The sequence below is a fragment of the Pseudobacteriovorax antillogorgiicola genome (assembly GCF_900177345.1).
Lineage (GTDB): Bacteria > Bdellovibrionota_B > Oligoflexia > Oligoflexales > Oligoflexaceae > Pseudobacteriovorax > Pseudobacteriovorax antillogorgiicola.
This window is the reverse complement of the sequence record NZ_FWZT01000025.1, coordinates 57,672-112,775: the sequence shown is the minus strand read 5'-3', so window position 1 is coordinate 112,775 and position 55,104 is coordinate 57,672. Positions and strand designations below refer to the sequence as shown.

The window sequence follows — 55,104 nt, the reverse complement described above, 5'->3', positions numbered from 1 at the left end:
CATTGGTTAGCTTCATTGATGCCTCCTAGTTCTCGAGAGGCCTAGCATACACTAATGTTTGCCATAGTTTTTAGCATTATTGAGATCGGCTCTAGCAATCGGTCTCATTTGAATTAGTGTCGACTTGATCTGACAAAGCCCACAATAAAAAGAGGTTACCCTGTTTTAGGATATACTTTTCATAAATCATATGCTTTCATTTCCAGCTTGTGAGATGTTTCTTTTTGATCTTTTTTTATTCGTCTAGGTGTTTGACTTTGTTGGAGTAACCTATGTCCCAAGATATTCCAGAAATTTACGCCAATTATAATAGCTTCCGACCTGAAGCTTCAGGTTCGAAAACATTATGCTATTTTACTCGTAATATGGGTGCTCTACTTGAAGAATCTAAACTTGGAAAAGATGCAAATATTCTCGAAATAGGGCCAGGCAAAGGGGAGTTGCTTAACAAACTCAGGGGACTAGGTTACTCAAACTTGGAAGCCTTTGATATTTGTGCCTCTTTTCGGGAGAATCTAAGAAGTCAGGGATTTAAGGTCTACGATGGGAATAATTTATTAGATCTCTTGGAGCAGTTGCCGGATAACTATTTTGACGCTCTGATTGCTGTGGATGTTTTGGAACACATTGACCGATTGGAACTACAGGAGTTTCTAAAGAGCTTTAGTTGTAAATTAAAGTCCGGGGGAGTCATTATGGGCCAGGTTCCTAATAGCTCTGGACTTTTTGGACACAATACTTTTATTGCCGACTATACCCATATTACGCCGTTCAATGAGATCAGGTTGACATCTTTATTTCATGGGTGTGGTTACAAAAACATTCTTGTCCGAGAGACTCGGTTACCGAAGTCAGTTGGAAATTTTTTCAGATCAATTGCAAGGAATTTTATTTTCAAGATCGCCTATTTTCTTAATCGATTAGTTGGAGCAACTCCGGTTAAAAATTTATCTCATCTCATTTTGTTTCACGCAGAAAAGTGATTGTCTGAGACTGAGGAGCACTGTCTCCTTGACATCTTTCGAAGCTCGACCTTGAAATCTATTTTTGGAGGAGTGTGTCGAAAGCAAATTAGTTGATTCATCCAATATCTCTGTCACCCGATTCAGCAGTTTATTACCAAACTCCCATAGAACCTCTTTTTGGTTAAATGTAGATTTGGATATCTTTCAAGCTTTCGCCCTTCTGATAACTCAATAAAATGTGCGAAACTTGTGGAGCCGAACCAAAAAATTCAATGAATACTATCGCTTTTGATTGATTATAGTTGGCTCACTCATTAGAGGTAAAAGGCAAGTTCAAAAAGTGAAATTGTTATTACATCCCAAAAAAAGCATCAACGACCACTTGTTCGGCAGTTGTCGGCTTCAACTCGAACTCGCTTACCAGTTAGATTTTGAGGCCCGCTCTTCTGGATAATATTACTGCTGAAGGTGAGCAGAAACTGTTCTCCTTTTTTAAAAGACAGAGTCTCATTCGACAAATGGCCTCGTTTGAGCCCTTGGATAGTTTGATCAAGTTTGAACTTGTCGCCAACTTTTCGATGAAGTTTGACTACAATAGAATTACTTGAACTTCTCTTACTTATTTTCGTATCGACTTTCTGATCGACCATTGAAGTGATGACGCCAGTCGTTCTATCTGCAGCAAATTTCCCTTCGAAACAAAAGGCCAGGTCGTTATGATCGTAATCAAACCAATCTTCATATCCTAAGCCGAGGTATACTTCGTTAAATAGGATGTCGTGGCTGGCAAGGATATCTTCAGGAATGACAGTGTCCGAAGGAGAACAGTCAATTCTTAGGTTTTGCTTGATAATGGAATCGTTTAGCTCTGTAACACTGGAAAAAATCATATGATTGCTATCTGACCCCAGATGAGCAAAACGTACCGTTCTTGTCTCTCGTGAACCTTCACGCCCTTCGAAGATACGATCAAAATCTTGACTTGACTTAGGTATTTCCAAAACAATTTCTAAATCATCATCAGAGAGCGGGTACTTTGGAGTACTCAAGCTACTTTCTCGACAAACAATCGATTTCAAGATTGCGCTAGCAGATATAATATCTTGTTTTCCGTCTATTCCGATTTGCTGTGATTCCGCCTGTCTCATGACTGATTGGGTAGTCACATCTAGGTCTACAGCATGGAATCCGCCCAGTAGAGCACCTGATAGTAATAGAGTCGAGGTTGTGGCGTTACCAGCTTCATTTGATAATATATTAAACATTGAGAAAACCTTCATCAGTTCCAGGTATGAGGGGCTGATCGGCTAGCTATTCCTATATTTAAACTAAGGTTTGCTAGGAAAAGAATGTATGGACCTTACTTCAGGTAAGGCTTTTAGTAAGGAGGAGGCATTCGAAGTCCCACTGGCATTAAATAGCCCTCATAGTTGTAATATATGGAATAAAATCTAGCGGTTTATGGAAACCTAAGACAAGTTCTTAGGTATACTTGGGCGCGGAGCCGATAGCAGAGCAATAGCCGATTAGATCAGCCCGGAGGACTCATGGCACAGGTAAGGCGTGAAAAGAGATTTTGTACAAAGAACACAAGTGCCAAGGGCGCATTGTTGGGGGAATTCAAAGGCTCAGCCACTCCTTTCCGCTTGGTAAATTTATCGAGCAGGGGAGTCTGCATCGAAGTTCCTAGGAATTTCCCTGTGTCAGACCGCCTTTACTTTACATGCGAGGCTGATGAAGCGCCAAGTTTGTTCTCGGGAATCGTTCAATGGTCGAAAGAAACTTCGGATGGAAATTTTCAGTTGGGCCTAAGTGTAGCGTCTACAGTTCTTTGGGATGAGTTGTTTCACTTCGTGCAAGACGAAAATGATCTCTATTTCTCATAGAAAGCCCCTTTATCAGTCATGGAAGGCGTTTTATCTGTCGAAGAAAAATTATTTTCTTTTTATAATTTGTGGAATCTTTATTATATCAAAACAGGGTACCCCCTCTTTTTTTATCGAGGCCTGTGTCAGACAAGTCGACACTAATTGAGATAAGATTTATTGCAGATGCCTAATTTTAGTTTGTTTTCAAACCAAGCCTGTGAATGCTGCCCCATACATTCCCTAAACAGTTGAGTTTAACAGTTTTGCAGTTAGTGTTACAGACTTCAATGCTTGTAAACATGAGTCTAAATGATGCTCGTAGTTCAGATAGGGGACAAGCTCTAATTGCCTCCTAATAGAAAATATTTTCCGGTTCAATTCAGTGTTAATATTATGCTAACCAGAACGACTTTCAAATATACTCTTGAAAATTAATATCCACTTAGTAGAACTCCGTCATCACTCGGCAGATCTTTAATCACGTTATAAGCTAGTTCTGATCGAAGAAACGTTTAGTTTATATTTCAGCTTGGCTAACAAAGGAGTTCCTACCATGAAAACCAAGCCTCATTATTTGAAAGGCTCTAGAAAACTTTATTTCCTAGCCATTATCCTAGCAGTATCGTTTACGAAAAAGTCCTCGGCTCAAAATCAAGTGTTTAGCGTCTATGGTGAAGATACATCTGCAGCAGATAGATTGATTGCTGGATATGATGCTGAAATTTATCCTTGGGAAGGAACCTTACGCTACAAGTCTGGGGTCCAGCCTTTCAAAGGGAGTCAGCATATTTCCTGGGCAGGGAGATCGGGGGTTTGGTTTGGTGGGGGAATTCAGTCTGATCAGCCATTAGACTTGAGTGACTACGGCGAGGGCTATATTCAATTTCATATTAAAACCACTCTTGATGTCGATTTTCGCGTTGGTGTAACGGATCGCTACGGCAATGCACATTATGTGGTCGTACCTTTGGGGGCCAGTAAATATGGAGATGTTCAGCGGGATAGATGGAGTCCCGTGCGAATACCAGTCAGAGATATCCGGGGTATCAAAATCGATTTGAGGACCATTCGCTATGCATTTGCCATCACGAGTATTACCAACACATACCCTAAAAAAAGCTTTAACCTAGCTGTAGACGAGATCGTATGGGTTGCAGATGGTGGTAAGGTGACTTTGCCCACCCCGCCAACGTCGGGAGGGGATACAACTGCAAAGGGAGGTGATTTGCGGGTGATGACATTCAATGTACGGACTGAGTTAGCAAACGACCCTGGAGAGAGAAGTTGGAATGCGCGCCGATATCGGGTTAGTCAGTACATTAAGGATTCTAGGCCAGATGTGCTGGGGATTCAGGAGGCTACGGGTGGTCAGCATGATTTTATCCGCAGTCAAATCGGATCACAATACGGCTCCTCTCCACGACGGCAGATCATATATCGTAGGGATCGTCTTCGTATCCGTGACTCAGGTCGAATATACTTAGTTGCAGACAAGTGGGGGAATCGTTCCGCAGAATGGCTGGAGTTTGAGGTAAAGCCTACCGGGCAGCGATTTGTCTTTGTTGCATCTCACTGGGGAGTTGACCGGAATTCCCAGCAGGGTTCTGCTAACATCATGAGAGACGCCCTTGGTGGCATCAATGGTAATTGGCGAGTGCCAACTATTTTTGTTGGAGATCTCAATGTTCAGCCAGGCAGTAGACCTTTGACCACTCTGTTGGATCAAACCCCACTCAAGAACTTTTTTTGGGGGTCCACATTTAATGCTTGGTATGGCGCAAATATTCAACTTGATTACGTCACCGGGCACAGGGTTAGTAAGAAGGACTGCTTTGTAGAAAGAAGTCATAACAGCTTCCAAGCGCCCTCCGATCATCGGGGCATCGTTTGTAATCTGCGCTTCTAGTTTACCTAAGATATATCGGGGGAGCGGCTTTGTGCCGCTCAAATATTTAGGATTCGAAGATGCCTTGGATTTCGTAAGTAACACCAGTGTTCTGAGCGAATTTGTTGTTTATTCCTCGTTGGGAGCTGAAGTAGAGGCGCTTGCCGTTTGGACTAATTGCAGGGCCGGTGATTTCAGAGTGGTCCTGATTTTCAACTTTTACCAAAGGATATACATCGCCCCAGGGACCGATGACGACAATTTGCATTTGCCCGCCATCCTCTGCGACAAGAACATGACCGTCCTTTGAAACGGTAACATTATCGACTCCACTCAGAATGGGAGTATCCGACGTTGCTTTGTCATAGAGAAGCCCCAGAGACTGATCATTGGTATCATAGAACCAAACTCGATTGTCGCCTTTCGTTGTAAAGTAGATCATGCCTTCATGAAAGCTAATACCTTCACCGCCATCGAACTTGGTCGCATTGCGAATTTGCTTGCGGGTAGGAGTTTGGAACAAACCAGGAGTACTATTCTCTAAAGGAACCCATGAAACAAAACCTCCATCTTCCACGGCTACTTCTAAGAGACCATTGTCTAAGTCCATGCGACCATTGAGATCTACAGAAGCGGGTGTATACCGGTAAAAGCAGCCATCACCTTCATCTTCTGTAAGATAGGCTTGCATGTTTACGGGGTCGATAGCAACAGCTTCATGCTTGAACTTGCCAAGCCCAGATCGCTTCTCACTGCAACCATCTCTTACAACATCACACTCAAAAACTGAACCGAAAGGGATCTCCTCGCATGATAGCCACGTTCCCCAAGGAGTAGCGCCGCCAGCACAATTCTGGCTGGTGCCTCCAAGTATTCCGTAGGCATCCTCAATCTGTCCGTCGGCATTGAACCTTATTGCGCCCGCGCCACCGGCGAGGAAAATCTCACTGTTCGACGTGTATACCCATCCACCATCGTTTTGAGGAAAGCAAGCCCCACCATCGGGATAAATGTGCCAGCGATAGTCCGTTTTTCTGCCATCGGTATCACGAACTACGCGATGTCCCGTACGAGCAATTTGTCGTGAAGAAAAACCCTGAGGTAAGCGGATTCCTTGGGAATCTGGAGATCCTAAGGGACCGAGTGACTTGAGCGACCGGAAGTCCAGCAGTTCTTGACCAGAAGCCATTGAAGTGAGTTGGGTTCCAAGGCTTAGAAAGCCAAAGCTCCCCATGGATGATTTCAAGAAGGAGCGACGATTGAAATCACTAGTCATAGGATTCTCCTGTGTGTTGAGTCGGGTTTGTGAGTCTCGAATTTTGCGGAATTCTAAAGATTTACTTTGTAGTTGAGATTAAGATAGCTAAAAAAATCAGCGAGATTCAGAGGTAAGCCCTTGATGCTTTTTTAACAGGAACTTGTTTCCCATAGGTAGGTGTTGAATGCCAAGGGCTTCATTTTTGTAAGAGGTGATCTTAAGCAATACTAACTTGCAGCATTGCGATTATAATGTTCCAGCTTACCTCGATAAAATACCCATGAGTTTGCAGGTTCCTGAATTTGCCATTTTCGGAAAAAGTCATAAAAAATAGATAATTGGCCAGTCAGTCGATAGAAAAATACCTGCATTCTTTAGCCCTTGGCGGTGGCTTACAAGAAAAATTTTACGGCCTCTAGAGTGAGCTGTCTTGGAACCGATGGGCTTGATGTTCAAGACATTGGGTCTTGATCATGAATGCAACAAAGGTGAGGTTCAACGTGAGAATATTTAAGTTCGCAATTATAGCGACACTTGCTCCCCAGCTGATGGGTTTTTCAATTTCTAGCCAGAAACGCCAGGCCATTGAAAAGTCCGAGGAAATTTACCTACAGCTCTTTCAAAATGATCAGATTATCGATCATGTGATCAGTAGTGAAGCCAACAAGAGCCGTATGTCTTTACAAGAGAGAACAAGAATTTGGGATACCTGGTCTAGTAAATCTGGTTTGAATTATGCCGAGCTTGGAGAAGAAGGTCAGGACATTCCAGAGTGGATTGTTGGCGTTGTAAAAAATCCATGTTCAGAGATTCTAGAAGACACAAAAGAGCAATATCGCGTTGCGGAACTTTTCGTTTTGGATCGTGAGGGTGTTCCGGTTTGTACAGCAAACCTGCTGACTCAGTACGACCAGCGGGATCAGAAAAGCTATCGAGAAATAGCAGTAGAACACAAAGAATACTATATTCAGCCTTTCACAAGAAGCCCTCACACTGGCAAAAGGCAGGTGGAAGTTTCTTATCCTCTTCATGATGATGATGGTTCGTTGATTGGTGTATTAGTTGTTGGTGTGAAGCCTTCGGTGAGATAATGGATCTTCGGTCGGTCATCACTCTTGTAAAAAAGAGTGATGACCATCCTCGTCTCTCTAAATCATTCTTCTAGCAAATTTTCCATGAGATCGACCAACTTCTGAGGATCTGGTGCACCTACGATCGTGTCTTTTAATTCGCCATTTTTAAAGGTGACGAGATATGGAATCGAGCGAACTCCCATTCCTTGAGGAACAGTCGAGTTGGCATCAACATTCATCTTAAATATATCAACATCACCCTCAAATTCTTGCGCTAGTTTATCAAGAACAGGGCCAATCATCTGACATGGGCCGCACCAAGGGGCCCAAAAATCTACCAAGCATGGCCTTTGGTTTTCAATCACTCTCGATTCGAAATCAGCATCACTGACTTCTTGAACATATCCTGCCATCATTTCTCCCTTAAGTATAAAAATCAATAAAAATAGATATTTGTATAGTTGCCCAAAAAAACAATCAAGCACCTGCAACATTTCGTCATGCTTTGCATCCTAAGGCTACTACAAAAAAGAAGTCAAAGACGGCTCGTAAGTGTAGCGTCGAGAAGAAAAAGCCCAACAAGCTGAATTTTTAACCTGAAGTTTCTCTCTCCGCAAGCGTTTACGAGCCGGTGACTTGCAATCACCTACCGCCTTATTGCTCAACCCTTACCATGATTTAAGAAGTAAATAGTTGGTCCCTTGAGCTCTATTTTGATAATTATATCAGGGCCTAAAAAAGATCAAAAACATGCTTTTAATGAATGAATTACGTGAACCGATGAGGAGATCACCTAAAATAGTCAGGGGACCTGCTGCTGGTTTAGCCTTCCGGTATTAGTGAAATACGGAGGTTACCCATGAAGTTTGACAAAAAATATCTTTCTACGTTCATCGCCTTAGGTCTGGTCGGGCAACTAGTTGCTTGTCAGAAAAAGGCTGGTGAAGAGGAAACAGATGAAGAGTCGCCGAAAACTGAGGAACAGCAGACCTCGTCCGAAATACAAACTCCTGAGCCTGATCAGGTTTCTGAGGAGCAACAAGCAGACTTTACGCCTGAAGCAGTAGAGCCTCCACCTCCAGTCGTCGAGCCACTACCACCTCCTCCACCAGTTGTAATTCCTGATGCTCCTATGTCGTTCGCCTTGCAAAGCCCGTCGTCTTCCATCAGTAATCAGGGGACAATCAAGCTTAGATTTAGCGACCTCACGGGAAGCGAAGAAATTTCTATTTATAGCGATGCAGCTTGCACCGAAAGCCTTGCTACAGCTGTTGCAAATTCAGATGTTTTTGATGTTGAGGTGGGTCTTTCAACTGAAAAAATCTATTCTCTGTATGCAACCTTTTCTATCGATGGAGTGCGGTCAGCATGTTCTGGTGTGTCAGTAGATTATACCTACGATGCAACGATCAGCGAGATATCCGGAATATCATTCGTTGGCTTGACAGGAAGCATTGGCAGCGATCGGACACCAACGCTCAGAGTTGATGGTGTTGGTGATGGAGATACAGTATTTCTATACAAGAATAGCAATTGTTTGGTGTCGGGGCAGGTAGGATTTGGAATTGCCTCGGGAAATTCAATTGACATTACCTTGTCTTCAGCCGCGCTGCCGAGTGATAGTGCCTATAATTTCCATGCTCGGTCAGAAGATAATGCCGGTAACGTATCAAGTTGCACAAGCTTTTCTTTAGGCTACCAGTTGGATACGTCTGCACCAGATGCACCTAGCTCAGTGACACTAACGGACCCTGGGACAAGTTTAGGTCTCGATACGACACCGACATTTAGCGTGGCTGGTGTTAATGTTGGTGACACTCTTCTTCTTTACAACGATGCAGCGTGCATGAATGAGTATGCTTCGACTACAGTAACCACAAACCCCATGAGCATCGATAGCTCGAATATCTCGTCGGATGGTACCTATCAGTTCTACTCCGCAGCAATTGACGCCGCTGGAAACAAGTCCGATTGCTCAACGTCATTTGCATCCTATACGCTTGATGTTTCTAAACCAAGCTTGAACACCGTGACTCTTACCTCGGGTGGTGGCAAGAATGTGGCAGGTATCGATGGTAAAGCGATTCTGACCTTTCAAGCCAGTGAGCAGCTTTCATCAACGACTGTAACGATTCATGGTCGCTCAGTAACAGCGAACAATATATCTGGTAACACCTGGCAAGCAGTTTATACCTTCTTGGGTTCCGATCCTTCCGGTTCGATTGGGTTCACCATTGATTACGAAGATCAGGCAGCTAATGCAGGGAATCAGGTGACAGCTACAACTGATGGTTCGATGCTAAACTACGATAGCACCAACTACTCACCCACTTTTTCAGTTAGTAGCCAAGTTGTTGCAGAAGGTGCCCCGATCAATCTCGATATCAACGACACCAACTCGGGGAACGATACAGATAATAATGGTACTGCCATAGCCTACACTTGCTACTATGATATGGTGGCAGATGGTGAAGTATCAAATACAAACCCATGTTCTGCCATCACAGGCATGAGCTTTGGTACCAGTGATGGTATTTTGCAGTGGGCGCCGGATTATGATGCTGCTGGCGTCTATGAGTTGAAAGTTGTGGGAACTGATTCGGTTCTCGATGGTGAGGCGATATTTACCCTGACAGTTAACAATACAAATCGCCCACCAAGCTTACCAAGTTACAGCCAGAGAAGTCTGTATGATAACGATAATTATAGTTTCGATGTGAGCGATGCAAGCACTGGCAACGATCTTGATGTGGATGGAGACACCATAGCCTATAGCTGCTATTATGATGAACTTTTAGATGGAGTAGTTGCTGATTCAAATTTGTGTTCAGAAATTGCTGGTCTAAATTTTAACGAAACTCAGGGTCTATTTAGTTGGGCTGTGAAAGCTAGCAACGCAGGAACCTACGAATTTCGAATTACTGGTTCTGATAGCGATCTCACAGGAGATAGTGTTTTTGAAATCAATGTAGTTATCGATATATCGAAGCAACCACAGCTTTCGGTGATCGGCAGTAACACGACGAGTTACTTTTCATCTCTAAGTGACAACAATCAAGTATCAATGAATGGCACATTGCTAGGAACCTATCAAGCTGGAGATACTTTTACACTAACGACATCAGCGGGAGATCTGATGGAGTGTACAGGGGGGTGTTTTGCTGTTACACCGGTTGAAGGTACTGCCGCTTGGACTACAAGAACCTATGCTTCCACCTTGCTTTCGACGTATATGGGGCGCTATGACACAGCGAAGATTGTAGTCGCTGCCTTTGACCAAGCTGCCTATGTAGAAATAAAACAGGATGGGGTAACTCACGCTACCGGCACGATCCCTGCGGGAACTATTCAAGAGTTCACAAACATTGTGCATAATGTGGGAGCCTTGTGGATCGAAAGTGATCAAGATATCGCAGCCTATGTTTCAACCAAGGCATCAGGGGATAGTGAGTACGATCGCGACGGGCGTGTTATCACCGCGGCAGCAAAAACGTCGTTGGCTTTCGTTTCAGGTGGTGGCGGCACTCCGGCAGCGGTAAGCACTACAGAAGATGATACTGTTGTTGCAGCATACCGAAACGATGGAACTAATTTCTCTGATACGATCGATATCAAGGATATCCTCACGGTAACCCATACCACGGCGAAGCAAAGCTCAGAAGCTTCAGCAATCGCCGTGTATTCATCAAAGCCAACTGTAACGACACAACATGCTGATGGTGATGGTACAAATGCTTCCCCTTCCTTGCCGAAGAGTATGCTTTCAACCCACTTTGTTGCACCTATCGAGGGCGACTATGCATCGTTCGCATCTTTCGAGCAGGGTGAAGTGTTTGTTGTGGACTCAACAAATACTGTGGTAACAAGGATTCAAATGACCCGCAGTGGTAGTGCTTCCGAACTTGCACCTTATGCCGCTACTTATAACATTTCATCGATTGCTGTAGGAACTCGGTTCATGTGTACCTCACCATGCCTTGGGATTTACGAGCCGCGTAGTAATGATGATGAAACTTTAATGACTGGTACTAACAATAGTTCATTTCTTCTCAGCTCAACGGATTTTGTTGCTGGTGGGTCGCTTCCAGCGGCAAGTATGGGGAACCAAGGCTCATGCTCCGGCACCAATAATTTTCCAAATCTCACCTGGGCCAATGCTTCTTGGGGGACAAAGTCCCTTGCGATCATTGTTGAAGACCAGGATAACAATAACGTCCATCTCAACCTTGTGGATGTCGATCCGAGCCTGGGTAGTTTAGGGACTTTGATAGCAGATGCAGGTTCTGTAACCTTTCCTTCAGGTTTGGCGGGTGAAAATAGCTTTAGCGTAGTCGGTTGGACAGGCTTCTGTGATAACCATACCTATAGCTTTAAAGTTTACGCCATGAGTATCAACATAGGAAGTGCAGTCAACGATATGACTAGGGCTGCTTTTGAAGCAAGCTATGGAAGTCAGATCATTGATTCCTACGAACTGCAAGGCACTCCTTAGTTAGAGGCTCGCATCGCGAGTTCTTTTCTTTTTTCTGCAATAATATCCCGAACAGGAGATGATAGAGAGAACAGGAAAGCTTCCAAATCTTCTATCTCTCCGACGGTTAGATATAAGTTAACCATCCGTTCGTCAGCATGTGTTTCTGGTTCAGGACGATTATAGAGATACAATATCTCGCGAATAGTTTTGGCACTCCCGTCGTGGAAGTATGGTGCAGTGCTTGTTAGGTTGCGTAGAGTTGGTGTTTTAACTCTAAATGGCCCGGCTTGCTCTTGGGTGAGCGGCTCATCGAGGCAGTTACTAGGCTTATCAAGACATTTAAAAGGGTTGTTTAGTAGCTGCTTAAGCCCTTCATCACGACCAGGTATTTTTGATAGGGCTAGGGATGTGAAGTGGAAATCTTGGTCGGTAAAAAGGGCCCCCGAGTGGCATTGATTGCACTTGGTTTTGCTAAGGAATAGCTGGAAGCCTCGCCATTCTTGTGGGCCAAAAGTCGCCGTAAACATGGGTTCTTGAGTCTGTTGGTAAGACCTCATGAACTTATCGAAGGGTGAATTCATGGCTACGATGCCGCGTTGATACTGCTCTAGTGCACGGCCGAAATTGCTAAAAACCTCGTCAACATCTTGCTTTTGAATATCACTCAGTTTGAAACTATCCAGTTTCTCAGCGTCGCCAGATAGCAACGGGATCAGACTTTGAGGAAAAGATGTTTGGAAAGCATGTTCATATGGCCTGCGATAGTATTGATAGAGCGTGTGAACGACCTGCCTTCGATCGATTCCATGTTCTTCAGGATGTTCAATCGGTTGCAGGGCTTGTGCTGCGAGGCTATCAGCGCGACCATCCCAGAAAAACCACCTTTGATTGTAGAGGTTGATGAGCGGCGGAGAATTGAGCGCTGTGCGTGCTAAACCCATTGATTGAGGCTGATTATCTCCGAAACTAAATTCCTCTTTATGGCAGGATATGCAGGCGACTTGACCATTTTTTGAGAGTCTTTGATCACGGAATAGTTCAAATCCCAGCAGGCCTTGTTGGAGCTGAAGTGGCTCGAACGTTGGCTCTTTAAGAATATAGTCCTTTGACTCAAATGGAAACTCGGCGTTTCGTTCCATCCACAGGTGGCGCCCTGTATAGATCAGAATAGCTGACAGAGCTATGCTAACAATGACTTTAACCAAGTAACTGCTCCTATCTTTTTATCTGCGCTTCTTTCAATCTATGGTTCTTTTTATACATTAAGGCTAAAGGGCTTGGCTTGTAAAGCTTTGAGGTGGCGCATGATTGATATTACTAGGGGTGAGGCTCCTAGCCTAAAGCACAGGTTTCTGGACTTAGACATTCGGGGGGCTGAGAATCAAGGAACAATGAGGAAGACAAGTTTTCTAAATTAGAGTGATCGAAGGCTTGAAATATTCATGGGCTAGGGTACAGAGTTGCGTAGAATATTGAAAATTTTTTAACGATAGTGGGGTTATCTATGAACTTGTCAAAGTGGAGTGCATTACTTCTATTATTACCTAGTACTATGGGCTGGAGCCTTTCAGTGTCCCTAAAGGACTCTGGAACCTGGCCTATAAGCCCTGGTCTCGAAGCTAGTCCCCCTGAGTCAGGTGTTTGGATTGACATTGAAACCTTTGGATTTATGACAGCGGTAGGCATTCGATACACAACAGATGGTTGGAATAGCTTCAAGGATGTGCAGGCGCGATATGAGGGAGGGCTCGACGGTGAGCGTAGCCAGTGGGGTGTAGACCTTGCCTTACAAGATGGTATTTCCTTAGTTGAGTTTGTTGTCTACGGCGATAGCAATAGCGGTCGGATCTGGGATCAAGGCGGTAATCATACAGTCGGGGCTCAGAGCTACTGGATTCAAGAAACAGAGCGTCGATTCCAGTCAGGGGAAGGTGATTATTCCGATTTGTCGAGCTACTCGGTGGCGATGTGGGGATCATCAGTCTGTAACGGCACTGGCGCGGAAGGTGGAAAGTCCTGGGTGGCCCTCCTTGAAGAGCAGTGGCAAAGGATGAACGGACCACAAATCATACAAGCCAGCTATCCTGGGCACAATACCAACGATAAGGAGCGTCAGCAAGAATTCGATAAGATTCAAGGCAGTGATTTCGTAGTGCTGTGCCTGTCGATGGGGAATCATGGCTTAGAGAGACAGAAGACTGAGGAAAGTGCTTTTCAGATCACTCAGTGGTATCTCAATGATATGTTTTATGATCAAGTTGCTGACTCAGATCCTGAGAGCTTGATTCATAGAATTCGGCAAATGGGTGCTGAACCCATAGTCGCTCTGGTATACCCTAAAGGCGATTATCAGAAAAGGCACTGTGAGCAAGTCGTCAAGGCCAATATCATTCAGCAATCTTGGCAGGTTCCGACCATTAACTACTTTGGTTCAGTCAACGGTGGCAATCGCTTTAATCCAGAAGACTGTCAGTGGACAGATGGTTCGCTGGGAACGCTCAACACTCAAAAAGACGCGTCTCATCCTAATAGCTTAGGTCATCGTGAGATGTACTACGCATTTCCCCCAGATTTACCCTTTGCCATCAAAGCAGGTAAAGAAACTCCTGCCAAACCAGAGCAAGATGGTGGTCTCAATATCGACACAGGATATCTGGGGATTGTCTATGAAGCTGAATTTCCGATGACCAGCTTTACCACTCAATTTGATATGAAGGGCGATGCTTTGGGAGTGATCGCTATGGTTCATCTCGCAGGCGGCAAAAGCCTTCAGCTCATCAATGGCAAAGAAGGAATCTTTCTACACTCTGATCTAGGTTGGTATCAGTGGCTTTCTTCGCACCGCATCAACTGGACAAACCTTGCGGTTTCCTACAGTCATGCCAGACAAGTTCTATCTGTATACCTAAACGGTGGATTGGTATATGAGCGAAGGCTGACCTATGATCATAGCCCTCTCTACTTCGCTTTGGGCAATCCCAATGGCAGTGAACCAGCCCGTGACACTATTAGCTTTCGCAACTGGTTTGTTAATCGCACGGCACTTCATAGTGAGGAAGTCGCTTTGAGGTCTCGTACAGATTGGCTAGGAGCGGGAAGCCTTGATATCTTTGCCCCTTTAGCGGGTGGTATTCAAAATCGGGCGCAAACTCTGCAAAGACTTGAGTATCGCACGGAGGGTCGACCTGTGCCCTCAAGCCGAGAGAATCATTATTATAAGTAAAAAATACTAAAGTATCATGGGGTTAAGCCGATGAAAAGCGCATCACCGAACCTTTCAGGAGCACAACCCCATGAGACAGTCTTGGGCTACATCACTGATATTGGTCTTAGCAATATTTGGTTGTAAGGATTCAAAAGAATCCCAGGAAGAAGCAGCCGCCCCTTCTCCAGATGAAGCCATTGAAATACCTCCCAGCTCGGAGAATGTTATTGTCTCTGACGACCCAGATAACATAGCTGCCGTAAAGGCTTGTGGATCATCAGCGGTCGCCAAAGGACATCAGGTGCCAGGCTTAGTAGCAAGTAATATTAATCTCCAGATCTATTCTTGGTCACAAACGGTAAATCAATATCGTTCTCTACGAATCGTCGGCAACTTAAAGGATAGCAGCTGGACTCGCTTCAATATCTTTAATCCGGTCAATGGGCTAATAGCTCTTTCTATTGATAGTGATGAATTGAGTGCTGATGAACAGGGGGACTTTGAGTTTTGGCTTGTGCCGTTTGGAGGAAAAACTGATGGTTTGGTAAAGCCTTTTAACCTTCCAGAGGGTGATAATTACACACTATTAATTCATGACACATCGATAGATGGAATTACATTTGATGTGACATCCTACGATATGGATGGCAAGCAGACCAGCTGCCCTCAAGGGGCTCGCGGCTACCCTGCGGTGATTTCGAACTTTATGTCTACGTTTCGTGAGTCCATCAACGCCCAGGGTGCAGTGCAGTTTGTTGGGGATGAGGATCAGGGGTATTTACAAGACCCAGGAGTGCATTCAATCCTTGGCGGGCTAAGTTTTGCAGAAGGTCGCGAAGTGTTTGTGATGACGGTTGCGATGCCGAGTGCTGCAGAGACAAAAGACTTCTTGGCTTGCTCTTTTGATCATCAGTCGACGCTAATTCAAGATTGTGTGAGTCGATCAGAAATGACTGCCAATGGAATGGGGCAAGTAAACTTTGTTGTCAGTTCGGCCAATCAATTAGCAGAAGCAACAGTGGTGGACGCAGGTGCCTTATACTTAGAGATGCCAGCAGCTAACCATGGTATCTTGTTGAGGCAATATGGACCCGCGACCGAGTTTGTGGGGCGTTTTTCGCTTGTTGCTGAGAATCAAAGTGCAGAACCAACAGTTGGAGCTTATTATCCAACCTATAAGTGGTGCGCTATTGGAGATTTCCAGGCGAATGGTTTGGCGTGCAGCGATGCATCGGTAGGGCTTTGATTTGCAAGAGCTAGAGAACAGAAGGGGTTTACTACTTCGACCCTTCTTCTTCCCGAATAAGGTTCTCTAGCTTCTCAGCATTGTTATCCCCAGGTTGGCTTTCCAGCTCGCTAAATTTCTGATTGATTTGTTCTTGAAGTGCGGGATCGGAAACTATGGTTCCGCCGTTTGCGAGCGTTTCTAGTACTGCATCAGCCTTTTCAATTAGTTCCTCTTCCGATAGCTCGGTGTCACTCAAACCTGCATTGAAATCAACTTTTTGGAGTTCGAAGAGGAATAATACATAGATACCGCCAATTGTTGTGAGGTCGCTGGCAAAGTATGCAGCTTCGCTGCTACTGGTGTCACGATATTTCTCGGGAATCGCCGTTAACAATTCAACAGCACGCTGCATTTCCAAAATAGCAGTACTGATCGTTCCAGCGGTAAGTAGTGTTGTGGCCTTGGTTTCAAAATCAATTCCGCCACTCGATTCATCTCCTTGGTCATCCCCTTCATCACCGCCACCAGTTTCTAGAAAGCTTTCAATGATCGAGATTCCCACTACCTCGTACTTCCCGCCGTAGGCTCCTGCCCATTGAGCGAGATACAAGTACTCTTCAGCTTCTTGGTCGGCCTCTGGAGCATCGCTAAAATCTCCATCCTCATAGCAGGTAATCGCTGAATCCCATTCCTGTTCATCGATGTATGACAAGCAACCGGAGCTGGACTCGTCTTCGGGAATCAATTGACCACACGCCCCTAGGCTTACTGAAAGGTATGCAATGTGAAAAAATTTAATCATCTAAATCCCCACAGAAAACGTAATGGTGTATTCTGGTCTCTCAAAGCTATTGGAGCCAAACCCCACCACCCGATAGTATGAGCTTAAGCCAATCTTAATAAGTAAAAGATCAAGCTTGAGCCCGTAGCTAGGCTTATTGTGGTATACACCCGCAGAGACCCCCAATGTTTGCCAAAGTAAAAATCGGACCCCAAGGTGAAGCCTTCTTGCAAGAGACTCCCCGCTATTGCCATCGACATCATGAAGCTCCCCACTGAAGTGAATGGCATTGCCTTCCGTGTGTAGGGTCACCCCCAAGCCGATGTTTTTTGTCTGGGGAAGCGTCGGATAACGATTATCGGTGAACTTTACGGGAGTTAAGTTCTTGACGGTGAGGCCTAAAGAGTAATCGACGGTGAAGTCTTTCAGATAGATAAGGGCCCCGACGTCGGTGCCGGTTCCTTGGCCGTAAGAGCTGACATCCTGAGCTTCGGCGATGGCATCTTCAGCATTGAAGGGAGTAATGAATAGATTTTTTTCGACACCATATAAGAATTTTTGAGTCGCTCCTAAGTGAAGCCAGCGAAGGGGAGAAAAGGCTCCACTTAGGGCTGCTCCACCAATTGCATCTACAGCAATTCGGGCGCCGGGGATACCGGTGTCGCCAAAAGAGTCGTAGCGAAGATATGCGCCGCCATCGACGAAAATTCCACCACCACCATTTTGATTGAGTATACTGATGGTAAGTTCGGTACCGATTCCCAGGTCCAAAGCCTCCAATTGGCTAATGTCCACCTGGGTTCCCCCTTCATCTTGGAGGTTGGTGGTGCCGGTTCCAGAGCTTGCGACATCGCTGTTAAGCGCAGATTGAATTTTATCAATGTCACCAGAAGGTTTGATCGTTGTTTGAAGACCGCCCCAACGGAGCCAGGACTTACCAAGCCCTAGGAGAGCGGGATTGCCAAAAAGAATGCCCTCGCGACTAGCTCTTGTAAGTACCGTTCCTCCGGCCCCGCGATCGAAGGGCTCAATATATACGGGATCGGCGAGATTACGACTCCATGCCTCAGTCGCTATAACAATCGAGAAAATCCAAAGGTATTTCGGCATGAATCAGAGCCCTTCCCAGTGATCCTGAATACTTGGATCGGTTGAATAAGAACGATAGTTAGAAAAATATTGTTCCTGTTCATGCCGCGGGGTAGGATTTTTAAGATTTTGAAATAATTGGATTTATACTGATTCTGCGGCCTGTAATCGGCGATGGAGGCTTGTATTACGCTTGTGATTAAACTTCTTTGAGTACGATATCGAGGGTTTTAGAGACACTTGTTCGCAGTAGCTCTTCTGTGAAAGGTTTGATGATCCAACCTGAAACACCAATGGCTTTAGCCTTGGCAATTCGGTCCTTGTTGCCGTTTTGTGTGATTACTATACTTGGACCCTTGTAGCCAAGCCGCTTGATTCGTTCGATCATCTCCAGGCCATCGACTACGGGCATGAAGACATCAGAGATTAGAAGATCGATGTCTTGATTTTTCCAATACATATCGATGCCATCTGCTCCAGTCCTGGCAGTAACGACCTTGATCTTGTGCCTGGAAAGGCAGAACGTGATCTGTTTGAGAATGGTCTCAGAGTCTTCGACTGCCAGTACTTTGATTGCCATGATCGCTCCTGGGTTCGCTAGCATCGACCTCTACCTTGCCGGCTAGCCGATAGGCAGTTTTGAGATCGACTCTTATATTATATCTAAAATTTCTAAGATCCTGAAATACATGAGTGTTTTTTCGGAGCTAATCATAGGAGAGAGTGCGTCAAAAATTCCTTGAAAAGCGGGCAATCCTAGTCTATAACCAGTGACTTATCGAGGAGTACAGAATGGCTAAGATTAAAACCCCATCGTCAGAAAAAGAACTTTTGCAAAAACTTAATAGAGTGAAGCTGCAATTGGAGCAGTTGCAAGAAGTTAAGAAAATCCTTCTTGCAGAAGGGATTAAGCCTGATGATGACGATAAACGAAAAGAGTCCAAATATATCCAGCAAGTTTTAGGCTTGGAGAAGGACTTGAAGCGCCTCAAGGGGCCTAAAAAGCCAGGTGATGGCCGATCTCCTGAGGTGCCTAAGGCTCGAAGCAGCTCTAGGGGAACGAAGCGCCCCGCGGGACGAGCGTAAGAACAAAAGCGCGCAGTAAAAAATGATAAAATGGGATGCACAGGAGGCATCCCATTATTTTTTGTCGATTCTTAATCCTACTTACCTTGTCTGAGCCAGCTCTATCGCAAATCAAGGGCTTGAAGCACTGTGGTATCAGCAAGAGCACCCGTGAGCTACGATGCTTCGAGTCGGTGAGTCACTGCCGAACCTTCAACCTAACTGGCACTTGTCGAAGTGAGAAACATCCTCATCCAAAGAAAGATGTATGGTGCCTGTACCAAAGGCAGTCGGTCCTATGGGGGTGCTATACCGATTCCAAAGTTTGTGAAAAGAGGGCCCAGTCCCGGACTGACTATCGATGTCAAAAGCTGCGCTAAACTTCCTTGATAAGGTCGCTATCCGCCAAACGAATCCGTGGACCGTAAAGACCCTCCGGCTTTCGTTTGCCTGCCGAGATCACCATGGTGACTTCAGCTCCCGTGGGGAGGTCTAGGGTGCTTTTGATCCGTTTTTCGTCGATACCGCCCATGGGGCAACTGTCATAGCCGTGTGCGGCGAATGACAACATCAGAGTTTGTGCGACTAGGGCACATTGAACGTGGGCCCAAACTCGGTGATCTCCCTTGCTTACGGGTGAGCGGATGATCGGCTCTTTCAATCCCTTGAACCAGAAGAGTCCCCGGCGAACCAAATTGTTGATTCCTAGCGGGTCAGTCTTCATCACCTGAGGCAAGAGCTTCCGATAGTAAGTATGAACCGGTTTGGGCAGTTCTTTTTTGCCGCCATCGGTCATGAGGCCAACGATCTTTTCCAGGTTTTCCTGCCACAGATCCCCTCGTGCAACGATCACTACCAGCTCACCGGCCGTTGTCGCTGCAGGTTGACCAAGACAAGCTTGCGCGATTGCTGCTTTCTTATCTGGATCTCTCACCCATTGCATCTGGTACGGTTGTAGGTTCGAAGAGCTGGGAGCTAGGGTAGCATCTTTGAGGCAGTCTCTCATAATGTCTTCGGGAATAGGTTGTTCATCGTAAACGCGAATGGACCGACGTGCCTCTAATACCTTTTTGAACTGGGGCAGCACTGATTTAAGGTAGGCATCGGTAGGCTTCTCTTCACCTGTACCGTCGTATTGCCTTGCACCTTGCATATCGTTTAGTGGATTTTCAGCCTTAGGCATGGAAGTCTCCTGATGGGAAGTCAATGATGATCTCACACTAAGGCGATCGTTTCCGGCTTGTCAATTGCTGTCCACTTACTGAGTATTGGTTTTTTAATCTATGTAAGAGACGTCTTGTTTGTCTTTTCTGCAAGAAGAGGTAGGGGTTATTCAAGTCAGAGGGGAAGCAAGACTTCCAAATTCTGACCACCGAGGCCAGATCATGACCAAACTCCACAAAACACATTCATTAAATTCAATGACCTACAGGTGGCATTGAAAGTGCTTAGTAGCTATCCTGTTCAACTTGGAGGTTGCTTGTGCCTATTTACAATAGATTAGAAAAAGGAAACGTACCGGTGCAGCTATGGGCTCCTATTCACGAAGTAGAGAGTCAGGCTCTGGATCAGCTTACCAATATTTCAAGACTACCATTTGTCTTCAAACATGTGGCGGCTATGCCGGATGTTCACATGGGAAAAGGGGCGACTGTAGGCTCTGTCATTGCCTCAAAAGAGATGGTCATTCCAGCAGCGGTTGGAGTTGATATTGGCTGCGGGATGGCTGCTCTGAAAACCAATATCAATAAGGATCAGCTGAGTGAAAAGCTCCCACTGCTTAGAAAAAGGATTGAGGATCGCATCCCCCTTGGTCCTGATTGCAACGAGACGATCACAGCTACTGCCGAGAATTGGAAGGGTTGGCGGAAATGGAAAAATCTACACCTCAACCGTGATGCTCGAGATGATACCAGACTCTGGAAAAAGGCCCAAAGCCAATTGGGAAGCTTGGGTGGCGGCAATCACTTCATTGAGATGTGTTTGGATGAGCACGACAATGTTTGGCTGATGCTCCATAGCGGCTCTCGCAATATTGGTAAGGTGATTGCTGAGTATCATATGAATAAGGCCAAAGACTTGTTGCGCTTATCGGAGACTAAGATCCCAGATCTTGATCTCGCCTACTTCCTAGATCATCAAGATGAATTTCATCAGTACTGGCATGACTTGAAGTGGGCGCAAGATTTCGCCTTGGAAAATCGCAAGGAGATGATTCGTAGCATTTTAGAAATTTTGAGAAAGCTCTTTGCAAAAAAGATTAAGCTGAAGGTTCTTGAAGAAGTCCACTGTCATCACAACTACGTTGCAGAAGAGGTTCATTTCGATCAGAAGCTGTATGTGACCCGAAAAGGAGCCGTCAATGCAGAAAAAGATCAATTAGGAATCATCCCAGGTAGTATGGGTGCCAAGTCTTATATCGTGCGCGGCAAGGGAAATGTCGAGAGTTTTTGTAGTTGCTCCCATGGAGCTGGGCGATTGATGTCTCGATCCAAAGCTAAGAAGATGTTCACGGTAGAAGATTTAAAAGCGCAAACCCAGGGTGTGGAGTGTCGCAAAGACAGTAGGGTGCTCGACGAGATCCCTGGCGCCTATAAGGACATTGATCAAGTGATGGAGAGACAGAAAGATCTTGTGGAGATTGTTGCAACCTTGAAGCAAGTTCTATGTGTTAAAGGTTAACTCTATGCAGTACTCAACTCTCGTGGTGCATGAATCGCCGACGCCCATGGCTATGGCCATGGGCAAAAACATCAAACTGAAGCCCGTGCCTTAAGGTTTGGGCTTGATCTCAAAGCTATGGATCCACAGTTCTTAGGATTTCGAGGTGTGATGCCCTGATAGAAGTCTTGGATGACTTTCATGTCAGCTTCGATGTCCCCTGTGGGATATAGGATGGGGCCACAACCTGCGACCTTGGTTTTAAAGTCAATGTAATAAAAAACAATGGGAACCTTGGCTCCGACAGCAATGTGATAAAAGCCAGAGCGCCAGCAGTCCGTATAGGCACGGGTGCCTTCAGGAGCAAGGCCATAGAGAAATTCATCACGGTTAGCAAACTCTTCAGTGACTGCCTCGACCAAATTACGAGTTTTTTCTCGGTCTAATGAGACCCCGCCCCAAGCTTTGAAGAACCTTCCCATGGGGCCTTCAAACAGCTCTTTTTTACCAACCCAATTAAGTTTTAGATCGGTAGCAAATAGAGTACCGAGACCAATGACGATATCCCAAGTGGATGAGTGAGGAGCCATCAAAACCACTGCTTTCTTGACGTTGTGCTGCATAGGAACGGCTTTCCAGCCAAGAAGTTTCAAGACGCTTCGGCCAATCATGCGTCTAATTGGATAGGTTTTGTTTGGCTTCATTTTGATTTAACCTGTAATTATCTCTTTGGTTTGTGGTCGGCAATGTAAGAATACCGTAAAACGCGAGGAATCGTATCTCCCCTAGGTAAAAGAAAGGTAAAACCAAAAGGTTTTACATAGAGCGTGTTGAAAATACTGGACTTTTTGAATATTTTGTCCGGTTTGCTCCGGTCATAGGGTGCGGAGCTTGGCAAGGGGCTCTGTGACCACACAGTCATCGATATCATGTAAGATCTTGTCGAATAACTTCTTGCGAAGCAAGCAAGCTTGAATCCCATATGAAAGAGCTTCCTGGTAGGCTTTCGGGCTATCGTTGCAGGTGATCCGTAGCATTCGTCGTGCTATGGGACCATGCTCTTGTTCATCGAGATCCACATGCCTTTTTAAGTAATGGACAAGTGCCGGTGCTTCGTAGATGGAGCTAGAGGTTTTCATTTCGTTGAGAATGGAACGAAAGATATCTGGGATGATTTTTTCACGACCAAAGAAAAAAACACCTGCTACGATGTGGATGGGGTAGTTGGACGCAATGTTGATATTAAACTGCACAAATTCTTTGAGGGGTGTTTTTAGAAGGTCATAGTCATAATTTTTGAGAAAACGCTTAATTGGTTTAGTGTCGGCATGAATCTCGTCCATGGCTCTGACATACATGCTGAAGTGATCGCATGGCTGATTGTTATGATCTAGATCAGATTCCTCATCAAGAACGATTTCGTTCACAAATCGCACGAGCTCTTTTGGGTACATGCTGGGTTTCCATGGAATGGTTGTGCAAGTGAGCTTGATCTGAAGGGCTTTGAGAATCGTCATAAAATCCCAAACGGCAAACACATGATATTCCATGAATGTTCGCAAGTTTTGTCGATTGAACAAGCGATGGTACACCGTATGGTCAGCCAATTCTTTCTGGATAGTTTCCAATTTGATCTCTAAGATATTCAATTTTTTTGTATGTTCTTTGGTTTCAAATGAAATCACCAAATGCTCCTGAAGTAAAAGGCCGTCTTTTAAGTCCGATTCTGAGTATGTTTCGAACCTATCAGGTAGACTCTAATAAATCTCAATTTACTTAATATTACGGTCTTGGACTGCATTTTTGTAGTTCACAAAGATGCTTTTGTCACAAGGCCTACTATTATTTCGGGTATTCATGATGGTACTTGAGTCCTTGTGGACATCTAGATTCGCCGCTGCATGGGATCGTAGCGGCTTAGGATAAAGCCTCGCTTTTTTAACAACTGCAAAAGACCTTGTTTTCCACTCAGGTGTCCTGCACCTACAGCGACGAAAGTTGAATCGCGCCGAAACAGAGGATCTAAGATAGCAGCCCAGGAACGATTGCGTTTATCGATGAGTAATTTGATTTTGTCGGGAGACATCTTCATATGTTTGGCTGGCGGATTGACAACTAACTGGTACAGTTTCTCTATATCTCCTTGCTTGTAAATATCACTAAATTCCTTAAGAGTGTCCTGATCCTGAATATCGTTCTCTAAGTATTCTTTCAGTACTTGAGGTGTGAAAAGTTTTTTGAGCAAATTGATTTGAAAATCGATGGTTTCTAAAAATACTAGATTTTTTTTGGACTCTGTAGCTAACTTGTGGATTTCGATATCCATGGAAACTTGGCCCTTAAAGGCCTTGGCCTGTAGGGTATTTATAATTCCGTAGGCGTTCATGCGATCGAGTGCTGATGGTGGGACGTGGGGGACTTTTTTAAGGAGTTTCTGCCAATCCTCATTGCCGATAAGTTTCCTCATGCTTTTACCGCGAGGCAGCATCACACTGTTTCGGATGGTACTAGGGTCAGCATTCAATACATCAGCTTCTAATACGACTTGTTTGGTGCGTTTTAGCCTTTGCCAAACGATTGGGTGAACTTCATCTGGGTGAACGCCTAGGTGGATCGTACCGAATAGGTAGCTCTTGGGGTAACTGGGCTTACGAACCTCCCAAAGTAGGGGAGTTCCCATAGGTGGTGAGGTTGGAGTAGCAACGTTTGGGGTGATTGTATCTGTGGCACAACTGCTGCTGAAAAGGCCGAGCCAGAATCCAAGGAGCAAGGTTATGGTGTTAATCATGGAGAGTCCTTCGTATGAGTTTGCTTGGGGCGACTGATAGAGCCATCCGGAGGATACGACAGGGTAGCTCGAAAATCATTGTATTGTTCAGGTGTGTAATCTGGAAATGGTAGGCCTCCATCCTGACGAAGTCGGGCGATCTCGTTTTGTGCATGAGCCACTTTTTCTTGTGGCAGAGACGATGATGAGTCTTGATAGACTGTGCGAGATGGGAATGCGAACCCTGTACCACAGGCTTCGACAATCTCCATGATCCGGAGCATTAAGTCTTCTTGTATAGCTAAAAAATCATACCACTTTCGGGTGTTGATATGGCAGAAAACATCGATATTTAGCGAGTACTCGCCAAATCCGATGAAGCGAACTCGAATTCTACGATCCTGAAGGACTTTAGGGTGAGATAGGAGCAGTTGCCGAAGTTGGGACAAAATGTAGCGCAATTGATCCGTGGTCGTTTCGTAGCGAACACCAATCATAGTTTGGAACTGAATCTTATCCCTTAAGGACAGATTTTCGAGTTTCATTTGAGAAAATTCTCGATTGGGGATGGTTATCACTGAACGCTCTAAAGTTCGGATTCTAGTCGATCGGATACCGATATCCTCAACCCGTCCGAGCTGTTGATCAAAGCGACAAAAATCACCGACGCGAACGGGTTGATCCGTGATCAACGCGACTCCCGAAAAAAGGTTTTCTAGTGATTTTTGAGCGGCGAGGGCAACTGCAATACCCCCAACTCCTAAACCTGCTAGGAGGGCGGTAATATCGATGTTATAGACCCTGAGCAGAGCAAGCGCGGTAATGACAAATAGAAATATTTTTGTGAAACGTCTCCCTAAGGGCACCATAGAACTAGCAGCAATCAGCTCGCGACGCTCCAGCTTGCCTTGGAATAGATCTGAAAAGAGATCTACCGAGCGCAGAAAGAACCAAGTGAGGCTTATAACGAGAAATGTTGCAAGGCCAGCTAAGATTGTTTTCTGCGCTGCAATCGTTAGGTTGAGGCTGAAGGTAAGCAATGTAAAAAGGATGACGCTTGTAAACATTAGAACGGGAGCTTCCAACTCTCTGAGCAACTGCTTTTCTTCAGGAAACTCGGCAATTCCCTTGCCGATATGCGGCATGATGCGAATCATGCGTCTACTTATAAAGCGGGAGAGGCCGACAATAAGGGGAAAGAAAGCCAAGATGACAATCAACTGCCAGAGCTGAAGGCTAAAGATTTCATACTCAATAAAGATAGGAGGTAGCCACTCCCCTATCTTGCCGTGGCCGAAGTGGGTATAGAGCGGATTAATGATTTTGACAGTGCTTTTTGAGAACTTCCATACGTTGGCTTTGGGGCCCCACATGCGATCCATGTAGATCCGATACTTCTTTTTTTCAAGCTCTAGCAGGGCAATGAAATCGCGACTCTTGGCTAGGCCATCTTTTGTGACACCTTCTGGTTCATCGGCGAGGTGCATTTCATCGAGATCGAGGGCTCGATCGAGGACGAACTTCAGTTTTTTAGCGAGAATTGGCCCCTTGGTTTTTTGCTCAGATTTCTTGATGGCTCTCAAATCTAAGTAAAGTGCAGCGGTTTCATAATCTCTTTCATCGCAGGCTTGAAAGAAGCCCGTTAGGCTTCCCCGTGGAGTATCGCGATTGTAATTGTCTTTGTAGCTATAAAAATCGTCGTCTTTGGGTTCAGTCAGCAAATGCTGTCCTGGGGCGCTAGCCCCCCAGCTGCTCAAAACGACAATGGCTAAGATTCGAAAAAGCATACCGACTGCTATGTCTATTGATAGAGTTCCCCACTAGTATGATATCGTTCCAGGGACGGCGTGGCAGCGGCAATAGTTTCCTAGCGAGTGCTTATCCTTGGGTGGCGCTAGAAAGCCTTGGCTTTTAAAACGATACGCCGCGCATTTTCAACATGATTTGGCAGGTAAGGCTCACTCACTGGCTCGATTTCCCCCATACCGATTGCAACCACCCGATCAGGGTCGAAGCCAAGCTCATTGATGAGAAATTGCCGAACTGTTAAAGCCCGTTGGTATGATTCCACCTGATTGACATCAGCAGCACCCTCGGCATTGGTGTGTCCCTCGACCAACAAGGTCGGTAGTTTCGAGGCTTGGAAGACGCGGGCTGCCGCAGTAAGAATCCGTTTTCCTTCTGCACTTAGCTCAAAAGTTTGAGGATAGGCCTGGGGGTCTTGAAATAAGCCAAAAAAGCTTAGGGTCTTATTGGGAGTGATCTGAATGACGCGAGCAATCTTGATATCTCGTAAAACGGCTCGGTCACCGATCATGATAAGTGGGTAGTCTTTTTCTAAGATGCGAGACTCCTGTGTTCCATTTTGAACGACGTGAGCTACAGTGTGATCACTGGTCGACTCTGAAACTTTAACTACGCCAACATGAATTATTTGTGTGCCTTTTCTGCGATAGATATCGAGAACAGCTCCTTTGGTAGGGGTTTCATGGCCATGGCTTGCCAATGACACGTATTGATCCTGGCCTTCGCCAATGATATCCAAGACGGTTATGATATGAGGCATCTTTCCGCGAGGTGCTAGGGGTGTTGCTTGATTTTCTTGTGCACTCGGTGCTGAGTTTGTCTGATTTTTATAGACAATCTCTCCCAGACTGTGGTTTGTAGAGACGGCAATAAGAATAGCTAAGATAGCGTTCCGTCGTACATTTAGTGGTTTGAGCAAATCTATCATCTTGTTGGTCCCTCTCACATATCCAAGATCCTTAAGGCCAGGATCGACAAATTTCGTGGAAGATTGAGGGTTGGGTAATTAAGTACCTGAGATGATTGATATAAAATTCTTACACTAGGGTCAGAATTGAAAAACAGGTGAGAACCAGTGACTGATTTTCGGGACCATCTTATCGGCAGCCTCAATCAAGATGAGGCGCAAAAACATGCAAGATTGAAGGTACTTCGATCATTACTGGAGCAGACTCCACTGCCTGCCCCGCAGGCTCTTGTTCCCCAAATCAAAGGTAGCTCCGAGATCTTCTTTGGTTATTTGGTAGAAGCTACCGCAAAGACATTCGAACCCCGCACGGCATTTCAAAATCAATCCATTCAATTTTTTCTTATCGATCAGACATACGATTTGAGCATTCAAACCATTATGGGTTTACAGCCAAGCCCTCATTTGGTGCGTCGCCTCCATCAGTGTGACGAAGAGAGTATTGTGGAATCGAGGTTGCGGGGTTTTGCCAGCTATACAGTACCACTTAATTCCCAGTCTGATCTGGCGAGGGTTCAGTATTTATTAGAATTCGGTCTCGACCACGGGCTTGAGTCTATTCTAGACCTCTGCGAACCAGGCTTGTGTGAGATCGCTCAGCGACTCGATGCACCTGGTATCATCATCTCGTCCCAAAATTTGCTACAAGAAGATTTGAACACTCTTGCCGATACCCGCGCTCTGATTTTGGACTTGCAAGAAAAAGAACACACTGAGCGCTTTGCTGCGCTTCGCCACAAGTATGGAGTCGTGCTGAGATCACATTACGCCACTATAGAAAACTAACCATACCCCTTTAGGAGAATCCCATGACAGAGAAAAAAGACCTTTATCAAGAAGCCGGAGTAGACGTCGCCAAGGGAGACTCCTTGGTTGGCTGGTTGCAGAAAGATTCTAGCCAAGATCAGCATCGCTTTGGTGAAATCGTATCGGGGATTGGTGGCTTTTCAGGCTTGTTCCGCCCCAATTTTGGCACCATGAAAGATCCCTTGCTGGTGACAGGAACAGATGGAGTTGGCACTAAAGTTTTGCTTGGTCTTGAGTCAGATCAGCTCGAAGGTTTGGGGCAAGACCTGGTGGGGATGTGTGTCAACGATCTTTATACCATTGGTGGCTACCCTCTCTTCTTTCTCGATTACTATGCGACTGGAGTGCTAGATGAGTCACAATTCAAGAGAATCCTAAGTGGTATCCGCAAGGGTTTGAAGCTTTCTGACTGCTTGCTTCTTGGTGGTGAAACAGCTGAGCTGCCAGGTCTCTACGAGAAAGGTCACTTTGATTTAGCAGGTTTTGTTGTTGGAGTTGTGGATGGAGAGACAAGGCTTAGACCTGAATGGGTAAAGCCTGGTGATGCCCTGGTTTCGTTTGCTAGTAGCGGCTTTCATAGCAACGGTTACTCCCTGGTTCGCAAATGGTTGAAGGAAAATCCGGTAGACGATAAGCTTCTAGAAAAGATTATGGAACCCACGAAAATTTACGGTGAAATCCCTAAAATTATCGAAGGCCTTCCTAGGCAAAGCTTTCATGCGCTGGCGAATATCACCGGGGGGGGGATTTCGGGTAATCTACCACGAGTTCTGCCAGATAACGTCGTGGCTGTTATAGAGCGAAAGAAAGTTCCTGTTCCAGATTGGATGATGGGATTTTGTGAGCAGAACGGAGCTAGTTTCGATGAGGTTGAAGGGGTATTCAACATGGGAGCTGGTATGATCGCAGCCGTCGATGCAGGACAGGTAGATAAGCTTCTTGAGTTGGCGCAATCCATGGGGCTGCCAGCTTGTGAAATTGGAACAATCAAGTCGGCAACGGGCAAGGCGTCCGTGCAGTATACATAAGGGAGCTGATTTTTATGGGAAGCCACGCAAAGCCGCTACATATCCTTAGTTCAAGCCAGTTTGATCGCGACTTTCTCGATTACATGTGCTTGTTGACCGACACGATTCGCAGGTTCGATAAGTCCAAGGAAGGCCTGATGTATTTGAAAGGTCTCCTGGCCCATAAGCGAGCGATGCTCTACTTCACCCAACCTTCAACCCGGACTTTCCTGTCGTTTCAATCTGCATGCAACATTATTGGTATGCCGACCAGTGAAATCCGCGACTCCTCCACCAGCTCGGAACGGAAAGGAGAGAGTATCGAGGACTCGCTACGAACTTTTTCATCCTATGTTGATCTCATTATTATGAGAACCGCCACCCCAGGGCTTTGCGATCGTATTGCGGCCTATCTTGATGAAACGGAGCGGCCGGTGCCGATTATCAATGCTGGTAGTGGCCCCGATGAACACCCTACCCAAGCTTTGCTGGATATCTATACTCTCAATCGAAGCTTCATTCGCCAGGATGGGATTGACGGCAAGACGATCACATTGGTAGGTGATTTAAAACGAGGCCGCACCGTGCGATCGTTGAGCAGCCTTTTGACAAATTATCAAGATGTAAGCTTGCGATTTGTATCACCTCCAGAATTCAGAATTGAAGATGATTTACGGACTTTGCTCACTGAAAAAGGGGTTAAGTTTGAAGAAACAGATCACTTGGTTGATGCTCTAGCCTATAGTGATGCGATCTATATGACCCGGGTCCAGGACGAGTATGATAGCGACAACGAGTCAGCGAGTGTGGATACGACCCGGTTTCATCTCAAGGCACAGCACCTGAAGCACATGAAGGACTCCGCCGTCATCATGCACCCATTACCGCGACGGAACGAACTTGATGTTGAAATTGATAAAGACCCTAGAGCTAAGTACTGGCGACAAGAGCGCAATGGCATGTGGACAAGGGTAGCTCTTTTGACCAAAATACTAGGGGTTGACCGCAAAATTGTCCTTCCTGAACTTTAGGAGTTACCCATGAAAGAGCTACTAGTCGCCACCATCAGTATGTGTAGTGGGGATGATAAGTCCAAAAACGTGGATGTAGCTCTTTCTAAGGTGAGAGAGGCTGCCAAACTTGGAGCCAAATGGGTCCTGCTACCAGAAATCTTTTCCTATCATGGTCCCTATCATAGCTTGCATGATGCTGCCGAGTATCCTGATAGTCCTCTGCTACAATCTCTTTCTGGGGTAGCTCGGGAGACAAAGATCACCCTATTCGCTGGCTCAGTAGGGGAGCGACCCCGGGAATCGACAGGCTATGAAGCTTTGAATGCTAAAGGAGATAAGAAGGTTCATAATACGATGTTTGTATTTGGTCCGGATGGTTCTCTCCTTGAGCGCTACCGAAAGACTCACCTTTTTAATCTCTTGGATGGTGAGGGCAAGGCCCTATACTGCGAATCAGAAGGATTTATTCCGGGGCATCGAGCCGTCGCTTTTGAACACGATGGTTGGCGCGTGGGATTGGCAATATGCTATGATTTGCGTTTCCCTGAATTCTTTGGTTTATTGGCAAAAAGTCAAGCTCTCGACATCATCGTAATACCCTCGGCTTTTACAGAAGGAACTGGAAAAGATCATTGGGAAGTCCTATTGCGAGCTAGGGCCATCGAGCATCAGTGCTATGTACTTGCATCTAATCAATGCGGAGAGCACCGACCTGGAAAGCGATCCTATGGCCACTCCATGATTATCGATCCATGGGGATGTAAGATTGCTGATACCGGTGATGACGCAGGTATTGCATTAGCAGTGATAGGTCAAGATAGTTTGCAGAAAGTGCGTGCTCGCCTGCCAGCTTTAGCGAACAAACGAAGGGATCTTTACTAGTGTCAGAGCGTATCAAGCTTAAGTCCTTTGATATTGAGTTTCTCAACGGCTACATGGGGGATCCAGCAACTTTAGTTAGTATCAAACGAAGTGGAATTCATATTCTCTTCGATTTGGGATCTTTGGAAAATGCTAGTCATAAAGATCTTCTGAAGGTGCGGCAAGTTTTTGTCAGTCATACCCACGTGGATCACTTCATTGGTTTTGACCGTCTTCTTCGTATTAATATTCCTCATCGTAAGCCTTTGCATCTTTGGGGGCCTCAAGGATTTGCTAGCAATGTTCAAGGGAAAATCCTTGGCTATACCTGGAATCTTATCGACTCAGATCAATTGCCCTTTTGGGTATCTGAAATTCAAGAAACCAAGATTAATAAAGCCTTCTTTTTAGGTAAGGTAAACGACTTCCGATTGAAGCCGGAAGATCTGGATCAAATGTCTGATAGTGTTGCTCTCTTATCTGATGGCTCATCCGTCAAAGCAGTTGCGCTCGATCACAAGGGAACTGATTCCATTGCCTATCGGCTTGAAACACCCTTGTTTAACAAAATCAATGGTGAGGCATTAAAAGATTTGAACTTGGACCCTGGGCCTTGGATTCAGAAGTTCCTCGATCGCCTAGCTATTCAAGACTTGGAAGGAGCTATGGAAGTTGGTGGTAAGCAGTGGGCCATGGAAACTCTAGCACAGCGTATTGTGTTGGGAAGTGATCAATGTTCACTAGCCTATCTTACTGACTTTTCGTTTGATCAACCAAACCTAGATCGCCTTCTCAAATGTTTTGGTGATGCTAGGGCAGTTATATGCGAAGCGAGCTTTTTAGATGAGGATCGGGGTCGGAGTGTAGCTAAGGCTCATCTCACAACGCGTCAGGCAGCTTTGGTCGCAAGCCTTCTAGGCTGCGAAGAATTTCTGGCATTTCATGTGTCGAATATCTATGCCGGTCGTGGTGCGGAGGCTCTTGAAGAAGCATCCGCTTTCTTTGAGGCTTTTAAAAGGATGACTCGCCAGGAACTCGACAACGAATTACTGGCGGAACATAAACGAGTGGCTCAGTGTAAATCAGATTTAGGTATGGTCTGAGGCTCTTCTTCAGCTTCCATGGGATCTTCGAAGTGATCGATGAGCTGATAAAAGTCTGTAATGAGATCGAAGTCTTCCACTTCGAGTACGCCCTTTTCATCTAGAATAGAACGCAGCTTCTTAAAGATCGTAACAAACGTTTCCTGGGACTGATTAAGATTGGTAACTTCTTGCTTGAGGCGAAACACCTGGGAACCCAGCTCCATAACCGTATACTCAAGTTGATCGATTCGATTGGACATTGAACTTCCTCCATAGTACAGCAATACATATCTGGTCGGCCTTCCGGATTAAACCTTTAAGGTAAAAATTACCCAAGAAAAAAGGGAACTCAGTTGAGTTCCCCCCGATCGTTAAATCCATTTCACTGTGGTCTTAGCCACCTCGTTTTTCCAGGCCGTACTTATTCACTTTAGTGATCAAACCAGCACGGCTTATGCCTAGTTCTTTTGCTAAGCGCGATTTGTTCCAACCTGTTCGTTCCAAACCGTCAAGAATCATCTGTTTTTCCAATGATTCTAAAGAGTCTTTGAGATTGCCGTTCACCCGCAGTCCCGGATACTTCTTGTTAGCATTTTCTTTGATTCTTGGTGATAGAAAGTCATCGTTCAAATCAAGGCTGTCTCCAGCGAGAACACAAAGGCGCTCGACCTCATTTTCAAGCTCTCGAACGTTACCTGGCCAATCATGGTCCATGAGTTTTTCTAAACAGCTTTTGCTGATCTTCTTCTTTGGTGTACCACTATTTTTGGCAAATTTTTCCAAGAAGTGATCTGCAAGAAGCACGATGTCTTCTTTACGGTCTTTCAGCATGGGGACAGTAACGTTGATAACATTTAATCGATAGTAGAGATCTTCCCGGAACTCGCCCGACTTCACCATTTCGACTAGTGGCTTGTTGGTAGCGGCCAAGACTCGAACGCTACTCTTTTTAACTTCGGTACTACCCACTGGCGTGAACGTGCCTTCTTGAAGCACTCGTAGCAGCTTCACCTGCATCTGCATTGATGTGTCACCAATCTCATCGAGGAATAGTGTGCCGCCGTCAGCAGCCTCAAAAAGACCTTTCTTATCCTTGACAGCACCTGTAAATGAGCCTTTGATATGACCAAAAAGCTCGGATTCGAGCAAGTTTTCGTTAAAGGCACCGCAGTTGACAACCAAGAACTTTTTGGACTTTCGTTTTGAGTTATAGTGCAGTGCTTTCGCAATAAGTTCTTTACCAGTACCATTGGAACCTTGGATCAAAACAGTTGCATCAGAGTCGCAGATTCTTTCCAAAAGTCGGTAAAGTTCCTGCATAGGAAGCGACTTACCGATCATTCGATCGAAGCCATATCGAACACCAAGTTCTTTCGAAAGCTCGCTTACTCTAGACTTTTCGTCGTCTAAAAACTTGTGCATAACAAGGATTTCATCGACAACGAGAGTGATTAATTCAGTAAGATAGCGGAGTTCCTTTTCGGATAGAACAGGAAGGTTTTCAACCTCTGCAAGAAGGTCTGATCTCTGTGGGAAATCTCTTTCGAGATAAGATCGAATCAGGGCTTTTTGCTCAGCAGCGGAATCTGCGACCACAAAGCCATCGCCAAAAACTGTCCCTAAGAATTCGTTATTGACGTGGATGGGAACTGAAATAACTGAAAAGCCGGAAGGATCGCGAGTCACTCGGGTGGTCTTCGAACTCATTGAGTCGACCGTCGTTTGTCTCGCTGTCGCTAACCGCTTTGAGAAACCCTTGTCATCAGCGACGATTGCCTGGCAGATGGGATTGAGTGGATTAAAGAATCGTCCATCGGGTACGTTACGAAGAAACCCCTTGCGGTCGGTGAAGTTGATTTGCACTTGCCACCATTTGCCAATGATTTCTTTTAATTTGCGGATGACGTGGATTTTTTCAAAATCTTCCCATCGAACAGCTTCCTGATTCATAGTCCTCCCTTTCAGAAACTCAGTTTGGGTGCGGTACGCATGTTTCTGACTACTTCAAATTGACTGTTTGTTAGTCGGTCTAGCAAACTTATCGGCTGGAACGGCCAAAAACTTTACACTTTTTTGTCTTGTAATAACAGTAAGGTAGGGGAAAAGAGGAAAAAAGTAGACAGGGGCTGTAACTCCCCTGATCAGCCATGATTACGAATGGTAAAAGAGCCTTTCTTCGAAAAGGTAAATATCTTTAGATCATTAGCTGAGAACCTGGGGTTCTTAAACTGAAATTGTGTGTAGTTTCCATCCATATAGAGGATTTTGATATCCTTAACGTATTTTCTTTGGTCAGATACCTTCACCTCAATGGAGGCGATCTCGGTTGCGACACCTGCTCTGGGAGATAGGGTGAGCTTGGTTTGATTCTTTTCTTTTTCGACTTTGCTTGTGTCGTAACGATTGTGAAGGGTGCTCGGGTCTAGCACGAGGTTTACGACTTCGTTGAGTTCTTTAGCTAGCCCCACATTTGCATTATAGTGGGTGACCACCTTTTCTTTCTCGCGAAAGTGGGTTAGTTTTTTGCCATTGTAGTAAAACTCCTCGTTACCAAAGTCTTTGTTCACAAAGTTCCAACGGAAATAGTTGGGCTTCGAGAAGTGAGCTTCACCCTGCCTGTTAATGGTGCGGTTACGAAGTTTTTTGTAAATAGTTTGCTTAAATTGCACCGAAATGTGGTCAATTTTTGAAAACAGATCTTGATGTTCCTTTTTGATGTCTTTCTCAGCAAAGAGTAGGGAGGGGATCAAAAGAATATAAGCTATGAAGAACTTCAATGGCGACTCCTTATGAGTTTTCTGTGTCAATAAAGTCTAGCAACTCCTTGAGTGCCACGAAACTGATTTCAGATCGGTTTTGTAAGCGGTCCTCTCCGAGTTGAAATGTCTTGGCTATAGTAGCGCCCTGCCGAGAGGCAAGCCCGACCACAATAGTTCCCACTGGCTTGTCCGGGCTTCCCCCATCGGGTCCAGCGATTCCCGTTATAGCTATCCCATAATTACCATGAAAAGCCTCTAAGACACCCTGAGCCATCTCACAGGCCGCTTCAGGTGACACAGCACCATGTTGCTTGAGTGTCTTTTCTTTGACCCCTAGAATATCTTTTTTGGCGCTATTGCTGTAGGCGCTGACACCACCTAAGTAAAATCGGGATGATCCGGGGTGATGAGTTAGGAGGCTGGCTAGCAGACCTCCAGTGCAGCTTTCCGCCGTTGCCAAAGTCTGGTGACGATCGAGTAGGCTCTTTTGAAGTTTTTGTGCCAGAATTAGGCAACGCTCACTAGCTTGTAGGATCAATGGTCTACTCCTCTTGTGCGGTCGTTTTTATTCGCTATTTCCATAAATCTCATTTATTGTCTTACCAATAAAATTAGGTCCGTTGACATGTAGTACTATATTTTCCGAGGAGCGTCGGCATGAGTCATTCTTGGCTGCAACACTATCCTGCGAATATAAAGACTGAAATTGAAATACCAGACGGCGTCCATATTGCAAACCTGATTGAGACAACCTGTCGACAATACGCAAACAAAGTTGCCCTTACTTGTATGGGAACTGATGTGAGTTTTAGGCAATATGACAGGCTTTCCAGTGATCTAGCTTCATACCTGCAAAATGATCTGAAAATGAAGAAGGGCGATCGAGTCGCAATTATGCTTCCTAATGTGATTCAATTTCCTGTTGCTTTGCAAGCGGCTATGAAAATCGGGGTAATTTGTGTCAATACGAATCCCCTCTACACAGCTCGGGAAATGCGTCATCAATTCGTTGATAGTGGCGCTAAGGCATTGGTCATCATGGATCTGTTCCTGGATAAGTTGGAAGAGATTATTGAAGATACAGAAATTGAGCATGTGATTGTCACAAGCATTGGTGATCAACTTCCTTTGTGGAAAAGTTTGCTGATTAAAACCGTTTTGAAAGTTAAGGGTATGGTGCCCTCTCATAACCTGACTGTGATTCCCTTTAAAGAAGCCCTTTCGAAAGGTAGCCAGAGCAAGAAATATCAGACCCCAGAAATTAGTCTCGATGATATCGCAGTTTTGCAATATACAGGGGGAACCACTGGTGTTTCTAAAGGTGCCATGCTAACGCAAAGGAACATCTTAGCAAATATCTATCAGATTCAAGAATGGGCAAAACCCTATATCCTAAAAGGCGATGAGGTTATCCTAACGGCACTGCCTCTTTATCATATCTTCGCTTTGAGTGTGAATTTTCTGGCTTTTCTGACAACAGGTGGGCGGATGATTCTTTTGCCGAAGCCAGTTCCGATCGAAAATACGGTTAAGGCCTTTAAAAAGTATAAAATTACAGTCATGACCGGAGTGAACACTCTGTTTAATGCTCTCAATAATAGTAAAGCTTTCCAGGCAGTGGCCCCACGTGACTTAAAGGTGGCGTTAGCTGGTGGAATGGCGTTACAGCAATCGGTAGCAAAAGAGTTCCAAAGCATCACGGGAACTCAGGTGATCGAGGGCTTCGGTTTGACCGAAGCATCTCCTGTGACTCATTGCAATCCTATGCACACCGTGCCTCCCAAAGGCTCCATTGGCCTCCCTTTACCTTCGACAAACTCCAAGGTCCTCGATGAGGCCGGCAACGAAGTACCTATCGGTGAAGTGGGTGAGCTGTGTATTCAAGGGCCTCAGGTCATGAAAGGTTATTGGCAAAGGTCAGACGAAACCGATAAAACTATCAAGGATGGTTGGCTATGGACCGGTGATATGGCGAAGCAAGACGAGGATGGATATTTTTTCATTGTTGATCGCAAAAAGGATATGATCCTGGTTTCCGGTTTCAACGTTTATCCTAACGAAGTCGAAGATGTCCTGGCATCCCACCCAAAAGTTCTGGAAGCTGCTGTCATTGGGATTCCCAGTGATTCTAGCGGCGAAAAAGTGAAGGCTTTTGTGGTGAAAAAGGATGATTCCCTAACGGAGAGTGAGCTTAAGGCATATTGTGAGAAGAATCTCACTGGCTACAAACGGCCCCGTGCCTATGAGTTCAAAGATGAGCTGCCGAAGTCCAATGTTGGGAAGATTCTAAGACGGGAACTTCGTGATCAAGAGCCAGCTTCGGCATAACCTCTTGACAAGGATGCTTTGTCCCTATGACAAGCATCAGTTAATTCTGATGATTAGCTCATGCTCCTGATTCTGTCGCAGATAGCTAAAGTTTGCAGTAGAAGCTTGGCGCAATGAGCTTAGAGCTTTGATGGCTCGGCCAGCATCATTGATGGGAAGTTCGTTGATATGAGTGATGATATCACCATCTTTGAAGCCAGCTACATCGTAGATACTACCAGCATCAATTTCCAAAAGCTTAAACCCGATGAGGCGACCGTTGCGAGTATGAGGGACGGCAGCGGCTTGCATTAGGACCTTATTAAGATTTTCGCCTACTAGCGATTCTTTTAAGCTTCGATTCACTGTCAGGGTATTGCCATTCTTTTCGACGCCTTCAATATGGGTGAGGTTGGCAGCTACCGATGTGACTGGGGACGATACGTCCGGAGTTCGTCGAGGAGAGTCGTCTCCGACGCTCATAGAGTATATTTGCTGATTCCAAACAAATTCTACAGTTTTTCGGTAGACTCTTGAGATACTTAACTTTTCGCGAATCGGATCACCTTCACGGAAGGCGCTAACCTTACCGGAACTCTTATGCTTGAGGAGGGCGACACCCTTTTGATTTTCGCTGCTGGCGATGACCCCAAGAACAATGTAGCCCAAATCTGAAGCTTGAGCTAAGGGGGTAAACGAAAAGAGGAGAGTTACCAAGATCGTCTTACAAAGTCGCTTCAACATTGCTTCACTCCACAGAACAGGTCTCATCTTCAACGGGTCGCTGTCTGTTTCAAAGCAATGCTTATGCCACCGTCGTGAGAGCGCAAAACCCTCAATTTCTTTAGTCCAAAGACCGCAACGTACGAGCCGTAGTGTTAGAATCCTGCGCAGCCGTTGCAAACCCCTACACCAAACGTTTACGTTTTTTGTAAGTATCGAAGATAAAATCTTATTTTAGGTATGGATGGGGGCTTGTAGCCCCCATTTTTTCAGCGAAGCATCTGGAGTACAAGTTCCGGTTGAGCATTCGCGTGAGCCAGCACAGAAGCACCAGCTGCAGTTAGAATCTTCGATTGTGTGAATTTTGCTGTTTCTGCCGCAAAGTCGACATCTCGAATCCGGCTATTGGCAGCACTCAGATTCTCTGTTGAGACTTCAATGTTTTGAATTGCACTGTTTAATCGCGATTGGACCGAACCTAGGGTAGCACGATAGGAGGCGACATCATTCAGCGCAGTGTCTAGTGTTTCAAACAAAGCACTGGTGCCGTCGGGTCCAAGATCAGCTGCACCGCCATCCTCGTCATCGGGAACAATCGCGAGACCACCATCAGTCACCTCGATCAGCGAGTCATTGAGAGTTTCTAGCTCTTCGAGGTTGATGGTGATCACATCAGGATCTTCGTCAGGATCGATATCGCTGGAACTGCCATCGACGGATGCCCGATTCGAGGCGCCAACGAAAATTCGCATAGCTTCCGAGTTGCCCTCAGCATCGAGTACCTTGCGACCGTTGAACTCAGTGGAGGCCGAGATCCGCGCGACTTCTTGAGTGAGCTGCTGAAACTCTCGATCAAGGAATTGCCTCTCTCGATTCCCAAGGGTATCCGAGGCGGCTTGCGATCCAAGCTCGCGCATACGGACCAAGATATTGGTGATCTCGTTCAAGCTACCTTCTGCAACTTGAATGTAGCTCACCCCATCATTGGCGTTTCTCTTGGCTACGTCCAAACTAGCAATTCGTGCTCTGATTCGCTCTGAAACAGCGAGGCCAGCAGCATCGTCAGCAGATTTGTTGATACGTTGACCCGAAGCGAGTTTTTCTAGTGAACTATTTAAGTCTCTCCGATTCTCAGAAAGTTTATTCTGGGCAATAAGAGACTCCACATTGGTTTTGATGCGAACACCCATAACCAATCCTCCCTGTCTCTGTTAGCGAAGCAACTGCAAAGCCACCTCTGGAGTTTGGTTCGCTTGGGTTAATACGGCAAGAGACGATGCTTGGAGAACTCTTGATTGTGTGAGTTTTGAAGATTCTTCAGCAAAGTCGACATCTCGAATGCGGCTGTTTGCAGTACGGAGATTCTCGTTTTGAACGGATAGGTTATTCACCGCTGAATTCAAACGACTCTGTACAGCACCAAGAGTTGCACGTTCGCTAGAGACTTTGTTGATCGCATCATCGATATCGTTGAGTTTAGTGACAATCGTGTCCCTATCGATTTCCCCATCGACAGTGGTTGGCCCGATCTCTTCGTCACGGCCGAGGTTTAGCCCTTCGACATTAATTTCTTTGAGCCCTTCAAGGTTGAGTGTGATGGTGTCTTGGTTGTCTTCTACCTCACTGCCATTGACACCAACCTGAATGACGAGCTGATCTTTTTGATCCTCATCAAAAAGTTTCAATGAGTTAAATTCGGTGGTGGCTGATATACGATCGATTTCGTCTACTAGCTGGGTGTACTCTCGGTTGAGGTAGCTTCGTTCAGAGTCGCCGATGGTGTCTGATGCCGACTGGATCGTTAACTCTCGCATCCGAACGAGAATGTTACCGATCTCGTTCATCGAACCCTCAGCAACTTGAATCATGGATACTGCATCATTAGCATTCCGCTTAGCCTGATTTAAGCCCCTAACCTTGGCTCTGATACTTTCAGAGATTGCCAAGCCAGCGGCATCATCTGCTGATTTGTTGACGCGGTAGCCGGATGATAAGCGCTCTAAACTTTGCTGCATTTCATTTGAGTTGTTCTCTGCGAAGCGTTGTGCGGTTAATGAAGACACATTGGTACGGATACGTAGGCCCATTGGGGAATCCTCCTTGAATGTAAATCCTGCCATGGATCGCAGGGGCAACCGTGCCACCTGCAGGGCCTTAATCGATTTTTTTGTCAAAGTTTTAAGAATTAATTTAGTTTTCCAAAAAAAAGTATAGTTTGTGGCTTGGATCAGGTAGTTTAGAATATTCGTAGTAATCGTGGTGGTTTATGGCTTGATAATCAGCTAAAATGATGACTAAGTCGCTTTAATATCAGTGTCTTATAGGGTTTTTGGGGTTCTGTTATTTCAGGTGGTTACAAGAAGGTTTTCTTGAATCTTTACCCACCTATGATATGCCTGACAGCGGGAGGGAGCCCATGTCTTTAAAAACTTCAATCGAAAGCCAGATGCGAGAGATTCAGCAGCGCGGGGGGCGCATTATTGTAGCCTGTTCCGGAGGGCGGGATTCAATGGTCTTGCTTTGGACTTTATTGGAGACCCAGGAGCAGCTGGGCTTCGATCTCGTTGAAGTGGCCCACGTGAATTATGGGTTAAGGGGTGAAGAATCCGATGGCGATCAAGAAATGGTGGCGCAATTCTGTGTTAAGAGTCAGGTTCGATTCCACCTCTTAGATCTTCGGTCGGAAACCCCTCCAAATGCAGGAATTCAAAATTGGGCGCGGCAGGCTCGATACCAATGGTTCGAGACCCTAGTTCGTGACGGGGTCGATGTGATTGCAACAGCCCATCACCAATCAGATTTGGCTGAGACTGTGGTGTTCCGCTTGAGCCGCGGGGTAGGTCGCTATGTCTCAGGAATGCGAGTGAGCTCTGGTTTCCTATGGAGGCCCTTTCTTCAGGTGTCAAAAGGCTGGATCGATGCCACACAGGCCGGGCAAAAAGTACCTTATCGAGAGGATTCCTCCAATGCTAAACTGGTCTATAGCCGAAACAGGATTCGTCACGAACTCATGCCTCGTCTCAATCAGCTTTTTCCAGGGGCTGAGCGACGAGTGGCTGAGGCAGCCAGTGACATGGATGAGATCCTTCGATTTATAGATGACTGTTATCCTGTGAAAGGACTGACTTCTCTACCTTGGTCGAAGATTGAAAGCTTGCCGGAGGCGGTCGGGAGGCGGGTCATTGCCAACTTTTTGAGGCAGTATGTCCCGGAAGAAGGAATCCGTCGCGGCCTTCTGCTAAGATTGTGGCGGAAGTTGAAGACCTCCTCTAATTATTCCGAAGAGATTTTGGGCACGGAGGTGGTCAAGGTTCAATCGGGACAGGTTTTAGTGCAACGGAAAGTGGCCTCTCCTTCCCGGCAAGCTCAGTATCAATCTCTGCTGTGCTTGGGCAGGAAGGTGCTGATTCCACCCCAGGGAAAGGCTTTTCTGGTTCAGGATGGCACCTGGGTGGCGAAAGACAACGAGTCCAGAGCTCCTAAGACGTGGGTCATCGGGACCACTTAAGGAGTTCTCATGGATAGTTACTGATAAATGAGGGGTTACATTAAATCTTGGTACTTTTAAAAAGGGTCTAACAGATATATTCTAGTTTGATTGTCTATTCTCAGTGGGAGAAAGGGGTTTATGTCAAAGTCCAAAAAATCAAATCAGCAGTTGAAAGTGTCGTTGATGCTTGCTGGTTTATTCATGCTGTTTCTCATGTTCAACATGATGTCTGCCCAAAGAGATGAGGCGCAGGAAGTACAGTATTCCGAATTCAAGGCTCTTGTTGAGCAGGATAAAATAGAAAAAGTCGAAATCGGTGAGCGAGAAACGATCGTTACCAAAAAACTCGGCGATACCTTCAGCGTCACCGTTCCTCAGGAAACGATCAAACCTGAAGAGCTAGTCGCAAAAGGAATTTCTGTAAGTTACAAAAAGGCTGAAGAGGAAAGCGTTTGGAAGGCGCTTCTTCTGAACTCTTTGCCTTTATTGCTGCTTCTTTTCCTATTTTTCTTTTTCATGCGTCAATTACAGATCGGTGGTGGCAAGGCCATGTCCTTCGGCAAAAGCCGAGCAAAGATGCTAAACGAAAATCAGTCTAAGCTCACATTTGAAGATGTCGCAGGGATTGAGGAAGCGAAGAACGAGCTGGAAGAAATTGTCGACTTCCTCAAAGACCCTAAAAAGTTCACTCGCTTGGGTGGCCGTATCCCTAAGGGTGTTCTTTTGGTGGGCCCTCCGGGAACCGGTAAAACAATCCTTGCAAAGGCTATCGCAGGAGAAGCTGGAGTACCGTTCTTTAGTATTTCGGGCTCTGACTTTGTGGAAATGTTTGTGGGTGTTGGTGCAAGCCGGGTTCGTGACTTGTTCGAACAAGCGAAGAAGCAAGCCCCTTGTATTATCTTTATCGATGAGATCGATGCTGTCGGTCGTCAACGTGGCGCTGGTCTTGGTGGCGGTCACGATGAACGTGAACAGACCTTGAACCAACTTCTGGTTGAGATGGATGGTTTCGAGACGAATGAAGGCGTGATTCTGATTGCTGCGACCAACCGTGCCGATGTCCTTGATCCCGCACTTCTGAGGCCAGGTCGATTCGATCGCCGGGTCTATGTACCTAAGCCCGATGTTCGTGGTCGTCGAGGAATTCTTGCGGTTCACACGAGAAAAACACCACTCAAAAAGGATGTCGACCTAGACATCATAGCGCAGGGAACTTCAGGATTCTCCGGTGCAGACTTAGAGAACCTCGTTAACGAGGCAGCTCTGATTGCTGCGAGACGAGATCTAAAGGAAGTCTCAATGACTCACTTTGAGAGCGCGAAAGATAAGGTTCTTATGGGTCCAGAGCGCAAAAGTATGATCATTAGCGAAAGTGAAAAGCGCAACACAGCTTATCACGAAGCGGGGCACTGCATCGTTGCCAAAATGGTTCCAGGCGCAGACCCAGTTCATAAGATCACGATTATCCCGCGTGGCCAAGCTCTAGGTGTGACCGTCCTTCTGCCAACGGAAGATCGATTGTCCATGTCGAAAGAGTATGCTCAGGGGATGATTGCCTATGCTATGGGCGGACGTGCTGCAGAAGAAATCGTCTTTGGTCACACGACGACTGGTGCCGGAAACGACATTCAGAAGGCTACAGATATCGCGCGAAAGATGGTTTGTAGCTGGGGAATGAGTGACAAACTTGGTCCAATTGCCCTTTCTGGAGGCGATCAGGAGGTCTTCTTGGGCCGTGAGTGGGGTCATCAAGAGACCTATTCTCAGCAAGTTCTTAACGATATCGATTCTGAAGTCAAACGCATTATCACTGAGGGGTATGATACCGCAGTGCGGATTCTCAAAGAAAAGCGTGATGTTCTAACTGAGATGTCTGAGTCACTTCTCATTCGTGAAACTCTCGACTCCAAGGCTATCAACGCCGTTATGGAAGGCGAGAAGATTATTACCGAAGAAGAGAAGCAAGCGTATCAAGAGCGTATTGCTAAAGAGAAGGAAGCCGCGCTTGCGGGGGTGAAGTCCGAAGACGTTGCGACAACCCCTGCCGACGAAGGGCAAGGGAAACCAAGTGGAGTGGAGCCATTACCGCAGGGAACCTAAACCGCAGTGGATTGATTATGGGGGTCCTTAACTTGACCCCAGACTCTTTCTCCGACGGGGGACAGTTCTTGGACCCCGACTTAGCCCTCGATCGCGCTTGGCAGATGGTGGAGCAAGGTGCTGACATCATCGATCTAGGCGCTGAATCTTCCCGACCTGGGGCTGAATACGTCTCAGAAGAGGAAGAATGGACCCGGCTTGAGCCTGTGCTAAACCGTCTCAAGAAGGGGGGATTCGACTGCCCCATAAGCGTCGATACCAACAAACCGAATATCATGACTCGGCTTCACGACTATGGAGTCGAACTGGTAAACGATATCAAAGGTGGTGCTGATGATGAGACCTTGGCAGTGCTTGCCAAGCAGTCCATGATCTACATCGCGATGCATATGCACAAGGACCCAAAGCAGATGCAAACTGCTCCTCTCAAAGGCGACGAAGCCATTGGCGAGATCGATAGCTTTTATGATTCGGTTTCTGGTCGCCTGAGGCGGGCAGGTTTCGCGGATGATAGTATCTGGTTTGATCCTGGAATTGGCTTCGGTAAAGATGATGCAGCCAATCTCAAGCTTATAAAGCATTCTTTGCAGCATGGGAGTCAGCATCACCTATTGTTGGGCATCTCTCGAAAGTCTTTTATGGGGAGGCTTTTGGGTTTAGACGATCCGATCGATCGCGATCCGCCATCGAAAATGCTAGAAACCTGCTTTCTCATGATGGGTATCAAGTGTATCCGGACGCATGATGTCGAAAAACTTTCCCATATTAAACGATTATTGTCATAACAGGTATGCAACGCCAGTCTTGGATTGGTGGGTGGCCGTGAATAGTGTCGACTCAAGGATAGAGTGTAAATGGCGGAGCTTTTTCAAAAGCTAGGTCCGTGGGCGATCGTAGATATATTGATTATCGCAGCGATCATCTATCGGCTATTGCTTTTGATTCGGGGTACTCGTGCCATGCAAATGGTACTCGGGATTCTGGTTCTTGCTGGGCTAACGTTTCTAGTCTCTCAGATATATCCATTGACCACTCTCAAGTGGGTGATGGATAAGTTTTATTCGTCCATCATCATTATCATCGTCATTTTATTCCAGGAAGATATTCGTCGTGTGCTGAGTCGCATGGGCAAAAAGACAGTTTTCCAATCTGGAGAAGCGGTTTCTTCAAGGCAGATTCTTGATGAAATCACCCGAGCAGCCTCATCCCTGACATCCAAGAAGATCGGGGCTTTGATTGTGATTGAGCGCAATATCATCTTGAGTCGTTATGTCGATGTCGGAATATTGGTAGACTCTCGGATATCAAAAGAGTTGCTGGTAGCTATTTTTCATCCCACTTCTCCTGTACACGATGGAGCTGTGATTATCCAGCAAGGCCGGATCGCAGCGGCCGGATGTTTCCTGCCATTAACCCGAGATGAGCGGGTCGACCCGGACTTAGGGACAAGGCACCGCGCGGCGATTGGAATGAGTCAAGAAACAGATGCCTTAGTGGTTGTTGTTTCTGAAGAGACGCAGGCGATCTCATTGGTTGTGGATGGCAATGTGTCCCGCAATCTAGGTCCTAAAGAGCTGCGAAAAGTGCTGCGAAATCTACTGAGCCCTGACCGTGATGTTTCAGAAAAAAAGAAGAGTTCTGGCAAAAACTGGAACCAGGTGATCGAGAGAATGAAGATTTTCCGCTCCGGTGGAGGAGGGGAGCATGAGTAAGCTGTTACAACTGCTAGTCCGAAATTTTTGGTTCAAACTATTATCCCTGTTTTTGGCTCTATTGGTTTGGGGAATCATCCAAGGTGAGTTGGTCCACGAAGAGAGTAAGGAGATTCGAGTGAATCTTCAGCTGCCTCCTGGCTATACGATTCGTGGAGATGTCACCCGAACAAAGGCAGCTATGGTTCGAGGGCCAAAAGTTTGGATGATCGATGTGCCCAAAATTCTTGTGGCCGACGTTGCGGTTCCATCTGGCAAGCAGGGACGGATTCGCCTTCGCCTCGATAAAGGCAAGGTTAAGGGCTGGAACGAACGCTTGAGCCTTGTGATTCATGACCCTTACATCGAGATTTTCGTTGATCGGCAAATTGAGCGAACTGTGCGTATTAAAGAGATTCTCCAAGGGACACCTGCTGAGGGCTATATCATCGAAAAGATTACTCTAGACCCGCAGATTGTATCGTTGAAAGGGGTTCGAGAGGATCTACTGAAGGTGAGGCAGGTCGTTACCGAGCCCATCGATATTAGCGAAATCAAAGAGAATCGAACGATCGAAGCAAAGCTGATTTCTCCTGGTAGAGGGATCAATGCTTTATCCGCGGAAAAAGTAAAAGTCTTCCTTCAGGTCGGAGATAGTAAGATCAACAAGCGCTTTGGAAATATACCAGTGGAAATCGTTGGAAGCGAGTTCTTGACGAAAGTAAAACCTTCTTTTGTTTCCATTATGGTCCAGGGGACGCCAGACATATTGAATTTTATCAAGCGGTCGGACTTCAAAGCCTTTATTGAAGCCCAAGGTCTGCGTCCAGGTCGCTATGAACAGGATATCAAGGTTCAAATCCCATCTGATACCGTGCTAATCGAAGCTTTTCCTGAGAAGGGGATTGTTTCGATACTTAAGAAGAAGAAGTCAGATTAGGGTCTTTGGCCTTTAAGAGGCGATTGATAGATGTCGTCAGAATGGCAGTGAGAGGCGTATTTTTCAAGTGCCAATTCTAGACAGGGTCTATTCTAACGTATATGTTTCCAGAGTAAGGTAAATTGATGTAGAGAGGCACAAGTTGTGGGTAAGTACTTTGGCACGGATGGCATACGAGGAAAAGCAAACGTTCATCCTATGTCTCCTGATTTTGTATTGAGGCTCGGTCAAGCCATTGGAATTCACTTTCGCAAGGCTTACCCCAAACCAAAGATCCTTATTGGCAAGGACACCCGACGTAGTGGATACATGCTGGAGCAAGCTCTAAGTTCTGGTATTTGCAGCGTTGGAGTTGATGTCGGCTTCTTAGGCCCATTGCCAACCCCAGGGATTGCCTATTTGACGCGAGGAATGAGGGCATGTGCCGGCATTGTGATCTCTGCGTCCCACAATCCCTTTCATGATAATGGGATTAAGATTTTCAGTGACAATGGCTTTAAGTTGCCGGATGAAATTGAGGACAAGCTGGAGTCGTTGCTGGAGCTTGATCCGATATTGGATAGCTTCCCAGTTGATATGCAGATTGGCAATGCCAAGCGTATTGACGATGCGGTAGGCCAGTACGCGGTTTTCCTAAAGGAGCAGTTTCCAAAACACCTAACCCTCGAAGGGATGAGGATTGTCTTAGATTGTGCCAATGGTGCCGCATACAAGGTGGCACCGAAGGTTTTCGAAGAATTAGGGGCGGAACTATTCGTTGTGGGCGACAAGCCTGATGGTCGCAATATCAATGATCAGTGTGGGGCATTACACCCTCAAAAGGTGAAGGACTTAGTTAAACTGTACAAGGCAGATATTGGCCTCGCTTTTGATGGTGATGCCGATCGCTTGATTGTCGTTGATGATACAGCGGAAATCATTGATGGCGACCAGATCATGGCGATCTGTGCCAGCTACATGAAGAAAGCTGGACGGCTTAGAAAGTCGACAGTGGTTGCTACGGTTATGAGTAACATGGGCCTTGATATCGCAATGAAAAGTATTGGGGTGAAATTGCTCCGTACCAAAGTAGGCGATCGCTACGTTGTCGACGAAATGCGTCGCGGTGGATACAACCTCGGCGGCGAGCAATCGGGGCATATGGTTTTTTCAGATAGCAGCACCACCGGAGATGGAATCTTGGCAGCTCTTCATTTGCTAGAGATTGTGCAGGAGACTAAATCGCCTTTATCAGAGCACAAAAAGTGCATGGAAGTTTTACCGCAGGTTCTAAAGAACGTGAAGGTTAGCAAGAAGGTGCCTTTGGAAGAATTGCCGAAGGTAAAGGAATCAATTGCAGTGTGTGAGACAAAACTTGGAACGAAGGGGCGGGTCCTGTTTCGATATTCAGGAACTGAAAATCTAGCTCGTATCATGCTAGAAGGCGAAGATAGCCACGAGTTGGAACTGATGGCCCGCGAAATTGCAGATAGTTTACAGAATAGTACGAATTAGGAGTTTATCTTGATTAGATTGGGAGTGAATCTTGATCATGTGGCAACCGTTCGGAACGCCCGTGGTGAAGCCTATCCAAACCCTGTTCAGGCCGCACTTCTCGCGGAGCTCGGGGGAGCTGATAATATAACCTGTCATCTACGTGAAGACCGGCGTCACATCAAGGATCGAGATGTCGAGTTGCTGAAGGAGCAGATTAACGTTCCACTCAACTTTGAGATGGCCATTACAGATGAGATGGTCGCGATCGCAAAAAGAGTAAAACCCCATGCCGTAACTTTAGTCCCTGAAAAACGCCAGGAACTAACCACTGAGGGTGGGCTTGATCCGAATCACTACCAGAACTTGCAGAAGGTCATCTCTGATCTCAAAGAGCATGATATGCTTGTCTCTTTATTTGTTGAGGCGGATGAGCGGGTCATCGAGCAAACAAAGCAACTTGGTGCCGACGCAATCGAAATCCATACTGGTAACTTCTGTCATGAGATGGATGCAGCCCGTTCTAGCCAGCGACAATGGGAATTGGTAAAGCCGCTGATGGAATCTGCAAAACAAGCTCATGAGATGGGCTTGCAAGTTCATTTTGGGCATGGATTGCATTACAGTAATGCCCACTGGATGCAGGCGATTCCCTTTTGCGAGGAAGCCAACATTGGCCACGCGATTATCTCCCGTGCGATCTATGTGGGCTTGGAATCAGCAGTTCGCGAGATGAAGTCACTGTTAAACGACAGCCGTTTTGCGCCTAGACTTAAGGGGCTGGACTGATGGGCTTCGAAAAGCTGGTTGTCGGGGAGAACTCTCTTTATGAGCTTCTCCTGAAGCTGGATGAGGCTTTGCCTGAAAACTTTGTGCTTTGGTTAAAAGGGGAAATGGGGGCTGGAAAGACCACTCTCGTTCGCCACTACCTGCGCGGCAAGGGCCTTTCCGATGAAACTCCAGTAGTATCACCGACGTATACGATTATGAATGAGTATCAAATTGGCGATCGATGGTACGCGCACCTCGATTTATATCGGGCAGAAGATAGCTTCAGTCTCGATGAAATTGGAGTTAAAGATAGGGACTATCGGGGAATATTTCTTGAGTGGCCTGATACGCCAGGCGATGATGAAACCATTGCTCCAAGCCACATACTGCACATTAGCTACGAAGAGGATGGGCAGTCGCGAGGCTATCGCTTAGAAACAGTATAGCCCTACTATGCTATTCCCTAGCCAGCCAGTGGAATCATTTCTGATGCATCTTTCTCTGTCATCGATATGGTGAAGGTGGTAACTTCTTTGTCACGGTTGGCTTCGATACTCCAGCCATAAAGAGCGATAATCGAATGAACTAGGGTGAGATTCAAGCCCATCCCCTTGCCGATGTCTTTGGTGGTATAGAAGGGGTCAAACACATGATCTAGGGTGGTGTCAGGTGGTAGGCTCGCATTGTCAACTATATGCAGTTGTCTGCTATCCATCCCTTCGTACTGAATCACTTTAACCTTGCCATTGCGAGATGGTCCATGCTTTTCGATCGCATCAAGGGAATTCTCGATACATGTCTTGAGGATTGCTGACAGGTGGAAATGGTTGCAAACTATGGGTCGCGAGCTGGGATGGGCTTCGATTTGAATCTCAAGGCGACAGGCTCGATCTTGAACCTCAGAAAACACCTCACTGAATACATGGTGCAGATCAATAGGAAGAATTTTTTGATCGTTGTGGTTGTTGGAAAACATGCGAATCGATGCGACAATCTCCTCAATTCTTTGTAATGCGTGATCCATTTTTTCAAGCCAGTGGGCTTTTTTCTGGGGAGTAAGCTTTTCTTGCTGGATGATAGCAAGACTGCCTTTGGAAATCGCGAGCGGGTTACTAATTTCATGGGCTATACCGCCGGCCATCATTCCAAGTGAAGACAAGCGTTCATTCTGCTCCATGATCTTTCGTGATTTTGAGATTTCATTCAGACAGCGAGTGGACAATGCATCAAAATAGTAGCTGGCCACAAGGGTTAGTGTGAGGGCAACGATTCGGGTGAGGAATAGGTTGTGATGATGAGGGGAAAACATCTCGCTATCGTAAGCATAGAACCAGATACTGCCTGTGAAAAGCACGGATATAAAGTAAATAATTAGCCCTGGCCTAATCCCTAAGATAAAAACTGAGGCCAATATCAATACGGGAAGGACGATAAAGCCCTCATGATTTATATCTGGTCCTGATTTTAAAATAGTAAGCGAAAGATTGAGGAAGCCGAGAACGATCAGTAGCCAAGCTATGAGCATCGGCAGCCGGTGAAAACTCAAACGCAAACCTAGGAATACAAGGATGCTGAAGGTATGAAATATCAACTGATTGTGCTGATAGGATTCGACAAAGATGTTAAGGAGATAGATAATAAGGTAGCTCAGAATTGCTAAATCAAGACTCAACTTCAAGTATTGAAAGCGATATTTCTGAATAACTTTGTTTTCGAGCATGTTCCTATGATCTCTTTAGTTCTACCATGCTCTGGTATCGGCTAGTATTTTCTGACATAAATAAAATAAGAGGTGTCGATGCTAATTCATACCGAAGAAAAAATATCTAGGTGACAAAAAGCAGATAGCCGCTCCCTTGAAGGTTTTGGGATCCTTAAATATCATCATTTTTTCTATCTAAAATGGTAGCTTGAACCACCGAGGTCTAGGCCTCGTGGTTCTGGCTAAGCTACTGTATCCTTGTGTCAGCTAGCGGTCTATTTAAGGGCAGGCGATGGGCTCGTCTTCAAAACTACGACAAGTACATGTCTCTTTGTTGGGATCTTCACTTTTTAAGATTGCCGAAACGATTTCGGGATCATCAGTCAGATTCAATGAACCATGTAAGCGAACGGTTTTGCCAAGTGCGATCTTATCTGGGGCGTCACCACAGGTGTAGAGGCGCGAGGTCTGGTACGGATCGCTTATCGCTTCAACACAAGATCTTATATAGCCATTGGGTTTGTCATCATCGCCTTCCGCAACAATCCATGACTCCCTTAAAACTATTGCAGCAGCCTTGGATATATCGTTGATTTCGATGATCCCTCGACTGTTGCTTGCAGCTTCTTCGAGCCACTTCTCGTCGATATTGATAATTAAGCCACTTGCTCCAGGCTCACTATCATTACAACCTGGTAGGCTTCTTAATCCTGATTGCAGACATGGTTTAAAGGGCGGAAGTAGGCTTGATGAGTTTGAGTCGGGCCCATCTTTATCCTCAAAAGCTGAAGCAACGACTTGTATCTTAGAGGGAGCATTATCATCTGAGAGTGTTAAGCTAATGGTATTATAAAATGTCTCACGCTTTTGACCGTGAAACGGCTTGAATCGAAAGCTTTCTATGTTGCTAAGGTAGTCTTCACCCCAAAAATTACCGTTATTCGGAGCGTCGTTGAGAGTACCTTTGATACTAAATCGAATCGAATAGGGACTTGAGGCGCTATGAAGCTGGTCAGGAATGGGGCAGGCTTTCTGCACTTGAGGTTTCTTGTCGGACTTAACTAGTTTAAGGTGTTGATTAAGTAGATTATAAATCTGCCCCTGATCGTAGTTCCCTTCATAGGTAACAGCCAGTTTGGTCTCTGCCTCGAATAGCATCGTCGATCGAAAGCCCAGTGGTGTGGCGCCACCGTGACCAATAGCGGTTCCCTGGCTAGTTTGCCAGCGCATGAGGCCAAGGCCGTAGTCTAGGGGTAGATATCCGAGTTTGCATTCCTGAAAGGCCATCATTTCAGCCTTTGAGTTATCGGAAAGAAGGCGATTGCCTATGAACAATGCTTCTGTGAAGGTGCGAAGATCACCAGCACTACTAGAAATTGCTCCGCTAGCGCCAGCGATACTTGAGTCTAACACTTGCGTCATAGCTACCAGTTGATCAGAAATCACAGCTTTAGGCTTTAGCAGTCGGACGAGGGTATTTTGAATCCCACTTAGAGTAGAATAGCCAACGGTTTGGGGAACAGAGATCTCTTCTTGGACACCATAGAAAGTTTCTTGTAGTTCTAGCGGATCAAAAATTCTAGTTCTAAACTCCTGAGCAAGGGGCTGCCCTGTCACGGTCTCAATAAGTAATCCCAAAACTATATAGTTCGTTTGAGAGTAGCTACAGTCTTCGCCTGGAGAGTAATCCAAGGGGCTTTCATAGATGAGATTAATGATCTCCTCTGGCGACCAGCTACGGCTAATGTTGGGGAAAAGCTGAGCAACCAAATCTTCGGCTTGAGAGTAATCAGGAATACCTGCAGACATCTGTAGCAACTGCCTGATGGTGATATCACTCCACTTGGAGTATTGCGGTAGGTGCTTGGCGAGGGGATCTTCTAGATTGATCAGTCCCTCTTCAGCAAGTTGAAGAGTCACTACTGATACAAAGGTTTTAGTATTGCTGCCAATCTCCATCAGGTCGTTAGGTGATAAGGGAGCCTGAGTTTTTATGTTGGAGACACCGCTTGCCCCTTGCCAACTGATGCCTTGAGGCAGGTTGATGCTCATAGCGATACCTGGCTCACCTGTGAAGTGGATATAGTCATCCAAGGAATTTTGCATAATCTCAGCGAAGTCAGGTGAGTTGCTTGCGTGGAGGTTTGAGTGTGATGATTCTTGGCAGGCTGCACTAAAAAGAAGGCAACCCATCGAGAAGAACTTGAGGTGATAACGAAGTCCCATGTAAGCTCCTAAGCGTTGTTTTGAGCACCCCTTGCTACTGAATACAAGAGATTACTCCGATTCATATCGATGTCCAAATAATTCAATATGACGATTGAACTGCAAAATGGAGTCCTTGCGAAAGCATACATCTCTTGCTTGCAGTCTAAATGTAGTGTTTAGGAGACTTGTGTGGGATAGGATACAGGTGTGTGGGGAAAGGTAGTGGTGTGCGGGGAAAGTTCACTATCTGCAAAACAGGCTAGAGAATTTTGCTATGTAAAAGGAGGATAATCCTCCTGTTTCTAGGGAACCATAAAAAGTGATTCACTTGGTGCTACACTACGTACCCAGATTGGTTTTCGTTTTTCAAAAAACGAGCCTAAACCTTCTTGGCCCATGGGAGTTGCGCGGATCTTAGCGATGCTTTGCGCTGTCTCGTCGATTTGAGCATTGCTGTGAGAGTTTACAGTATCCTGCAAAATCTTATAGGCAACCTGTGCTTCGGGACTTGCAGCAAGAATATGATTAGCCTCACCGATGAGCCATTCATTGATGGTTTCAACCGTTTGAATCTCTTCAATCAAACCACAAGATTTAGCCTGCTCAGCATTAAATACTTGGGCAGAAAGGGTAAATCTACGAAGACTGGAGGGCTTCATCTTACGCGATAAGTAGGGAAGAATCACAGCAGGTATGAGGCCAACCCGTGCTTCACTGAGGCAGAAGCGAGTATTATCGAGGGCAACACTATAATCGCAGCAGGCGATAATCCCCACTGCTCCTCCATAGACGGCTCCTTTGGCAACCGCGATAGTGGGCATAGGCATGGCGCAAATCTGCTCGAACATGGCAGTGAGCTTTTGCGCTTCCTTGACATTGTGCTCATAGCCAAGTTGAGCGGACTCTTTCATCCAGTTCAGATCGGCTCCAGCTGAGAAGTGCTTGCCGACGCTTTGAAAGAGCAGCAGTCTTACATGCGGATCTTTTGCAATGACCTCTAAGGTCTTGGCGATGGCAACTAAGATCTCGCCGCTAAAGGCATTGGCTGAACCAGGGCGGTTGATGCAGATACTTGCGATTTTATCATTGGACTCTTCGCCATCAGTGCTTTGCAGTGGGGTATATTGGACAATAACTGGATCGGACATACAAAGGTACTCCTGCAAGCTCCCCTTATCGGGGAGCTGTTTTTAGATGTCGAATTTAATGCCTTGGGCAAGAGGTAGCTCAGAACCAAAGTTGATGGTATTGGTCTGTCGTCTCATGTAAGCTTTCCATGAATCCGAACCTGACTCTCGACCGCCGCCAGTATCTTTCTCACCACCAAAGGCTCCACCAATCTCTGCTCCGGAAGTACCGATATTGACGTTAGCGATTCCACAATCAGAACCCCACGCAGCTAAGAACTGCTCGGACTCACGCATATCAGTTGTGAACACCGATGAGCTCAAGCCTTGCTTCACTCCATTTTGAAGAGCGATAGCGTTATTTACGGAGCCACTATACTTGAGGAGGTACAGAATAGGAGCGAAAGTTTCTTCTTGCACGATTTCCATTTCATTTGATGCTTCAATGATAGCAGGCATTACATAGCACCCTGATTCGTAGCCATCGCCTTCCAGAACATCGCCGCCAAAGACTTTGGTGCCGCCGTTCTTCTCCGCAGCTTGAATTGCATCCTGCATTGCCTTTACAGCATCAGTATCGATAAGCGGACCAACGTGATTGGATTCGTCGAGCGGAGATCCGATTTTAAGGCCACTATAGGCTTTGACTAGCATGTCCTTGACCTTATCGTAGATGGACTCATGAATGATCAAACGACGGGTGGATGTGCACCGCTGACCACAAGTGCCCACTGCTCCAAAGACGATTCCCGGAGCTGCAAGTTTGAGGTCGGCGTTTTCGGTGAGAATGATTGCATTGTTACCACCTAGCTCCAGGATCGATCGACCCAGACGACCGCCAACAACTTCGCCCACCCGTTTGCCCATGCGGGTAGAGCCAGTCGCAGAGATTAATGGCAAACGACGATCACTGATCATCGTCTCACCAATTTCAGGAACATCGCCAACGATGAGTGAGAAAATGCCCTCTGGCAACTGGTTTTCTTTGAGCACTTCTTGCATCACATTGAAACAAGCAACCGCAGAAAGAGGGGCCTTCTCCGATGGCTTCCAAATGCTTACATCGCCACAAACAGCAGCGATCATGGAGTTCCAAGACCATACGGCCACAGGAAAGTTGAAAGCCGAGATGATGCCAACCAAGCCAACCGGATGCCACTGCTCGTACATACGATGGTTGGGTCGTTCCGAGTGCATGGTGAGGCCGTGAAGCTGGCGAGATAAGCCCACTGCAAAGTCGCAGATATCGATCATTTCTTGTACTTCACCGAGACCTTCTTGCAAAGACTTGCCCATCTCGTAGGCAACAAGTTTCCCAAGAGGGTCTTTATACTCCCGCAGCTTGTTGCCAATCTGCCTGACAATTTCGCCACGTTTTGGGGCTGGAAGTCGCCGCCAGTGATCGAAGCCATGCTCTGCGGTGGTGATAAGTTTTTCATAGTCTGCCTTTGAGGCTTTGCGGACGCTACCGATCTTCTTGCCATCAACTGGCGAGTAAGAGTCATATTGACCGTTATCCTGGCTTCCATACCATTCCTGTCCAGTACAGACAGCCTGGCTGACGTCGCCAATGTTTAACTGCTTCAAAAAGTCCAAAGATGTTTTTTCTGACATACAGGGATCCCCTAGACAAAACTGTGGTTTCAAGCGTTCTATCGCTTCGCGGGGCTAATTTACCATAGGTTTTTCATGGATGCTAACGGAGGAAACCGCTATCCTCTAGGCGAATCTCAAGGGACTAGCTTGGAACATTTGGAAAGAGAGAAAAGACATGGCCTATCGCGTTTTTAAGTTTGGAGGCTCCTCCTTAGCAGACACCGCCTGCATTTCCCAGGTTGCAGAAATCATTAGACAAGATCCGAATAGGCTAACAGTTGTAGTGTCGGCTATGGGTGGGGTAACAGACGCACTAGACAGCTTAGCCCAACAAGCAGTTCAAGGTAACCGG

At 46.0% G+C, this 55,104-nt stretch carries 48 protein-coding genes (1 of these 48 cut by a window edge); 24 read left to right on the top strand and 24 right to left on the bottom strand.

The genetic code is table 11. The annotated features are described in order from the left end of the window. The first annotated feature begins 272 nt into the window (after positions 1 to 272). Complete coding sequence (locus tag B9N89_RS25690; protein WP_132324149.1) at positions 273 to 983, top strand: class I SAM-dependent methyltransferase; 711 nt, start codon at positions 273 to 275, stop codon at positions 981 to 983. Positions 984 to 1,336: 353 nt separating this feature from the next. Here B9N89_RS25690 and B9N89_RS25685 read toward each other — a convergent pair whose 3' ends face one another. After that, a complete protein-coding gene (locus B9N89_RS25685) occupies positions 1,337 to 2,245 on the bottom strand; it encodes a hypothetical protein (protein WP_132324147.1) in 909 nt (302 codons plus the stop codon). Positions 2,246 to 2,512: 267 nt separating this feature from the next. Here B9N89_RS25685 and B9N89_RS25680 point away from each other — a divergent pair, with 267 nt between their 5' ends. Both B9N89_RS25680 and B9N89_RS25675 read left to right on the top strand, forming a co-directional pair. Continuing rightward, positions 2,513 to 2,851 (top strand): PilZ domain-containing protein, encoded by a 339-nt coding sequence (locus tag B9N89_RS25680; protein ID WP_132324145.1) that lies wholly within the window; start codon positions 2,513 to 2,515, stop codon positions 2,849 to 2,851. Positions 2,852 to 3,386: 535 nt separating this feature from the next. Next, complete coding sequence (locus tag B9N89_RS25675; RefSeq protein ID WP_132324143.1) at positions 3,387 to 4,739, top strand: endonuclease/exonuclease/phosphatase family protein; 1,353 nt, start codon at positions 3,387 to 3,389, stop codon at positions 4,737 to 4,739. Positions 4,740 to 4,785: 46 nt separating this feature from the next. Here the strand turns inward: B9N89_RS25675 and B9N89_RS25670 are convergent, their stop codons facing one another. Continuing rightward, complete coding sequence (locus B9N89_RS25670) at positions 4,786 to 5,994, bottom strand: alkaline phosphatase PhoX (RefSeq protein ID WP_200820790.1); 1,209 nt, start codon at positions 5,992 to 5,994, stop codon at positions 4,786 to 4,788. Between the two features lie 482 nt (positions 5,995 to 6,476). On the opposite strand from B9N89_RS25670, the gene B9N89_RS25665 reads away from it, so the two are divergent. Continuing rightward, positions 6,477 to 7,067, top strand: coding sequence for a PDC sensor domain-containing protein (locus B9N89_RS25665; RefSeq protein WP_159455638.1), 591 nt, complete (start codon positions 6,477 to 6,479; stop codon positions 7,065 to 7,067). 62 nt (positions 7,068 to 7,129) lie between these two features. On the opposite strand, the gene trxA is transcribed toward B9N89_RS25665, so the two are convergent. Then, positions 7,130 to 7,462, bottom strand: a complete 333-nt coding sequence (trxA, locus tag B9N89_RS25660; protein ID WP_132324139.1) for a thioredoxin — start codon at positions 7,460 to 7,462, stop codon at positions 7,130 to 7,132. A 446-nt stretch (positions 7,463 to 7,908) separates the two neighbouring features. Here trxA and B9N89_RS25655 point away from each other — a divergent pair, with 446 nt between their 5' ends. After that, positions 7,909 to 11,541, top strand: coding sequence for a YbhB/YbcL family Raf kinase inhibitor-like protein (locus tag B9N89_RS25655; protein WP_132324137.1), 3,633 nt, complete (start codon positions 7,909 to 7,911; stop codon positions 11,539 to 11,541). Here the strand turns inward: B9N89_RS25655 and B9N89_RS25650 are convergent. Continuing rightward, complete coding sequence (locus B9N89_RS25650; RefSeq protein ID WP_132324135.1) at positions 11,538 to 12,728, bottom strand: cytochrome-c peroxidase; 1,191 nt, start codon at positions 12,726 to 12,728, stop codon at positions 11,538 to 11,540. The genes B9N89_RS25655 and B9N89_RS25650 overlap by 4 nt on opposite strands. Before the next feature lie 299 nt (positions 12,729 to 13,027). Between B9N89_RS25650 and B9N89_RS25645 the strand changes: the two genes are divergently transcribed. Further along, positions 13,028 to 14,746 carry an SGNH/GDSL hydrolase family protein gene (locus B9N89_RS25645; RefSeq protein ID WP_132324133.1) on the top strand — a complete coding sequence of 573 codons (1,719 nt, stop codon included), beginning with the start codon at positions 13,028 to 13,030 and terminating at the stop codon, positions 14,744 to 14,746. Between the two features lie 70 nt (positions 14,747 to 14,816). Then, positions 14,817 to 15,974, top strand: a complete 1,158-nt coding sequence (locus B9N89_RS25640) for a hypothetical protein (RefSeq protein ID WP_132324131.1) — start codon at positions 14,817 to 14,819, stop codon at positions 15,972 to 15,974. A 31-nt stretch (positions 15,975 to 16,005) separates the two neighbouring features. Here the strand turns inward: B9N89_RS25640 and B9N89_RS25635 are convergent, their stop codons facing one another. The 3 genes from B9N89_RS25635 to B9N89_RS25625 form a co-directional block, all read right to left on the bottom strand. Beyond that, a complete protein-coding gene (locus tag B9N89_RS25635; protein WP_132324129.1) occupies positions 16,006 to 16,758 on the bottom strand; it encodes a hypothetical protein in 753 nt (250 codons plus the stop codon). Then, the gene (locus B9N89_RS25630) at positions 16,759 to 17,847 is read right to left on the bottom strand and encodes a hypothetical protein (protein WP_132324127.1); all 1,089 of its coding nucleotides are present in this window, start codon (positions 17,845 to 17,847) and stop codon (positions 16,759 to 16,761) included. A 178-nt stretch (positions 17,848 to 18,025) separates the two neighbouring features. Continuing rightward, the gene (locus B9N89_RS25625; RefSeq protein ID WP_159455637.1) at positions 18,026 to 18,406 is read right to left on the bottom strand and encodes a response regulator; all 381 of its coding nucleotides are present in this window, start codon (positions 18,404 to 18,406) and stop codon (positions 18,026 to 18,028) included. A gap of 212 nt (positions 18,407 to 18,618) precedes the next feature. On the opposite strand from B9N89_RS25625, the gene B9N89_RS25620 reads away from it, so the two are divergent. Then, on the top strand, positions 18,619 to 18,912 hold the full coding sequence (locus tag B9N89_RS25620) for a hypothetical protein (protein ID WP_132324123.1): 294 nt from the start codon (positions 18,619 to 18,621) through the stop codon (positions 18,910 to 18,912). 355 nt (positions 18,913 to 19,267) lie between these two features. On the opposite strand, the gene B9N89_RS25615 is transcribed toward B9N89_RS25620, so the two are convergent. Beyond that, the gene (locus B9N89_RS25615) at positions 19,268 to 20,074 is read right to left on the bottom strand and encodes a nitroreductase family protein (protein WP_132324121.1); all 807 of its coding nucleotides are present in this window, start codon (positions 20,072 to 20,074) and stop codon (positions 19,268 to 19,270) included. A 299-nt stretch (positions 20,075 to 20,373) separates the two neighbouring features. Here B9N89_RS25615 and B9N89_RS25610 point away from each other — a divergent pair, with 299 nt between their 5' ends. Then, a complete protein-coding gene (locus B9N89_RS25610) occupies positions 20,374 to 21,573 on the top strand; it encodes an RtcB family protein (protein ID WP_132324119.1) in 1,200 nt (399 codons plus the stop codon). 71 nt (positions 21,574 to 21,644) lie between these two features. Here the strand turns inward: B9N89_RS25610 and B9N89_RS25605 are convergent, their stop codons facing one another. The 5 genes from B9N89_RS25605 to B9N89_RS25585 form a co-directional block, all read right to left on the bottom strand. After that, complete coding sequence (locus B9N89_RS25605; protein ID WP_132324117.1) at positions 21,645 to 22,256, bottom strand: lysophospholipid acyltransferase family protein; 612 nt, start codon at positions 22,254 to 22,256, stop codon at positions 21,645 to 21,647. A 171-nt stretch (positions 22,257 to 22,427) separates the two neighbouring features. After that, on the bottom strand, positions 22,428 to 23,237 hold the full coding sequence (locus tag B9N89_RS25600) for a DUF3050 domain-containing protein (protein WP_159455636.1): 810 nt from the start codon (positions 23,235 to 23,237) through the stop codon (positions 22,428 to 22,430). Between the two features lie 200 nt (positions 23,238 to 23,437). Then, positions 23,438 to 24,340 (bottom strand): TraB/GumN family protein, encoded by a 903-nt coding sequence (locus tag B9N89_RS25595; protein WP_132324113.1) that lies wholly within the window; start codon positions 24,338 to 24,340, stop codon positions 23,438 to 23,440. Further along, on the bottom strand, positions 24,337 to 26,106 hold the full coding sequence (locus B9N89_RS25590; protein WP_132324111.1) for a mechanosensitive ion channel family protein: 1,770 nt from the start codon (positions 26,104 to 26,106) through the stop codon (positions 24,337 to 24,339). The genes B9N89_RS25595 and B9N89_RS25590 overlap by 4 nt, the downstream gene beginning before the upstream one ends. Before the next feature lie 107 nt (positions 26,107 to 26,213). After that, entirely contained in the window at positions 26,214 to 27,053 is an 840-nt protein-coding gene (locus tag B9N89_RS25585) for an OmpA family protein (protein WP_132324109.1), read from the bottom strand. Between the two features lie 147 nt (positions 27,054 to 27,200). Here B9N89_RS25585 and B9N89_RS25580 point away from each other — a divergent pair, with 147 nt between their 5' ends. The 5 genes from B9N89_RS25580 to B9N89_RS25560 are packed head-to-tail and all read left to right on the top strand — an operon-like array spanning position 27,201 to position 31,883. Continuing rightward, positions 27,201 to 27,878: a hypothetical protein gene (locus B9N89_RS25580; protein ID WP_132324107.1), complete on the top strand. Its 678-nt coding sequence runs from the start codon at positions 27,201 to 27,203 to the stop codon at positions 27,876 to 27,878. 23 nt (positions 27,879 to 27,901) lie between these two features. Beyond that, complete coding sequence (purM, locus tag B9N89_RS25575; RefSeq protein WP_132324105.1) at positions 27,902 to 28,927, top strand: phosphoribosylformylglycinamidine cyclo-ligase; 1,026 nt, start codon at positions 27,902 to 27,904, stop codon at positions 28,925 to 28,927. 14 nt (positions 28,928 to 28,941) lie between these two features. After that, the gene (gene pyrB / locus B9N89_RS25570; RefSeq protein ID WP_132324103.1) at positions 28,942 to 29,937 is read left to right on the top strand and encodes an aspartate carbamoyltransferase; all 996 of its coding nucleotides are present in this window, start codon (positions 28,942 to 28,944) and stop codon (positions 29,935 to 29,937) included. Positions 29,938 to 29,946: 9 nt separating this feature from the next. Continuing rightward, positions 29,947 to 30,801 carry a carbon-nitrogen hydrolase family protein gene (locus B9N89_RS25565; RefSeq protein ID WP_132324101.1) on the top strand — a complete coding sequence of 285 codons (855 nt, stop codon included), beginning with the start codon at positions 29,947 to 29,949 and terminating at the stop codon, positions 30,799 to 30,801. Further along, positions 30,801 to 31,883 carry an MBL fold metallo-hydrolase gene (locus B9N89_RS25560; RefSeq protein WP_132324099.1) on the top strand — a complete coding sequence of 361 codons (1,083 nt, stop codon included), beginning with the start codon at positions 30,801 to 30,803 and terminating at the stop codon, positions 31,881 to 31,883. Before B9N89_RS25565 ends, B9N89_RS25560 begins: the two co-directional genes overlap by 1 nt. Here the strand turns inward: B9N89_RS25560 and B9N89_RS25555 are convergent. The 4 genes from B9N89_RS25555 to B9N89_RS25540 form a co-directional block, all read right to left on the bottom strand. Next, positions 31,853 to 32,125, bottom strand: coding sequence for a hypothetical protein (locus tag B9N89_RS25555; protein ID WP_132324097.1), 273 nt, complete (start codon positions 32,123 to 32,125; stop codon positions 31,853 to 31,855). The genes B9N89_RS25560 and B9N89_RS25555 overlap by 31 nt on opposite strands. A gap of 133 nt (positions 32,126 to 32,258) precedes the next feature. Then, complete coding sequence (locus B9N89_RS25550; RefSeq protein ID WP_132324095.1) at positions 32,259 to 33,815, bottom strand: sigma-54 interaction domain-containing protein; 1,557 nt, start codon at positions 33,813 to 33,815, stop codon at positions 32,259 to 32,261. 191 nt (positions 33,816 to 34,006) lie between these two features. Next, positions 34,007 to 34,642 (bottom strand): outer membrane lipoprotein carrier protein LolA, encoded by a 636-nt coding sequence (locus B9N89_RS25545; RefSeq protein WP_159455635.1) that lies wholly within the window; start codon positions 34,640 to 34,642, stop codon positions 34,007 to 34,009. Positions 34,643 to 34,652: 10 nt separating this feature from the next. Then, the gene (locus B9N89_RS25540; protein WP_132324091.1) at positions 34,653 to 35,162 is read right to left on the bottom strand and encodes a CinA family protein; all 510 of its coding nucleotides are present in this window, start codon (positions 35,160 to 35,162) and stop codon (positions 34,653 to 34,655) included. Between the two features lie 119 nt (positions 35,163 to 35,281). On the opposite strand from B9N89_RS25540, the gene B9N89_RS25535 reads away from it, so the two are divergent. Beyond that, a complete protein-coding gene (locus tag B9N89_RS25535; RefSeq protein ID WP_132324089.1) occupies positions 35,282 to 36,952 on the top strand; it encodes an AMP-binding protein in 1,671 nt (556 codons plus the stop codon). A gap of 36 nt (positions 36,953 to 36,988) precedes the next feature. Here the strand turns inward: B9N89_RS25535 and B9N89_RS25530 are convergent, their stop codons facing one another. From B9N89_RS25530 to B9N89_RS25520, 3 genes are all read right to left on the bottom strand, one after another. Beyond that, positions 36,989 to 37,675, bottom strand: a complete 687-nt coding sequence (locus B9N89_RS25530) for a PDZ domain-containing protein (RefSeq protein WP_159455634.1) — start codon at positions 37,673 to 37,675, stop codon at positions 36,989 to 36,991. A gap of 248 nt (positions 37,676 to 37,923) precedes the next feature. Then, positions 37,924 to 38,844 (bottom strand): flagellin N-terminal helical domain-containing protein, encoded by a 921-nt coding sequence (locus tag B9N89_RS25525; protein WP_132324085.1) that lies wholly within the window; start codon positions 38,842 to 38,844, stop codon positions 37,924 to 37,926. A gap of 21 nt (positions 38,845 to 38,865) precedes the next feature. Continuing rightward, positions 38,866 to 39,741 (bottom strand): flagellin N-terminal helical domain-containing protein, encoded by an 876-nt coding sequence (locus tag B9N89_RS25520; RefSeq protein ID WP_132324083.1) that lies wholly within the window; start codon positions 39,739 to 39,741, stop codon positions 38,866 to 38,868. 329 nt (positions 39,742 to 40,070) lie between these two features. Between B9N89_RS25520 and tilS the strand changes: the two genes are divergently transcribed. The 8 genes from tilS to tsaE all read left to right on the top strand — a co-directional run bounded on the left by tilS (position 40,071) and on the right by tsaE (position 48,565). Continuing rightward, positions 40,071 to 41,162, top strand: a complete 1,092-nt coding sequence (tilS, locus tag B9N89_RS25515) for a tRNA lysidine(34) synthetase TilS (RefSeq protein WP_159455633.1) — start codon at positions 40,071 to 40,073, stop codon at positions 41,160 to 41,162. Between the two features lie 120 nt (positions 41,163 to 41,282). Continuing rightward, a complete protein-coding gene (gene ftsH / locus B9N89_RS25510; RefSeq protein ID WP_132324079.1) occupies positions 41,283 to 43,244 on the top strand; it encodes an ATP-dependent zinc metalloprotease FtsH in 1,962 nt (653 codons plus the stop codon). A gap of 17 nt (positions 43,245 to 43,261) precedes the next feature. Then, positions 43,262 to 44,029, top strand: coding sequence for a dihydropteroate synthase (folP, locus tag B9N89_RS25505; protein WP_132324077.1), 768 nt, complete (start codon positions 43,262 to 43,264; stop codon positions 44,027 to 44,029). Between the two features lie 69 nt (positions 44,030 to 44,098). After that, positions 44,099 to 44,956, top strand: coding sequence for a diadenylate cyclase CdaA (gene cdaA / locus B9N89_RS25500; RefSeq protein WP_132324075.1), 858 nt, complete (start codon positions 44,099 to 44,101; stop codon positions 44,954 to 44,956). Next, positions 44,949 to 45,875, top strand: a complete 927-nt coding sequence (locus tag B9N89_RS25495; RefSeq protein ID WP_132324073.1) for a CdaR family protein — start codon at positions 44,949 to 44,951, stop codon at positions 45,873 to 45,875. Before cdaA ends, B9N89_RS25495 begins: the two co-directional genes overlap by 8 nt. 144 nt (positions 45,876 to 46,019) lie before the next feature. After that, positions 46,020 to 47,369 (top strand): phosphoglucosamine mutase, encoded by a 1,350-nt coding sequence (gene glmM, locus B9N89_RS25490; protein WP_132324071.1) that lies wholly within the window; start codon positions 46,020 to 46,022, stop codon positions 47,367 to 47,369. A gap of 9 nt (positions 47,370 to 47,378) precedes the next feature. After that, positions 47,379 to 48,137 carry a pyridoxine 5'-phosphate synthase gene (locus tag B9N89_RS25485; protein ID WP_132324069.1) on the top strand — a complete coding sequence of 253 codons (759 nt, stop codon included), beginning with the start codon at positions 47,379 to 47,381 and terminating at the stop codon, positions 48,135 to 48,137. Beyond that, complete coding sequence (gene tsaE, locus B9N89_RS25480) at positions 48,137 to 48,565, top strand: tRNA (adenosine(37)-N6)-threonylcarbamoyltransferase complex ATPase subunit type 1 TsaE (RefSeq protein WP_132324067.1); 429 nt, start codon at positions 48,137 to 48,139, stop codon at positions 48,563 to 48,565. Before B9N89_RS25485 ends, tsaE begins: the two co-directional genes overlap by 1 nt. A 17-nt stretch (positions 48,566 to 48,582) precedes the next feature. On the opposite strand, the gene B9N89_RS25475 is transcribed toward tsaE, so the two are convergent. The 4 genes from B9N89_RS25475 to amaB form a co-directional block, all read right to left on the bottom strand. Beyond that, positions 48,583 to 49,839 carry a sensor histidine kinase gene (locus tag B9N89_RS25475; RefSeq protein ID WP_132324065.1) on the bottom strand — a complete coding sequence of 419 codons (1,257 nt, stop codon included), beginning with the start codon at positions 49,837 to 49,839 and terminating at the stop codon, positions 48,583 to 48,585. A gap of 261 nt (positions 49,840 to 50,100) precedes the next feature. After that, positions 50,101 to 52,047, bottom strand: coding sequence for a serine hydrolase domain-containing protein (locus B9N89_RS25470; protein ID WP_132324063.1), 1,947 nt, complete (start codon positions 52,045 to 52,047; stop codon positions 50,101 to 50,103). A 284-nt stretch (positions 52,048 to 52,331) separates the two neighbouring features. Then, positions 52,332 to 53,177: an enoyl-CoA hydratase-related protein gene (locus B9N89_RS25465; RefSeq protein ID WP_132324061.1), complete on the bottom strand. Its 846-nt coding sequence runs from the start codon at positions 53,175 to 53,177 to the stop codon at positions 52,332 to 52,334. 42 nt (positions 53,178 to 53,219) lie between these two features. Continuing rightward, positions 53,220 to 54,770, bottom strand: coding sequence for an L-piperidine-6-carboxylate dehydrogenase (amaB, locus tag B9N89_RS25460; protein WP_132324059.1), 1,551 nt, complete (start codon positions 54,768 to 54,770; stop codon positions 53,220 to 53,222). A 157-nt stretch (positions 54,771 to 54,927) separates the two neighbouring features. Between amaB and thrA the strand changes: the two genes are divergently transcribed. After that, on the top strand, positions 54,928 to 55,104 hold the 5' end (the start) of the coding sequence (gene thrA, locus B9N89_RS25455) for a bifunctional aspartate kinase/homoserine dehydrogenase I (protein ID WP_132324057.1). 2,343 nt of this gene lie beyond the right edge of the window; 177 of the gene's 2,520 nt are visible here — the first part of the coding sequence; its start codon is at positions 54,928 to 54,930; its stop codon lies beyond the right edge, outside the window.

Bases quoted from the DNA above. Each gene is read 5' to 3' on its own strand.
- B9N89_RS25690 (WP_132324149.1), top strand. From the start codon at position 273: ATGTCCCAAGATATTCCAGAAATTTACGCCAATTATAATAGCTTCCGA.
- B9N89_RS25685 (WP_132324147.1), bottom strand. From the start codon at position 2,245: ATGAAGGTTTTCTCAATGTTTAATATATTATCAAATGAAGCTGGTAAC.
- B9N89_RS25680 (WP_132324145.1), top strand. From the start codon at position 2,513: ATGGCACAGGTAAGGCGTGAAAAGAGATTTTGTACAAAGAACACAAGT.
- B9N89_RS25675 (WP_132324143.1), top strand. From the start codon at position 3,387: ATGAAAACCAAGCCTCATTATTTGAAAGGCTCTAGAAAACTTTATTTC.
- B9N89_RS25670 (WP_200820790.1), bottom strand. From the start codon at position 5,994: ATGACTAGTGATTTCAATCGTCGCTCCTTCTTGAAATCATCCATGGGG.
- trxA (WP_132324139.1), bottom strand. From the start codon at position 7,462: ATGGCAGGATATGTTCAAGAAGTCAGTGATGCTGATTTCGAATCGAGA.
- B9N89_RS25655 (WP_132324137.1), top strand. From the start codon at position 7,909: ATGAAGTTTGACAAAAAATATCTTTCTACGTTCATCGCCTTAGGTCTG.
- B9N89_RS25645 (WP_132324133.1), top strand. From the start codon at position 13,028: ATGAACTTGTCAAAGTGGAGTGCATTACTTCTATTATTACCTAGTACT.
- B9N89_RS25640 (WP_132324131.1), top strand. From the start codon at position 14,817: ATGAGACAGTCTTGGGCTACATCACTGATATTGGTCTTAGCAATATTT.
- B9N89_RS25635 (WP_132324129.1), bottom strand. From the start codon at position 16,758: ATGATTAAATTTTTTCACATTGCATACCTTTCAGTAAGCCTAGGGGCG.
- B9N89_RS25630 (WP_132324127.1), bottom strand. From the start codon at position 17,847: ATGCCGAAATACCTTTGGATTTTCTCGATTGTTATAGCGACTGAGGCA.
- B9N89_RS25625 (WP_159455637.1), bottom strand. From the start codon at position 18,406: ATGGCAATCAAAGTACTGGCAGTCGAAGACTCTGAGACCATTCTCAAA.
- B9N89_RS25620 (WP_132324123.1), top strand. From the start codon at position 18,619: ATGGCTAAGATTAAAACCCCATCGTCAGAAAAAGAACTTTTGCAAAAA.
- B9N89_RS25615 (WP_132324121.1), bottom strand. From the start codon at position 20,074: ATGCCTAAGGCTGAAAATCCACTAAACGATATGCAAGGTGCAAGGCAA.
- B9N89_RS25605 (WP_132324117.1), bottom strand. From the start codon at position 22,256: ATGAAGCCAAACAAAACCTATCCAATTAGACGCATGATTGGCCGAAGC.
- B9N89_RS25595 (WP_132324113.1), bottom strand. From the start codon at position 24,340: ATGATTAACACCATAACCTTGCTCCTTGGATTCTGGCTCGGCCTTTTC.
- B9N89_RS25590 (WP_132324111.1), bottom strand. From the start codon at position 26,106: ATGCTTTTTCGAATCTTAGCCATTGTCGTTTTGAGCAGCTGGGGGGCT.
- B9N89_RS25585 (WP_132324109.1), bottom strand. From the start codon at position 27,053: ATGATAGATTTGCTCAAACCACTAAATGTACGACGGAACGCTATCTTA.
- purM (WP_132324105.1), top strand. From the start codon at position 27,902: ATGACAGAGAAAAAAGACCTTTATCAAGAAGCCGGAGTAGACGTCGCC.
- pyrB (WP_132324103.1), top strand. From the start codon at position 28,942: ATGGGAAGCCACGCAAAGCCGCTACATATCCTTAGTTCAAGCCAGTTT.
- B9N89_RS25565 (WP_132324101.1), top strand. From the start codon at position 29,947: ATGAAAGAGCTACTAGTCGCCACCATCAGTATGTGTAGTGGGGATGAT.
- B9N89_RS25555 (WP_132324097.1), bottom strand. From the start codon at position 32,125: ATGTCCAATCGAATCGATCAACTTGAGTATACGGTTATGGAGCTGGGT.
- B9N89_RS25550 (WP_132324095.1), bottom strand. From the start codon at position 33,815: ATGAATCAGGAAGCTGTTCGATGGGAAGATTTTGAAAAAATCCACGTC.
- B9N89_RS25535 (WP_132324089.1), top strand. From the start codon at position 35,282: ATGAGTCATTCTTGGCTGCAACACTATCCTGCGAATATAAAGACTGAA.
- B9N89_RS25530 (WP_159455634.1), bottom strand. From the start codon at position 37,675: ATGTTGAAGCGACTTTGTAAGACGATCTTGGTAACTCTCCTCTTTTCG.
- B9N89_RS25525 (WP_132324085.1), bottom strand. From the start codon at position 38,844: ATGGGTGTTCGCATCAAAACCAATGTGGAGTCTCTTATTGCCCAGAAT.
- B9N89_RS25520 (WP_132324083.1), bottom strand. From the start codon at position 39,741: ATGGGCCTACGTATCCGTACCAATGTGTCTTCATTAACCGCACAACGC.
- tilS (WP_159455633.1), top strand. From the start codon at position 40,071: ATGTCTTTAAAAACTTCAATCGAAAGCCAGATGCGAGAGATTCAGCAG.
- ftsH (WP_132324079.1), top strand. From the start codon at position 41,283: ATGTCAAAGTCCAAAAAATCAAATCAGCAGTTGAAAGTGTCGTTGATG.
- folP (WP_132324077.1), top strand. From the start codon at position 43,262: ATGGGGGTCCTTAACTTGACCCCAGACTCTTTCTCCGACGGGGGACAG.
- cdaA (WP_132324075.1), top strand. From the start codon at position 44,099: ATGGCGGAGCTTTTTCAAAAGCTAGGTCCGTGGGCGATCGTAGATATA.
- B9N89_RS25495 (WP_132324073.1), top strand. From the start codon at position 44,949: ATGAGTAAGCTGTTACAACTGCTAGTCCGAAATTTTTGGTTCAAACTA.
- tsaE (WP_132324067.1), top strand. From the start codon at position 48,137: ATGGGCTTCGAAAAGCTGGTTGTCGGGGAGAACTCTCTTTATGAGCTT.
- B9N89_RS25475 (WP_132324065.1), bottom strand. From the start codon at position 49,839: ATGCTCGAAAACAAAGTTATTCAGAAATATCGCTTTCAATACTTGAAG.
- B9N89_RS25470 (WP_132324063.1), bottom strand. From the start codon at position 52,047: ATGGGACTTCGTTATCACCTCAAGTTCTTCTCGATGGGTTGCCTTCTT.
- B9N89_RS25465 (WP_132324061.1), bottom strand. From the start codon at position 53,177: ATGTCCGATCCAGTTATTGTCCAATATACCCCACTGCAAAGCACTGAT.
- amaB (WP_132324059.1), bottom strand. From the start codon at position 54,770: ATGTCAGAAAAAACATCTTTGGACTTTTTGAAGCAGTTAAACATTGGC.